This window comes from Oscillospiraceae bacterium NTUH-002-81 (assembly GCA_032620915.1).
Classification (GTDB): Bacteria; Bacillota; Clostridia; order Lachnospirales; family Lachnospiraceae; genus JAGTTR01.
Map to the genome: position 1 here is coordinate 2015243 of CP136052.1, position 57180 is coordinate 2072422.

57 protein-coding genes and 6 pseudogenes (2 of these 63 only partly in view) are annotated in these 57180 nt (G+C 53.1%); 5 read left to right on the forward strand and 58 right to left on the reverse strand.

The features are described from left to right. From hisZ to RJD28_09830, 16 genes and pseudogenes are all read right to left on the reverse strand, one after another. Positions 1–25, reverse strand: partial view of an ATP phosphoribosyltransferase regulatory subunit gene (gene hisZ / locus RJD28_09755; GenBank protein ID WNV56636.1) — the 5' portion only. 1187 nt of this gene lie to the left of the window's left edge; 25 of the gene's 1212 nt are visible here — the first part of the coding sequence; its start codon is at positions 23–25; its stop codon lies off the left edge, out of view. Between the two features lie 87 nt (positions 26–112). Further along, positions 113–657, reverse strand: a pseudogene (locus RJD28_09760) (Holliday junction resolvase RecU). A gap of 1 nt (position 658) precedes the next feature. Continuing rightward, a complete protein-coding gene (locus RJD28_09765; protein WNV56637.1) occupies positions 659–1522 on the reverse strand; it encodes an RluA family pseudouridine synthase in 864 nt (287 codons plus the stop codon). Next, positions 1497–1694, reverse strand: a complete 198-nt coding sequence (locus RJD28_09770; GenBank protein ID WNV56638.1) for a hypothetical protein — start codon at positions 1692–1694, stop codon at positions 1497–1499. Before RJD28_09770 ends, RJD28_09765 begins: the two co-directional genes overlap by 26 nt. 16 nt (positions 1695–1710) lie before the next feature. After that, positions 1711–2502: an SDR family NAD(P)-dependent oxidoreductase gene (locus RJD28_09775; GenBank protein ID WNV56639.1), complete on the reverse strand. Its 792-nt coding sequence runs from the start codon at positions 2500–2502 to the stop codon at positions 1711–1713. Positions 2503–2526: 24 nt separating this feature from the next. Continuing rightward, positions 2527–4509 carry a YgiQ family radical SAM protein gene (locus RJD28_09780; protein ID WNV56640.1) on the reverse strand — a complete coding sequence of 661 codons (1983 nt, stop codon included), beginning with the start codon at positions 4507–4509 and terminating at the stop codon, positions 2527–2529. Further along, positions 4506–5253, reverse strand: a pseudogene (locus RJD28_09785) (pseudouridine synthase). The gene RJD28_09780 and the pseudogene RJD28_09785 overlap by 4 nt, the downstream one beginning before the upstream one ends. Further along, a complete protein-coding gene (locus tag RJD28_09790; GenBank protein ID WNV56641.1) occupies positions 5244–5603 on the reverse strand; it encodes an RsmF rRNA methyltransferase first C-terminal domain-containing protein in 360 nt (119 codons plus the stop codon). The pseudogene RJD28_09785 and the gene RJD28_09790 overlap by 10 nt, the downstream one beginning before the upstream one ends. Next, positions 5488–6696: an RsmB/NOP family class I SAM-dependent RNA methyltransferase gene (locus RJD28_09795; protein ID WNV59598.1), complete on the reverse strand. Its 1209-nt coding sequence runs from the start codon at positions 6694–6696 to the stop codon at positions 5488–5490. The genes RJD28_09790 and RJD28_09795 overlap by 116 nt, the downstream gene beginning before the upstream one ends. A gap of 87 nt (positions 6697–6783) precedes the next feature. Then, positions 6784–7596 (reverse strand): GTP pyrophosphokinase family protein, encoded by an 813-nt coding sequence (locus RJD28_09800; protein ID WNV56642.1) that lies wholly within the window; start codon positions 7594–7596, stop codon positions 6784–6786. 192 nt (positions 7597–7788) lie between these two features. Further along, positions 7789–8724, reverse strand: coding sequence for a M23 family metallopeptidase (locus RJD28_09805; protein ID WNV56643.1), 936 nt, complete (start codon positions 8722–8724; stop codon positions 7789–7791). Positions 8725–8857: 133 nt separating this feature from the next. After that, positions 8858–11269 (reverse strand): leucine--tRNA ligase, encoded by a 2412-nt coding sequence (gene leuS / locus RJD28_09810; GenBank protein WNV56644.1) that lies wholly within the window; start codon positions 11267–11269, stop codon positions 8858–8860. Positions 11270–11401: 132 nt separating this feature from the next. After that, a complete protein-coding gene (locus RJD28_09815; protein ID WNV56645.1) occupies positions 11402–12196 on the reverse strand; it encodes an ATP-binding cassette domain-containing protein in 795 nt (264 codons plus the stop codon). Further along, positions 12196–13131 carry an ABC transporter permease gene (locus RJD28_09820; GenBank protein WNV56646.1) on the reverse strand — a complete coding sequence of 312 codons (936 nt, stop codon included), beginning with the start codon at positions 13129–13131 and terminating at the stop codon, positions 12196–12198. Before RJD28_09820 ends, RJD28_09815 begins: the two co-directional genes overlap by 1 nt. A 131-nt stretch (positions 13132–13262) precedes the next feature. Beyond that, a pseudogene (locus tag RJD28_09825) lies at positions 13263–14298 on the reverse strand (ABC transporter substrate-binding protein). 324 nt (positions 14299–14622) lie between these two features. Further along, positions 14623–16215, reverse strand: coding sequence for a CvpA family protein (locus RJD28_09830; protein WNV56647.1), 1593 nt, complete (start codon positions 16213–16215; stop codon positions 14623–14625). Between the two features lie 189 nt (positions 16216–16404). Between RJD28_09830 and RJD28_09835 the strand changes: the two genes are divergently transcribed. Next, the gene (locus RJD28_09835; protein WNV56648.1) at positions 16405–17406 is read left to right on the forward strand and encodes a hypothetical protein; all 1002 of its coding nucleotides are present in this window, start codon (positions 16405–16407) and stop codon (positions 17404–17406) included. Here RJD28_09835 and RJD28_09840 read toward each other — a convergent pair. The 3 genes from RJD28_09840 to rsmD all read right to left on the reverse strand — a co-directional run bounded on the left by RJD28_09840 (position 17397) and on the right by rsmD (position 19149). After that, positions 17397–18008, reverse strand: a complete 612-nt coding sequence (locus tag RJD28_09840) for an ATPase (protein ID WNV56649.1) — start codon at positions 18006–18008, stop codon at positions 17397–17399. The genes RJD28_09835 and RJD28_09840 overlap by 10 nt on opposite strands. Positions 18009–18011: 3 nt before the next feature. Beyond that, on the reverse strand, positions 18012–18515 hold the full coding sequence (gene coaD, locus RJD28_09845) for a pantetheine-phosphate adenylyltransferase (GenBank protein ID WNV56650.1): 504 nt from the start codon (positions 18513–18515) through the stop codon (positions 18012–18014). Between the two features lie 82 nt (positions 18516–18597). Next, positions 18598–19149, reverse strand: a complete 552-nt coding sequence (gene rsmD / locus RJD28_09850) for a 16S rRNA (guanine(966)-N(2))-methyltransferase RsmD (GenBank protein ID WNV56651.1) — start codon at positions 19147–19149, stop codon at positions 18598–18600. Positions 19150–19353: 204 nt separating this feature from the next. Here rsmD and RJD28_09855 point away from each other — a divergent pair, with 204 nt between their 5' ends. Next, positions 19354–19560: an alpha/beta-type small acid-soluble spore protein gene (locus RJD28_09855; GenBank protein WNV56652.1), complete on the forward strand. Its 207-nt coding sequence runs from the start codon at positions 19354–19356 to the stop codon at positions 19558–19560. A gap of 56 nt (positions 19561–19616) precedes the next feature. Here RJD28_09855 and atpC read toward each other — a convergent pair whose 3' ends face one another. From atpC to RJD28_09895, 8 genes and pseudogenes are all read right to left on the reverse strand, one after another. Further along, positions 19617–20033 (reverse strand): ATP synthase F1 subunit epsilon, encoded by a 417-nt coding sequence (gene atpC, locus RJD28_09860; GenBank protein ID WNV56653.1) that lies wholly within the window; start codon positions 20031–20033, stop codon positions 19617–19619. Positions 20034–20040: 7 nt separating this feature from the next. After that, a pseudogene (atpD, locus tag RJD28_09865) lies at positions 20041–21454 on the reverse strand (F0F1 ATP synthase subunit beta). Then, positions 21451–22350, reverse strand: a complete 900-nt coding sequence (gene atpG, locus RJD28_09870) for an ATP synthase F1 subunit gamma (GenBank protein WNV56654.1) — start codon at positions 22348–22350, stop codon at positions 21451–21453. Before atpG ends, atpD begins: the two are co-directional and overlap by 4 nt. Beyond that, complete coding sequence (gene atpA, locus RJD28_09875) at positions 22350–24146, reverse strand: F0F1 ATP synthase subunit alpha (protein WNV56655.1); 1797 nt, start codon at positions 24144–24146, stop codon at positions 22350–22352. The genes atpG and atpA overlap by 1 nt, the downstream gene beginning before the upstream one ends. A gap of 10 nt (positions 24147–24156) precedes the next feature. After that, the gene (locus RJD28_09880; GenBank protein ID WNV56656.1) at positions 24157–24366 is read right to left on the reverse strand and encodes a hypothetical protein; all 210 of its coding nucleotides are present in this window, start codon (positions 24364–24366) and stop codon (positions 24157–24159) included. Beyond that, on the reverse strand, positions 24363–24848 hold the full coding sequence (gene atpF, locus RJD28_09885) for a F0F1 ATP synthase subunit B (GenBank protein WNV56657.1): 486 nt from the start codon (positions 24846–24848) through the stop codon (positions 24363–24365). Before atpF ends, RJD28_09880 begins: the two co-directional genes overlap by 4 nt. Before the next feature lie 33 nt (positions 24849–24881). Next, positions 24882–25106, reverse strand: a complete 225-nt coding sequence (atpE, locus tag RJD28_09890) for an ATP synthase F0 subunit C (GenBank protein ID WNV56658.1) — start codon at positions 25104–25106, stop codon at positions 24882–24884. 28 nt (positions 25107–25134) lie between these two features. Then, positions 25135–25821 carry a F0F1 ATP synthase subunit A gene (locus tag RJD28_09895; GenBank protein WNV56659.1) on the reverse strand — a complete coding sequence of 229 codons (687 nt, stop codon included), beginning with the start codon at positions 25819–25821 and terminating at the stop codon, positions 25135–25137. A gap of 155 nt (positions 25822–25976) precedes the next feature. Here RJD28_09895 and RJD28_09900 point away from each other — a divergent pair, with 155 nt between their 5' ends. Continuing rightward, positions 25977–26876 (forward strand): LysR family transcriptional regulator, encoded by a 900-nt coding sequence (locus tag RJD28_09900; protein WNV56660.1) that lies wholly within the window; start codon positions 25977–25979, stop codon positions 26874–26876. A 15-nt stretch (positions 26877–26891) separates the two neighbouring features. On the opposite strand, the gene recG is transcribed toward RJD28_09900, so the two are convergent. From recG to RJD28_09915, 3 genes are read right to left on the reverse strand one after another with little or no spacing between them, the layout of a single operon-like run. After that, the gene (recG, locus tag RJD28_09905) at positions 26892–28949 is read right to left on the reverse strand and encodes an ATP-dependent DNA helicase RecG (protein ID WNV56661.1); all 2058 of its coding nucleotides are present in this window, start codon (positions 28947–28949) and stop codon (positions 26892–26894) included. A 7-nt stretch (positions 28950–28956) separates the two neighbouring features. Then, positions 28957–30621: a DAK2 domain-containing protein gene (locus RJD28_09910; protein ID WNV56662.1), complete on the reverse strand. Its 1665-nt coding sequence runs from the start codon at positions 30619–30621 to the stop codon at positions 28957–28959. A 23-nt stretch (positions 30622–30644) separates the two neighbouring features. Further along, the gene (locus RJD28_09915) at positions 30645–31001 is read right to left on the reverse strand and encodes an Asp23/Gls24 family envelope stress response protein (GenBank protein ID WNV56663.1); all 357 of its coding nucleotides are present in this window, start codon (positions 30999–31001) and stop codon (positions 30645–30647) included. A 222-nt stretch (positions 31002–31223) separates the two neighbouring features. Here RJD28_09915 and rpmB point away from each other — a divergent pair, with 222 nt between their 5' ends. Next, a complete protein-coding gene (rpmB, locus tag RJD28_09920) occupies positions 31224–31409 on the forward strand; it encodes a 50S ribosomal protein L28 (protein ID WNV56664.1) in 186 nt (61 codons plus the stop codon). A gap of 77 nt (positions 31410–31486) precedes the next feature. Here the strand turns inward: rpmB and RJD28_09925 are convergent, their stop codons facing one another. The 21 genes and pseudogenes from RJD28_09925 to RJD28_10025 form a co-directional block, all read right to left on the reverse strand. Continuing rightward, positions 31487–31624, reverse strand: a complete 138-nt coding sequence (locus tag RJD28_09925; protein WNV56665.1) for a hypothetical protein — start codon at positions 31622–31624, stop codon at positions 31487–31489. A 92-nt stretch (positions 31625–31716) separates the two neighbouring features. Further along, on the reverse strand, positions 31717–31875 hold the full coding sequence (locus RJD28_09930; protein WNV56666.1) for a hypothetical protein: 159 nt from the start codon (positions 31873–31875) through the stop codon (positions 31717–31719). Positions 31876–31932: 57 nt separating this feature from the next. Then, the gene (locus tag RJD28_09935; GenBank protein ID WNV59676.1) at positions 31933–32151 is read right to left on the reverse strand and encodes a hypothetical protein; all 219 of its coding nucleotides are present in this window, start codon (positions 32149–32151) and stop codon (positions 31933–31935) included. Continuing rightward, a complete protein-coding gene (locus RJD28_09940) occupies positions 32081–32941 on the reverse strand; it encodes an Rpn family recombination-promoting nuclease/putative transposase (GenBank protein ID WNV56667.1) in 861 nt (286 codons plus the stop codon). Before RJD28_09940 ends, RJD28_09935 begins: the two co-directional genes overlap by 71 nt. A 261-nt stretch (positions 32942–33202) precedes the next feature. After that, positions 33203–33604, reverse strand: a complete 402-nt coding sequence (locus RJD28_09945; GenBank protein WNV56668.1) for an HI0074 family nucleotidyltransferase substrate-binding subunit — start codon at positions 33602–33604, stop codon at positions 33203–33205. After that, positions 33588–33857 carry a nucleotidyltransferase domain-containing protein gene (locus RJD28_09950; protein ID WNV56669.1) on the reverse strand — a complete coding sequence of 90 codons (270 nt, stop codon included), beginning with the start codon at positions 33855–33857 and terminating at the stop codon, positions 33588–33590. Before RJD28_09950 ends, RJD28_09945 begins: the two co-directional genes overlap by 17 nt. 45 nt (positions 33858–33902) lie before the next feature. Beyond that, a complete protein-coding gene (locus RJD28_09955; protein WNV56670.1) occupies positions 33903–34982 on the reverse strand; it encodes a lysozyme inhibitor LprI family protein in 1080 nt (359 codons plus the stop codon). A 32-nt stretch (positions 34983–35014) separates the two neighbouring features. Continuing rightward, complete coding sequence (locus tag RJD28_09960) at positions 35015–35926, reverse strand: hypothetical protein (GenBank protein WNV56671.1); 912 nt, start codon at positions 35924–35926, stop codon at positions 35015–35017. A 130-nt stretch (positions 35927–36056) separates the two neighbouring features. After that, complete coding sequence (locus RJD28_09965; GenBank protein ID WNV56672.1) at positions 36057–36464, reverse strand: GerW family sporulation protein; 408 nt, start codon at positions 36462–36464, stop codon at positions 36057–36059. A gap of 40 nt (positions 36465–36504) precedes the next feature. After that, entirely contained in the window at positions 36505–37668 is a 1164-nt protein-coding gene (locus RJD28_09970) for a DUF2953 domain-containing protein (GenBank protein ID WNV56673.1), read from the reverse strand. Between the two features lie 4 nt (positions 37669–37672). Beyond that, positions 37673–37996, reverse strand: a complete 324-nt coding sequence (locus tag RJD28_09975; GenBank protein ID WNV56674.1) for a hypothetical protein — start codon at positions 37994–37996, stop codon at positions 37673–37675. A 30-nt stretch (positions 37997–38026) separates the two neighbouring features. Then, a complete protein-coding gene (locus RJD28_09980) occupies positions 38027–39595 on the reverse strand; it encodes a phosphate--AMP phosphotransferase (protein ID WNV56675.1) in 1569 nt (522 codons plus the stop codon). Between the two features lie 59 nt (positions 39596–39654). Continuing rightward, a pseudogene (locus RJD28_09985) lies at positions 39655–40108 on the reverse strand (NUDIX domain-containing protein). A 66-nt stretch (positions 40109–40174) separates the two neighbouring features. Next, positions 40175–41536, reverse strand: coding sequence for a penicillin-binding transpeptidase domain-containing protein (locus tag RJD28_09990; GenBank protein WNV59599.1), 1362 nt, complete (start codon positions 41534–41536; stop codon positions 40175–40177). Positions 41537–41561: 25 nt separating this feature from the next. Continuing rightward, on the reverse strand, positions 41562–43028 hold the full coding sequence (locus RJD28_09995; GenBank protein WNV56676.1) for an FtsW/RodA/SpoVE family cell cycle protein: 1467 nt from the start codon (positions 43026–43028) through the stop codon (positions 41562–41564). 14 nt (positions 43029–43042) lie between these two features. Next, on the reverse strand, positions 43043–45313 hold the full coding sequence (locus RJD28_10000; protein WNV56677.1) for a DUF3656 domain-containing protein: 2271 nt from the start codon (positions 45311–45313) through the stop codon (positions 43043–43045). A 70-nt stretch (positions 45314–45383) separates the two neighbouring features. After that, a complete protein-coding gene (zapA, locus tag RJD28_10005) occupies positions 45384–45818 on the reverse strand; it encodes a cell division protein ZapA (GenBank protein ID WNV56678.1) in 435 nt (144 codons plus the stop codon). 96 nt (positions 45819–45914) lie between these two features. Then, positions 45915–46919, reverse strand: coding sequence for a Holliday junction branch migration DNA helicase RuvB (ruvB, locus tag RJD28_10010; protein ID WNV56679.1), 1005 nt, complete (start codon positions 46917–46919; stop codon positions 45915–45917). Positions 46920–46946: 27 nt separating this feature from the next. Then, the gene (gene ruvA / locus RJD28_10015; protein ID WNV56680.1) at positions 46947–47564 is read right to left on the reverse strand and encodes a Holliday junction branch migration protein RuvA; all 618 of its coding nucleotides are present in this window, start codon (positions 47562–47564) and stop codon (positions 46947–46949) included. Positions 47565–47661: 97 nt separating this feature from the next. After that, the gene (locus RJD28_10020; GenBank protein ID WNV56681.1) at positions 47662–48171 is read right to left on the reverse strand and encodes a Gx transporter family protein; all 510 of its coding nucleotides are present in this window, start codon (positions 48169–48171) and stop codon (positions 47662–47664) included. Between the two features lie 58 nt (positions 48172–48229). Then, positions 48230–48586 (reverse strand): NusG domain II-containing protein, encoded by a 357-nt coding sequence (locus tag RJD28_10025; protein WNV56682.1) that lies wholly within the window; start codon positions 48584–48586, stop codon positions 48230–48232. A gap of 392 nt (positions 48587–48978) precedes the next feature. On the opposite strand from RJD28_10025, the gene RJD28_10030 reads away from it, so the two are divergent. After that, complete coding sequence (locus RJD28_10030) at positions 48979–49815, forward strand: FAD:protein FMN transferase (GenBank protein ID WNV59600.1); 837 nt, start codon at positions 48979–48981, stop codon at positions 49813–49815. A gap of 84 nt (positions 49816–49899) precedes the next feature. Here the strand turns inward: RJD28_10030 and RJD28_10035 are convergent, their stop codons facing one another. The 7 genes and pseudogenes from RJD28_10035 to rsxC form a co-directional block, all read right to left on the reverse strand. Then, positions 49900–52128 carry a transglycosylase domain-containing protein gene (locus RJD28_10035; GenBank protein WNV56683.1) on the reverse strand — a complete coding sequence of 743 codons (2229 nt, stop codon included), beginning with the start codon at positions 52126–52128 and terminating at the stop codon, positions 49900–49902. A gap of 406 nt (positions 52129–52534) precedes the next feature. Then, positions 52535–53320 (reverse strand): annotated as a pseudogene (locus RJD28_10040) (RnfABCDGE type electron transport complex subunit B). Between the two features lie 15 nt (positions 53321–53335). Next, positions 53336–53911: an electron transport complex subunit RsxA gene (rsxA, locus tag RJD28_10045; protein WNV56684.1), complete on the reverse strand. Its 576-nt coding sequence runs from the start codon at positions 53909–53911 to the stop codon at positions 53336–53338. 14 nt (positions 53912–53925) lie between these two features. Further along, positions 53926–54567 carry an electron transport complex subunit E gene (locus tag RJD28_10050; GenBank protein WNV56685.1) on the reverse strand — a complete coding sequence of 214 codons (642 nt, stop codon included), beginning with the start codon at positions 54565–54567 and terminating at the stop codon, positions 53926–53928. A gap of 13 nt (positions 54568–54580) precedes the next feature. Beyond that, the gene (locus RJD28_10055; protein ID WNV56686.1) at positions 54581–55174 is read right to left on the reverse strand and encodes an RnfABCDGE type electron transport complex subunit G; all 594 of its coding nucleotides are present in this window, start codon (positions 55172–55174) and stop codon (positions 54581–54583) included. Continuing rightward, positions 55174–56124, reverse strand: a complete 951-nt coding sequence (locus RJD28_10060; protein ID WNV56687.1) for an RnfABCDGE type electron transport complex subunit D — start codon at positions 56122–56124, stop codon at positions 55174–55176. The genes RJD28_10055 and RJD28_10060 overlap by 1 nt, the downstream gene beginning before the upstream one ends. A 27-nt stretch (positions 56125–56151) precedes the next feature. Next, positions 56152–57180, reverse strand: partial view of an electron transport complex subunit RsxC gene (gene rsxC, locus RJD28_10065; GenBank protein WNV56688.1) — the 3' portion only. The gene runs 288 nt beyond the window's last position; 1029 of the gene's 1317 nt are visible here — the last part of the coding sequence; the start codon falls outside the window, past its right edge; it ends in the stop codon at positions 56152–56154.

Genomic DNA, 57180 nt, shown 5'->3' on the forward strand with positions numbered 1-57180 from the left:
GTGTATGCAGTAATCGCTGATTCATAGGTTCCTCCTGTCGCTTTCTTATGGTAAAGTGATAACATGGTAGCAAAAGAAATCTTCTACAGTATAAAAGAAAACCTCTGATTTGTCAATCCTCCTGTTCCTCTCTCCGATCCAGATCTTTCTGGATCATATCCAGGTAAGGCACCAGGATCCCCGACTGATGGGAGAAAAAGAACGTCTCATCCAGTTCATCCAGGCGGAAGCTTTTGCGGCCGCCATCCTCCGCCCGTTTCCAGAAAACTGCCATCTGGTCGTAGGGCATATAATAGAAAAGATTTTTCGCCGTATAGAAAATGAGAAAAAAGCGATGCCGCCCTGCTGCTCAAAAGCTTTCATAAACTCCATCTGATGGGGATGGATGTTATGCAGCGGAAAAGTCTCCACCACGGATTCCTTGGCGTCAAAGCAGACCGGAAAGCCCTGCACGGCGCCGATATAGTCCACGGTACTGCGCTGGTCGAAGTATGCCAGCGTGATCTGGTGATGGGCTTTGTCCATTTTAATCGGTGTGATGGGGGTGGGAATCTTCTGAATCAGTGCCAGCCCCAGCTCCCGGTAACGCTCGTTGGAGCGGTTCACCAGCTCCTCCAGGGTGGAGCCGCGAAGGCCTCGGGAATTCCACGTAGCCATGTCAGCGGCCCCCCTTCTCTTTTAGAAAACTTTCACAGATCCCTGAGGCAAAAAGACCGTCTGCCGTCCGGATAAAATCCTGCGGCGGCTCCGCGGTCAGCGCCTTCCCGGACAGATAAGAAAACTCTCCATCCAGCTTTGGAAAGGTAACAATGGCTGCATGCAGCAGCTGGCTGCGGACGCCAAACCGCTTCTGCATTTCCCGGTTCACCGAAGGCTTCCCGTATTTGCTATCCCCCACAATGGGATGGCCGATGCTGGCCAGATGGGCCCGGATCTGATGGGAGCGCCCGGTGATCAGATGCACCAGCAGCAGGGTGAAATCCTCTGTCGCTGCCAGCGGCGTATAGTCGGTACGGATGTAGGCCCCGCCCTCCACAGGCGTCTGATGAATGCGCACCTGATTGGCAGCCTCGTCCTTGATGAGATACCCGTCCAGGGACATGGGGGATTTCAGCTGCCCGGCTACGATACAAAGATATTCCTTGCGGACAGACCGATCCTTTAGCACGTCAGACAATACCTGCAGGGCCGGCAGCGTTTTCCCCGCCAGCACCAGGCCGCTGGTGTTGCGGTCCAGCCGGTTGCACACCGATGGCCGGTACAGGGCAAGGCTCTCCGGCGTCACCTCTTTTTTTCGGTAAAGATAATCCACCAGCGCCTCCACCAGGGAGCTGTCCGAGGGTTTGGCCTTCTGGGACAGTACCCCTGCCGGTTTGTTTACCACCAGCAGATGGGCGTCCTCATAGACGATGGAGGCGGCAAAGGCGGCAGCCAGCCCTTTGGGCACCGGTTCCGGTGCGGCTGCCTGGGGGGCTGTCCGAAACTGGGCAATGGTTTCATCGGAAAGGAAGAGGCGGATCACATCCCCCCTCTTTCAGCTTTTCATTGCCCTCGGCTTTTTTGCCGTTGAGCACGATATTTTTCTTTCGGAGCATTTTGTAGAAAAAGCTCTTGGGCGCCCCGCTCATGTAGCGGGCGAGAAATTTATCAAACCGCTGTCCGGCATCCCGGGCAGCTACGTGTAATTCCTGCATACCTTCCTCCGTGGGGTCATTCGCTGTCTCTGGAACGGCGATTCAGAATTTTGTTCATGGCCGGTACCAGCAGATGATGGGGAATGAGTTTGGCGGCCACCAGCGAGCCCTTCATGGGCAGGCCGTATACCGAAAGCTCGTGTCCTCTGGCAGCATCAAACAGCGCCCGCTTCACCACCGGCACCGGTTTGGCCATGGTCAGCTTCTTCACAGCAGACATCTTGGCATTGTCCCCGGCATGGTCAAAGAATTCCGTATCCACTGGCCCGGGACAAACCGCCGTCACCGTGAGCCCCTGCTCCTGACATTCCACCCGAAGTGCCCGGGAAAAGCTGAGCACATACGCCTTGCTGGCTGCATACACCGCGAATCCCGGCTGGGGCGCAAAAGCTGCAGAGGAAGCCAGCATAAGGATCCGACTGCCCATGGGCATGTAAGGCAGGCAGGCGTAGGTCACTGCCGTCAGTGCCTTACAGTTCACATTGATCATGGAGAGCACACCCTCGTAGGAGCTGCCGAAAAAATTGCCGATGCGGCCGCAGCCTGCGCTGTTGACCAGAATCCGGATCCTGGGATTCTCTGTGGCAAGAAGAGCCATGAGACGCTTGATGCTCTCCTCCTGAGCCAGATCCATGGTCAGGATCCGCACGGGAAGGGCAGCCTCTCCCTGGAGCTGCCAGAGCAGCTCTTCTCTTCTGGCAATGGCCCAGATCTCATCTAATTTTCCATATTTTGCTGCGATCTGCAGCACGAATTCTCTTCCCATCCCGGAAGAGGCACCTGTGACAATCGCGATATTTTTCGTCATCGTAAAAGCCTCCTGTCTCACTGGCTATTTTTTCTTCTTTGCGTGCACGCTGCGGATCGTTTTCTTCTTATGGGACTCTGCGCTGCGTGTCTGCTGCTGTTGTGTGCGGGACTTTCGATCAGCTGCAGACGGCATTTGCTGCTCACGCGTATTTCGTCCTGATTTTGGACGATTCTGCGAAGACTGACCTGCATTTTTCTCTGCCCCATGTTCGGGTCGGATCAGGCACTCCGGCCCGAATCCGATCAGGTCTGTCCGTCCGGCTTTTCGCAGCGCTTCCTCCACCAGCGCCCGGTTCTGGGGCCGCCGGTACTGCATGAGCGCCCGCTGCATGGCTTTCTCATGGGGATCCTTTGGGACATAAACAGGTTCCATCGTCCGTGGATCCAGCCCGGTATAATACATACAGGTGGAAATGGTGGCGGGGGTGGGATAGAAATCCTGCACCTGCTCGGGCATGTAATGAATGTCCCGCAGATACTCCGCCAGACGTACCGCATCCTTTAGCGTACAGCCTGGGTGGGAGGACATCAGGTAGGGCACCATGTACTGTTTCAGCCCCAGCCGCTCATTGGTCTTCGCATATTCCCGGGAAAATTTCATAAACACTTCATGGGCCGGTTTGCCCATATAGGAAAGCACCTGATCGGAGACGTGCTCCGGGGCCACCTTTAACTGCCCGCTGACGTGGTATTTGCACAGCTCTTCCAGAAAATCTGTCTTCCGATCCGCCAGCACGTAATCAAAACGGATGCCGGAGCGGATAAACACCTTCTTCACCTTTGGAATATTCCGCAGCTTTTGCAGCAGCTGAATATAATCCGTGTGATCCGCATTCAGGTTCGGACAGGGTTTGGGAAACAAGCACTGCCGGTTGGGACACACGCCGTGTTCCGCCTGTTTTGCGCAGGACGGATGACGGAAATCCGCCGTGGGGCCGCCCACATCATGAATATAGCCCTTGAAATCCGGTTCTTTTGTAAAATTCGTGGCCTCTTCCACTAGGGATTCCTGGCTACGGGCCTGGATAATCCGGCCCTGATGGAAGGTGAGCGCGCAGAAATTACAGCCGCCAAAGCAGCCCCGGCTGCTGACCAGGGAAAACTTCACCTCGGAATAAGCCGGAATGCCGCCATCCTTATCATAGGAAGGGTGCCACCGTCTCGTATAAGGCAGCCGGTACAGCTCGTCCATTTCCTCCTCGGTCAGGGGAAGTGCCGCCGGATTCTGCACCACGCAGGTGGCGCCGTCGTAGCATTCCACCAGCTGATAGCCGGCATAAGGGTCTGTGTTGCAGTACTGGATATAAAAACTGCGGGCATAAGTTTTCTTGTCCGCCTTGATCTCTTCAAACGGGGGCAGCTCGATGCCATCCGGATCCAGCAGGCTCCGGTCTCTTGTTTTGAACACCGTGCCACGGATGTAGGTCAGATCTGACACAGAAATGCCTGCCGCCAGCCCTTCCGCGATCTCCAGCAGGGAGTGCTCTCCCATGCCGTAGGAAATAAGGTCGGCACCGGAATCCAGCAAAATGGATCGCTTCACCTGATTGGCCCAGTAGTCATAATGGCCCATCCGGCGAAGGGAAGCCTCGATGCCGCCGATGATAATGGCCGCATGGCGATATACCCGGCGCACCAGATTGCTGTACACAATGACTGCATGATCCGGCCGTTTGCCGATCTTGCCGCCCGGCGTATAGGCATCCGTGCTCCGGCGTTTTCCTGCCACCGTATAGTGATTGACCATGGAATCCATATTGCCGCTGCTGATGAGGAATCCCAGGCGCGGTTCCCCAAAGGTCTGAATGCTCTCCGGGTTCTTCCAGTCCGGCTGGCAGATCAGCCCCACCGTGTAGCCCCTGGCCTCCAGCAGGCGGCACAAAAGCGCCGGGCCGAAGGAGGGATGATCCACATAGGCGTCTCCGCTGATATATACAAAATCCGGCTGTTCACAGCCGCGTGCCGACAGTTCTTCCCGTGTCATCGGCAAAAAGTCTTTGTTCATGCTGTTTGATCTCCTGCCTGTAATTGTCGGATCTCCTCTTCTGTGAGGGGCCGGAATGTCCCGGGCGCCAGCGTCTCGTCCAGCGTCAGGCTTCCAAAAGAAATCCGTTTCAGATAAAGTACCTCACTGCCCACTTTTTCAAACATCCGTTTGATCTGGTGAAATTTTCCTTCCCGAATAGTGACGGTCACCTGAGAGACTTCCGCCCCACTCTCTACAATGATAAGCTTTGCTGGCAGCGTTGGCCGTTTCTCCCCGATATCCAGACCGCGGTCAAAGGCTTCTGCCACTGCCTCTGTCATGGGGCCTTTCACCCTGGCAAAATACGTCTTTTTCCACATGTTTTCTTGGCGAAAGCAGGTCATGGGCCAGCGCGCCGTCGTTGGTGATGAGAAGCAACCCTTCGGTGTCCTTGTCCAGCCGTCCGGCCGGAAAAAGCCCTTTGCCGGGCACCGACTGTCCCGCTTCGTCCTTCAACAGGGACAGCACTGACGGCCCGTCGTGTTCCTCGGTGCTGCTCACGTACCCGGCGGGCTTATTTAACATATAGTAAACCGTCTTCACGGCAGTCAGTTCCCGGGAACCGTCACAGATCTGATCTGTCTCCGGATTCACGCTCTGCTCCGGTTTTTTCGCCGGAACGCCGTTGACGGTAATCGTTCCTTTTCGAATGATCGTTTTTACCTGTGAGCGGGTGCCAAGACCGGCATCCGCCAGAAATTTATCCAGCCGCATTACATCCATCTCCAGCCTGTACAGTATTTGTTCTTTAATGTGCCGCCGGAGAGCTTTCCCCAGCCCAGGGCAAAGCCGTCCACACACACCAGCTGCCAGCCCTTAGCCTTCGGGGTAACCAGATCGTCCACGTCCAGCGTCTCCCCTTTCAGATAACGGATCACCCGGTCATCCGAAACGGGCAAATCAATGCTGCAGGGGCAGATGGCCGCAGACAAGGTCATAGCCAGCGCTTGGGAGGGCTCAAACTGCCCCTTCTTTCCGATATCGCCCAGATACAGTCCGGTACGCAGATAGCGAATGCCGGGCGCTGCCTGGATGCCCGCCGGGAGCACATACACGCGGTTCTCTTTTACCATCACCGTACCCTCGGCAAGGTTTTCTGCCAGCGGATGGCCGATGGCAGACAGAAAATCCGCCGCCTCCTGAGGGAGAGTTCCCCCGCTTCTCTCTGCCCCCTTTGCCGGAGGATGCCTGTTTCTTATTACCGCCTTTGCATCTACCGCCAACAAAAGGTAATTCTTTCCCTGCACAATTTGCTTCTTCCATCCGACAGGACATTGTCATCATACTGTCCTCTTTTTGCAATAATGCAGCAAAATGCCCTTCCCCTTCCATTCGGTGGGGCCAGATGCGCACACAGCCAGCCAGAGAAGGATCTCCGCTCTCGATCCAGTCCGGCCGCCCGGGAGCGAATCCCTCATAGGAAGCAACGGGAACGACACGCAGCGTGGGATCCAGATCCAGCAGGAACTGGATAGATGCTTCATTCTCCAGCGGCGAAAACGTACAGGTGGAATACAGCAGCATCCCGCCGGGCCGCAGCATTTTCACCACCTGGGTCAGAATGGTTCTCTGCAAGTCAGCGTAGTAAGACGGCCCCTTTTCTGCATAGCTTTTCACCATACCGGGGTCTTTGCGGAACATCCCCTCCCCGGAACAGGGGGCATCAATGAGGATCTTGTCAAAATAGCCGGGGTACACCTCTGCCAGCCGTTCCGGTGTCTCGCTGGTCACCATGCAGTTGCCGATGCCGAACAGCTCCAGATTTTTCAGCAGCGCTTTCGCCCGGGAATTACTGATATCGTTGGCAAAGAGGCAGCCCTGTCCCTGTAATTTTGCTCCAAGCTCCGTGGCTTTGCCGCCGGGCGCCGCACACAGATCCAGCACCCGGTCCCCCGGTTCCACCGGAAGGAGGCTGGCAGGCGTCATGGCACTGGGCTCCTGCAGATAGTAAAGCCCCGCATAATAGTAGGGATGCTTGGCCGGACTGTCCCCTTCCCCGTAATAGTACCCGTTGGAGATCCAGGGTACCCGGGACAGGGAAAAAGGCAGCTTCTCCGGGAAATCCTCTGCCGTCTCTCTTCGGGTATTCAGCCGCAGGCCCGCCCGGGGTGTCTCCCGGTAGGAAGCCAGAAATGCTTCATATTCCTCGCCCAGCAGGCGTTTCATTTCTTCGGTAAAATCGTTCGGCAGACTGCTCAATGTGCTTCTTCTCCTTTTTCTTCCGTTTCTGTCGTTATGTAGAATCTTGGGCTCCTACGGGGCCGCAGGCACGTCCTGTGCCCGGTAGCCCTCGGCGATGATGTCCAGCTCCTTGCTGAACCGCTCCAGCTGGCTCACATCCTTCAGAGAATAGATCCGGTAAAACTCGTCCTGTATTTTGATGATCTCCCGCTTGTTGGCCACCTTATACAGATTCTGAATATTGTTCAGGATCTCCGTGACAATGTTGGCCTGCAGCCGGGAGGAATTCTGTGCGTCAATGATCTCACTGCGCACCGAAGACATCTCCTTGTCCATCATCTGCACGGCGTCCGCGGCGCTGCTCAGACGGGTGCGCACATACTGGGGAATGTTGCCCCGGTACTTATACTGTAAGGAATGCTCGATGGTGGCCCAGAAGTTCATGGCCATGGTGCGGATCTGGATCTCCGCCTGGAGCTTTCTGGGACCGTCGATGGTCTCCACCGTATAGTAAATGATCAGGTGATAGCTGCGATATCCGCTGGGCTTGGCGTTGGTCAGGTAATCCTTGACGCATTTGATCTGCATATCCCCGCGTTTTTCAATGATCTGCGCCACCTTGTCGATATCCTCCACAAACTGACAGATGATACGGATGCCTGCGATATCCTCCATCTCCTCCTCGATCATCTCGAAGGGAATCTTTTTCTTCTGTGCTTTTTCCAGAATACTGGATACGGATTTTACCCGCCCATCCACCCGCAGGAACGGACAATAGCGCCCGTGCTCCCGGTATTCCGTCATCAGATGGTCAAATTTCAGTGAAAGTTCTCTGACAGCCAGCTCATACGGCTCCAGAATTTCTCTCCACAGTTGTATCTCCATAAAACTACCCCTTTATAATTGTTTCAATACAGACTCATGAACCCGCACTGACGTGCTCACTTGCCTGCTGACGCAGGCGGTTCGTGCGTTAATGGCGCAAGAAAAGGAAATGCCGCTTGCAGCGTCGCTCCCTTTTCTTTTGCGCTCATTACATTATAGCATATCTTTTCTCTGTTTTGTCTCAGAAATTATTTATGGCTCCATATATTCCACATATTTGAGCACAGGATACGGATTGACGGCCAGTTCTGCCACCGCGTCTGTCCGCACATAGATGCCCACATGTAAATGTACCGGGAATTTGCCGGTGGTGCCTTCCTCCCCGTAGCCGGTATCGCCCATATACCCCAGGATGTCTCCTGCTGCCACAGCGTCTCCCGGCTGAAAGTCCTTCGCATAGGAGGATAAATGGGCATAATAAAAATACCCGCCGCCGGGCGCACGGACACCGATGCGGTAGCCGCCCTTGGTCAGCCAGCCGATGGCCTCCACCACGCCGTCCGTCATGCTGACCACCGGATAATAATCCCGCCTTGCAGACACAGGAAAGAGATCCGTCCCCTCATGTCCCCGTTTGCCGCCGAAATTTCGCTCAAACATCCAGGAATCTTCATAGGAAACGTTTGCCGCAGAAAATACCGGTGCCACAGATCCCATTGATATCCCGGATCCCTGCCCGGAATCCATACGCGGCTGTCCCACCGGGAAACAGACCACATCGGAAAAAATCTGGTTATAAAAAGCTTTCGCCCGGGAAAAGGCTTCCGGCTGCAGCTGCCGATATCCCTCTGCCCGCAGGGCATCCTTTGCAAAAGCATCTGCTGTGTATTCCTCCTGCAGAAAGCCCTGATCCAGCATTGCTGCTGTCAGCACCGACAGCCAGTCCGGTTCCTGCTGTCCGCACAGCTGCTGTAATGACAGCAGCCCATCCGGAGAAACATCCAGTCTTCGCACCCTTGCAGCCGTCTCCGTAAACGTTGCTGCCCGCCAGTAGGAAGCCCGTTGTTTTAGATCCTTTTGTATGTGCACAACCGCGATTGCCAGGAGCACAGCAACAGGCACCCAGGTAAAGAAGCTGCATGTGAGCTGTTCCAGTGCATTTTGATAATGCTGTCTGATCTGTCTCATCTCATTCTTCTATTTTTTTTAAGGCTCTTTTGTGATTATATGCAGCTCATATGATTTTCAGTACATGAAAAAGAGGCAGTCCGCAGACTGCCCCTTGCATATTTATTGAGGATATGAAATTTTACAATTCCATTTATTTTGCAACGATATTGACGATACGTCCCGGTACGTAGATCTCCTTGATGATATTGCCGGTGAGACGGCCGCCCAGTGTCTCCTTGGCAATGGCCAGCACATCGTCCTTGGAAATATCTGCAGGCACGTTGATGACACATTTGGTCTTGCCGTTGATCTGTACGGCGATCTCCTTCTCGTCGTCTGCCATGTGTGCTTCCACATATTTCGGCCAGGTGTTCTTGAAGACGCTCTCGGTATGGCCCATCTGCTGCCACAGCTCCTCTGCGATATGCGGTGCAAAGGGCGCCAGCATGATGACCATGGTCTCCAGGCTCTCTTTGTCCACGCCGCCCTCTTTCTTGGCGATGTCGATGAACTTGTTGTTGTACTCCATGAAGCCGGATACAACGGTGTTCAGGCTGAAGCTTTCCAGACGGTTGGTGATGTCGTACATCATCTTATGTCTCGTCTTGAGCATGTTCTTGGAGGCCGGGATGTTCTTATCCTTGTTGTCCATGACCAGTGTCCATACACGGTTCAGGTAACGGTTGACGCCGTCGATGCCTCTGTCATCCCACTCGGCATCCAGTTCCGGCGGGCCCACGAACAGCTCGTACATCCGCAGGGAATCGCAGCCGTAATCGCGCACCAGATCATCCGGGGAAATAACGTTGCCCTTGGATTTACTCATCTTGATGCCGTTTTTGCCGGTGATCATACCCTGGTTGAACAGTTTGGTGAAGGGCTCATCAAAGTCGATGACACCGATGTCACACAGGAACTTGGTATAAAATCTGGAATACAGAAGATGCAGCACGGCATGCTCCACGCCACCGATATACATATCGACAGGCAGATATTTGTCTGCTTTCTCTCTGGAAACCAGTTCGTTGTCATTGTGGCTGTCCACGTAACGCAGGAAGTACCAGGAAGAACCGGCCCACTGAGGCATGGTGTTGGTTTCTCTCTTGGCCGGAGCGCCACAGCACGGGCAGGTGGTATTCACCCACTCATCGATGGCAGCCAGCGGGGATTCGCCGGTGCCTGTAGGCTGATAGCTCTCCACGTCAGGCAGGGTCAGCGGCAGCTGATCTTCCGGTACCGGTACGTTGCCGCATTTCGGGCAGTGTACGATGGGGATCGGCTCGCCCCAGTAACGCTGTCTGGAGAATACCCAGTCACGCAGCTTGTAGTTGGTGGTCTTGCGGCCCAGGCCCTTCTCTTCCATGATGAACGGCGCTTTCTCCTTCAACTCGGAGGACTTCATGCCGTTCCAGTCACCAGAATTGATCATGATGCCTGCGCCGGTATATGCCTCTGTCATGTTCTCCACCGGGTTGCCGTCGGGGGAAATAACAGGGATGATCGGCAGGTCAAATTTCTTCGCAAACTCAAAGTCACGGTCGTCATGGGCAGGTACGCACATGATGGCGCCGGTACCGTAGTCGGACAGCACGTAGTCGGACAGCCAGATCGGGATCTTCTTGCCGTTCAGCGGGTTTACCGCATAGCTGCCGGTGAATACGCCGGTCTTCTCCTTATCCTGAAGGCGGTCAACAGAGGAACGCATGGAGGATTTGAAAATGTAATCCTCAACGGCGGCTCTTGTCTCGTCGGTTGCCAGATCTTTTGCCAGCGCGTGCTCCGGTGCCAGTACCATGAAGGTAGCGCCGTGGAGCGTATCCGGACGGGTGGTATATACGGTGATGGACTTGTCGGTGCCGTCCACGGTAAAGTCTACCTCTGCGCCGTGGCTCTTGCCGATCCAGTCAGTCTGCATCTTCTTTACCTTCTCCGGCCAGTCCAGCTTGTCCAGATCAGCCAGCAGACGGTCAGCGTATGCCGTGATCTTCAGCATCCACTGTCTTAAATTCTTCTTCGTTACCGGTGTGCCGCAGCGCTCGCAGCAGCCATTGACAACTTCCTCGTTGGCAAGGCCGGTCTTACAGGACGGGCACCAGTTGATGGGGAACTCCTTCTCGTAGGCAAGTCCCTTCTTGAACATCTGTACGAAGATCCACTGGGTCCATTTATAAAACTTGGGGTCTGTGGTGTTGACTTCCATATCCCAGTCATAAATAGAAGCGATCTCGTTGATCTGCCGCTTGATATTCTTGATGTTGGCAGCGGTGGAAACTGCCGGATGGCTGCCGGTCTTGATCGCATAGTTCTCTGCCGGAAGGCCGAACGCATCCCATCCCATGGGATGGATCAGATAATATCCCTGGAGCATCTTGTAACGGCTCCACACATCAGAGATTACATAGCCTCTCCAGTGTCCCACATGCAGTCCGTTGCCGGACGGATACGGGAACATATCCAGACAGTAGTATTTCGGCTTCTTGCCGTCATTGACATTTACCGGGTGTTCTTCCCAGATCTTACGCCATTTCTGTTCGGTTGCCTTATGATTATAAGGTATTGCCATGGTGAATTCCTCCTTTTATCTGAAAGAGGGTGTCCGCTCATCAGCGGCACCCTCTACCAATTCTGAACCACTCTATATTTTAGCATATCCCGCATATTTGTCAATACGCGTTACGTCGCGGAAATCGCCGGATCAACCAAGGATCGCCTTGTCGTTGGTGAACTCCTCTCCGCTGACCTCCTCGAACTTGTGCAGCAGATCCTCCACCGTCAGGCGCTTCTTCTCCTCGCCCCGGATATCCAGGATGATATTGCCGTCCATCATCATGATCAGCCGGTTGCCGTGGATGATGGCATCCTTCATGTTGTGGGTGATCATCAGTGTGGTCAGGTGATCCCGGTTGACGATCATATCCGTGGTGGCCAGTACCTTGGCTGCGGTCTTGGGATCCAGCGCCGCAGTGTGCTCATCCAGAAGCAGAAGCTTCGGCTTCTTCAATGTAGCCATCAGAAGGGTAAGCGCCTGCCGCTGTCCGCCGGAAAGCAGACCCACCTTGGCCGTCATCCGGTCTTCCAGCCCTAAGCCCAGCGGCTTTAACAGCTCCTTATATTCTTCCCGCTCTGCCGCCTTGATGCCCTTTTTCAGCGTACGCATCTTGCCCCGGCGGCTGGCCAGCGCCAGATTCTCGTCAATGCCAAGGGTGGCTGCGGTGCCATTCATGGGATCCTGGAACACCCGGCCCAGGAAAGCCGCCCGGCGATGCTCCGGCAGCTTTGTCACATCCTGCCCGTCAATGAGGATCTGTCCCGCATCAATGGGCCATACCCCGGCGATGGCATTTAAAAGGGTGGATTTTCCGGCGCCGTTGCCGCCGATGACGGTAACGAAATCGCCCTCCTCCAGTGTCAGGCTGACACCCTTTAAGGCTCTTTTTTCATTGATGGTTCCCGGATTGAAGGTTTTATAAATATCACGTACTTCCAGCATTATGCTTCCCCTCCTTTTCCTTTTTTCGCAGCGCTTTTACCGCCGGAAAAATAACGGCTCTTCCAGGTCGGAATTGCCAGGAAGACAGCAACCACAAGGGCCGTCAGCAGCTTCAGCAGATCTGTGTCAATGCCTCTCCAGATGACAGCCTGCACCACCAGATAATAAATGATGGAACCGAATACCAGGCTCAGCAGGCGAAGGGCGAAGTTGCGGAAGATCCGGCCAAAAATGGCCTCGCCGATGATGACGGCTGCCAGTCCGATGACGATGGCGCCTCTGCCCATGTTGATGTCTGCAAATCCCTGATACTGGGAAAGCAGGGCGCCGGACAGGGCAACCAGCCCGTTGGAGATCATCAGGCCCAGCACCCGGTTAAAATCGGTATTGATGCCCTGGGCTCTTGCCATGCGGTCGTTACAGCCGGTGGCACGGATGGCACTTCCCAGCTCGGTACCGAAGAACCAGTACAGGATCGCAATGAGGATCACGATGGCCACTGCCACCACGAAGATGGTATTTTTTGTCAGGGCAACGCCTTTGACAAAACGAAGGGAAACCAGCAGTTTGTATTTATCCACGTTAATGGCCTGGTTGGCTTTTCCCATGATTTTCAGATTCACAGACCACAGCCCCAGCTGGGTCAGAATACCGGACAGGATGGCCGGAATGCCCATGAAGGTGTGGAACAGGCCGGTGACAAGACCTGCCGCCATGCCTGCCAGCAGGGAACAAAGCAGGGCAACCCATACGTTCTGTCCGCCGAGCATCATCATAATGCAGACGGCACCGCCGGTACACAGGCTTCCGTCTACGGTAAGATCCGCGATATCCAGCACGCGGAAGGTAATATATACGCCGATGGCCATGATACCCCAGATCAGGCCCTGGGCAGCTGCGCCGGGAAGCGCATTGATCAGATTCATAATGTTCATAATACGATCACCTCAGTTATTATAGTTGCTTATCGTTGCTGAAAAATCATGTATCACAAACGGCAGCGAAACAGATTGTGCCGTTCCGCTGCCAGTCATTGCTTATGTGTGTATTTGTGATTGCCGAACGCTTACTGCTCGATTGCTACATAGTCGTCCGGAACGGTGATGCCCAGATCCTCGCAGATCGCAGCATTGTATTTCTTGGTGAACTGCGGAGCGTACTCGATGGGCATGGTGGAAATATCCTCGCCGTTTAAGATCTTTGCAGCCATCTTACCGGTAGCGGTACCCAGATCATAGTAGCTGATGGAAAGGGTTGCCACGCCGCAGCCTGCACAGATACCTTCCTCGCCTGCGATTACCGGAACCTTTGCCGGACGGCAGATGTTGTCAAGGATGGCAGTATTGGAAGCTACGGTATTGTCTGTCGGAACGTAGATCACATCGCTCTCGGAAGCAGCGGTGGTTGCTACGGAAGACAGATCGTTGGAATCAGAGAAGGAGTACATCTTGCAGGTGTATCCCAGCTCTTTCAGATAACCCTGGATGGTCTCTACCTGATACAGAGAGTTGGGCTCTGCGGAGCAGTACAGAAGGCCGATGTTCTTGGCATCCGGGAACAGCTCATGGAGCATATCAGCCTGTCCGTCCAGCGGAGCCAGGTCGGAGGTTCCGGAAATGTTGCCGCCTACGGTGCCGTCGAAATCAGACAGCTCCAGGGCAACGCCGTACTCGGTAACAGCGGTTCCCAGGATCGGGATCTCGTTGGTGCCTGCTGCTGCTGCCTGCAGGGATGCAGTTGCGTTTGCCAGGATCAGGTCTACATTGTTGGATACAAATCCGTTGATAATCGTGGAACAGGTGTTGGAATCACCCTGTGCGTTCTGCTCGTCGAACTTCACGCCGTCCTCACCGAACTCCTCTACAAGGGCATCCTCAAAACCTTTGGTTGCGGCATCCAGTGCCTCGTGCTGTACCAGCTGGCAGATACCGATATTGAATACTTTGTCAGAAGCGGCGCTATCAGATGCGCTCTCCTCTTCTGCTGTGTCCTCTGCGGTTGTATTATCAGCTGCAGAAGTGTCTTCCCTTTGTGCTGCTGCCACATGCAGTGACGCTGACGCACATCGTTGCTGCCAGAAGCAGCGCTGCTAACTTTTTCATGACTTCTCCTCCATTTTTCAGCAATGTTTTACGCTATAAATATATATAGCATTAACATCATAGCGCTTTAACGCGAAAAAGTCAACGGGAAAATCTATTTTTTTCGTCATTATGCTTATTTCAGTTCACTTGTATATCAGTGTGGCCAGATTGCATGCTTGCATGTAAAGCTGGCTGCAATGATATACAAAGGGAGCGCCTGTTCATGAGCAAAAATGAGCTGCAAAGCAGCGGGAAGCATCGAAGATGCGATTTTGCGAATGGCGCGGGTGAACTGAAAAATGCAACCTTTCGAATGGCGCGGGTGAACGGTCAGCTCTTCTGTTATTTTAATGTATCCGCCGGACTCACATCGCTGCCGGGGCTGTAGGTGAAGGAAATAAAATCCCCCTCCCGGAACCGGATGATCTGCGGGAATTCTGCCACAGGGAAATCATAGATGGTCTCATCCCCTGCAAGCATGAGGTAATAATAGGTGTTGCCCTCCAGCGTCACAGGCGCCAGATGCTCGATGGTGCCGGATTTTTCCAGGGCGTCCGTCGTTCCCTGGGAGGTGATGCCGTTGGTGGCCAGCAGTGCCCGGTAAGATTTCTCACAGTCTTTCACCGTATCGCCGATGGCAACCCACTGGTATTTCTGAATGTTGACCATGGCATATTTTTTCACCAGACCGGCGTCGTCCTTCAGGGCGATAAAATAGGTGGGCTCATTGGCAATGTTCATGAGCAGCGGAAAGCTGGCCCGGTAGCCTAAGTTCTGTACCTGTCCCTCTGCGGAGGACATGGCGGAATCCTCGATGGCGCCCTCAATGGCATAAAATCTTGTCTCCATGGTACGCTGGTTCATGAGAACGAAGCCCACGTTGGACTGGTCGGTGTTGACCGACGTAATACCCGTGTACACCCACACGTCGTCATCCAGGGCAATATAGTTATAGCCGTTGGTCGTCTGCAGGCAGTCCTTCTGTCCCAGCACGCTGTTCAGGAAGCCGTGCTTCAATGTGCCGTGATAATCGTACAGATTCACCAGCAGATCCGCGGAATAGACCCGGTCTACCCAGGTAGGTACATTTTCCACGTCGTACAGGGTGGTCTCGCCGGTCTGGGCGTTGCACAGCACCACTTTTCCCACCGTCTGGCCGCCGAACAGGCCGATGTTGAATTTTTTCACCGGTGCGATCCAGTAAGGCGTGCCGTTATCGTCGATCTCAAAATTGATGTCGTCAAAAATGTACGTGGGATACCGGAAACGCAGGTGCCGGTAAATGTTACGGTTGAAATATTCGGACTCGGAATAGCGGATGGCATCCGAAAGCTTCACCAGCTCCGTGTTCTGGGTCGTCATATCAATCAAAATATAGGCCGGAATGCCATCTGCCTGGTTGGTGAGCCATTTGATGGGGCTGGCGTACACCAGAGGTGATACCCGCACCGGCTTGTCCTGATAGTTGATCTGGGAATAAAGGTCACTCACCTCAAACTGGGACACCATGTCCACCATGCTGCCCATTTTCCGATTGCCCAGCAGCATGGCCGTGGAGCGGTCCAGCAGCGGGATCTTGTCGTAGGACACCTGCTTGATATCCTCCGTGAATTCCCGGTCGTCCACCTGCATGAGCTGCTGATATTTCTTCGCATTGATGATGGGCGAAGACAGCAAGCTTCCCACCATGTACACGGCTGCCACCGCCGCGATCAGCAGGATCACGGTTTTTACCGGCTTGCTGGTTTTTAACTCCTCCGGGTGTGACAGATGCGGAAAAGCCTTCATCAGCAGCACGACCACCAGAATAAAGATCAGCGCCGACCAGAAACCGCCGGCGTGAATGTTGATGGCGGGTAACGTGACGTAATAATAAATCCCCAATACCAGCACGAGGATCAGCGCCCCGATCCCGTACTTTTTCTTTTTGCTCATAATCATCCTCCTTCATATAACATAACCTATGCCTGCTGTCGCAGGCGGTTCGTTCGATAAAGGCGCAAGAAAAGTAAATGCCGTCTTCGACGTCGCTTCCTTTTTCTTTTGCGCTTTTTATATTATACTATATATCCGTGTTCCTCGCATAGACTATATTGATCAGTATTGTCCCGGGAGTGGAAAGAAATGCCTGTGAAGCACATTTTTTTGAACAACGCATGGAAAAATACGCTGGCGGCGGTGGGGCTTCTCTCCGTGTTTGCACTGCTGGTCTGTTTTCCGTCTGTGGCTTCCGCGGGCGCCTCTCAGGGCCTTCTGCTCTGGTTCCAGGTGCTGATCCCGTCCTTGCTGCCATTTTTCCTGCTGTCCGGTTTCCTGATCCGCAGCGGCCTCATCTCCTCCGTCAGCACCGTGACTTATCCTCTGCTGGGGCGGTTCTTCCACACCACACCGGAGGGGGCCACCTGCATTCTCATCGGCTTCCTGTGCGGCTATCCGCTGGGGGCCCGGACGGTGGCGGATCTGTATGAACGAAAGCAGCTGTCCAGACCGGAAGCCACCTATCTTCTGTGCCTCACCAACAACGTCAGCCCCGGGTTTCTGTCCGGTTTTGTCATCAGCAGCTGTTTTCGGCGGCGGGAACTGCTGCTTCCGGCACTGCTGTGCGTCTACGGACTGCCTGTTGTCTGCAGCGGAATTCTCAGACGGGGACTGTCTATTGACCGGTATCGCAGCAACCATAGGAACGCAGAAGAACAGACCCGGCAGCTTTCCACACAAAGCATTTCCCACACCGGTCATGCAATCCAGGCCCCCAACCTCTCCTTCGCCGTCATCGATGAGACGATCCGCAGCAGCCTCGCATCCATGGCCATGCTGGGCGGTTATGTGATCCTGTTTCGCATCCTCATGCAGTTTCTGTTTGCGGCGCCGCTATCCGTACATACAAAAACAGCGCTGGCCGGGATACTGGAAATCACTTCCGGGATTCCCATGATCGTTGCCAACGCTGTGTCTTTCACATATGCATTTCCTGCGGTAATGGCAGTTCTGGCCTTCGGCGGTCTCTCCGGCCTGGCCCAGACCAGATCCGTTCTGTCACAGACAGATCTTTCCATCCGCAGCTATGTGTGCTGGAAGCTCTTCCTGGCAGTGCTCGCCTGGGGATGCGCTTCCCTCTACTCCTGAGGCTCTTCGCTCTCTTCCGGAACGGCTGCGCCTACGGAAGCCAGTGCCTCCTGGGCCTCCTTATGCTGGGGTGCCAGTTCTCTGCGGTTCATTTCCACCACTTCCAGGCAGTTGTTCAGAGATGTGACAAAATTCTCGTACTTGGCAGCTGCCGTCTCGGAGGTGTGCTGGATGATCTTGGACAGATTGCCCAGCATCTCATCTGTATACTGGATGGCTGCCAGGCGGTAATTGTTGGCATCCACCGTTGCCTTGTCCAGGATCTCCTGGGCCTGGCGGGTCGCTTCCTCGATATAGGCATTGGCCTGAGAATAAGCCTGCTGCATAATCTCATGCTCGCTGACCAGCTCTGTCGTCTGGGCCGTTGCCTGCTGGATCAGGGCGTCAGCCTTGGCCTGTGCATCGGCCATGATGGCATTCTTGTTACTGATGATCTTCTGATACCGCTTGATCTCATCCGGTGTCTTCAGGCGGAGCTCTCTTAAAAGCTCCTCGATCTCATCCTTGTTCACGATGATCTTCGTGTTGGAAAATCCCTGAAACTTACAACTGTCTATATAATCCTCGATCTCATCAATAATCTGTTCAATTCTGCTGCTCATAATTTAATCCTCCTCTGATGATTTCTGATGATTCTTAAATTTATTTCTGATCTTGTCCTCCACGTAGGGCGGAACAAAGGTTTTGATATCTGCGTCATACCAGGCCACCTCTTTCACCGTGGTGGAACTGAGGTAAGAGTATTTCAGACTCGTCATGAGAAACACCGTCTCGATCTCCGGGGCGATGATGTGATTCGTCTGCGCCATATTCAGTTCATATTCAAAATCCGGAATCGCCCGCAGGCCGCGAATGAGCACCTGCGCATGCTGCTGTCTTGCAAAATCCACCGTCAGTCCGCCAAAAGACTGCACGGTCACGTTCGGAATGTGCTTCGTCACTTCCCGGAGCATATCCTCCCGCTCTTCCACTGTAAACAGCGGTGTCTTTCCGCTGTTGCCGAGGACAGCCACGATCAACTCGTCCACCAGCCGGGCAGCTCTCTCTATCACATCGATGTGACCGTAGGTCACGGGGTCAAAGCTGCCTGCATAAATCCCCTTTTTCATGTCCTTACGTTCTCCTTCTCCTTCCCGCGATCCTGCCGGGCAGTTCCACGGGCTCCCTTTTTATCCCCAGAACGATTCTGGTCTACTGCTTCTGCAAAAACAAATGCAGATTCGTCTTGTATTCCTTCCTCCGCGCAATCCGGTAGCCATACTCCTCCACATAGGAAAAGTCCGTATGCTTCGATGCTTCCACGATGATCACCGTATCCTCATCCACAAAAGACCTGCCCTGCAGCGCCAGAAGCACCTGCTTCTCCAGCTCATGATCATAGGGCGGATCCATAAAAATATAATCAAAGGGTGCGGTTCCATCCAGTCTTGCAAGGGCGCCGAACACATCCGCATCCATCACCCGCGCCCGGTCGGCAAGCTTCGTAAAAGCAAGATTGGCACGGATACAGGACACCGCTGCCGGTGCCTTCTCCACGAACACCGCCTCCTTCGCGCCGCGGCTCAGCGCCTCAATGCCGATAGCCCCGCTCCCGGCAAAAAGATCCAGAAACCGGCAATCGCAGATGCCCGTCTGTAACATATTAAAAAGTGTTTCCTTGATCCGATCCGTCGTCGGCCGGGTGTCCAGTCCTTCTATCGTCTTCAGCGGAAGACTTCCCGCAGTTCCCGCAATCACTCTCATGTTCTTAACTCCTCACTGCACATACAGTATATGTGCACTGTTAATAATTAATTATAAATTTTTGCCCATTCGATGTCAATAAATTTCGTTATCAAAATATGTTATTTTTTGCAGGAACTGCTAGTTTAAGAACGCGGCTTTTTCACATACTAACAGCGTAATCAAAACAAATGATTGCAAAAAACACAAAAGGAGGAAACAATCATGACAAACAGTTCTTCTAATAAGATGAATGTCCCGGAGGCCAAGAGCGCCATGGACAAGTTTAAATTCGAGGTAGCCAGCGAGCTGGGTGTGCCGTTATCCGACGGATACAACGGAAACCTGACATCCAAGGAAAACGGTTCTGTCGGCGGCTATATGGTCAAGAAGATGATCGAGGCCCAGGAACGCCAGATGGCCGGCAAATAACCAGGCCACAGACACAAAAAAGATGGGGAACTCTCTTCTCCATCTTTTTTGCTGCCCTATTTTCTGTCGCCATACCGGCTGGTCATTTTCAGCCGCGCCATGGCCCGGGCAAGATTTGCTTTGTTCAGTTCATATTCAATCATGCTGTTTTTCTGCCGGAGCTGTTCCCGGGCCCGGTCATAGGCATCCTGCGCCCGCTGCCGGTCGATATCCTCGGGCCGTTCCACGGTATCCACGATCATCAGGGCGCGGTTATGGATGATCTGCAGAAAACCGGCGCCCGTGACGCCCTCCAGCCATTGGCCATCCTCTTTCTGGATACGCAGTGTCCCGGCATATACGGCAATGACCATATTTTCGTGATGCGGCATCACGCCGTACATGCCGTCAGAGGCGGTGAACTGGATCTGCCGGCATCTGCCCTGAAAAAAGATCCGGTCCATCTCCGTTACATTCAGATAAAAGGTTTCCATGAAGCCGTCACTCCTTTTCCGACCGGGACTGTCCCTGCAGGGCAGCCGCTTTTTCCTTCACATCCTCGATGGTGCCCACATTGAAGAAAGCAGCCTCCGGGTATTCGTCCATCTCTCCGTTTACGATGGCGGCAAAGCCGCGGATCGTATCAGACAACGGCACGTATTTTCCGGGTATGCCGGTGAAATTCTCCGCCACGAAGAACGGCTGGGACAGAAACTTCTGGATCTTTCTGGCCCGCATTACAGTCTGCTTATCCGCATCCGACAGCTCCTCCATGCCAAGAATGGCAATGATATCCTGCAGCTCCCGGTATTTCTGCAGGATCTGCTGTACCGCCCGGGCAGTCTCGTAATGCTCCCTGCCGACGATGTCCTCGCTTAAGATCCGGGAGGTGGAGCCCAGCGGATCAATGGCCGGATAAATGCCCTGTTCCACGATTTTTCTGGACAATACTGTCGTCGCATCCAGATGGGTAAAGGTGGTGGCCGGGGCCGGATCCGTCAGGTCATCCGCCGGCACGTAGACGGCCTGCACGCTGGTGACGGAACCGTTTTTTGTGGAAGCGATCCGCTCCTGCAGCTCTCCCATCTCCTGGGCCAGTGTGGGCTGGTACCCAACCGCAGAGGGCATTCTTCCCAGCAGGGCGCTGACCTCGGAACCGGCCTGCACAAACCGGAAAATGTTATCGATGAACAGCAGCACATTCTGATGCTTCACATCCCGGAAATATTCCGCCATGGTAAGGCCGGTCTGGGCGGCACGCATCCGGGCACCCGGGGATTCGTTCATCTGACCGAACACCAGCGCCGTCTTTTTCAGGACGCCGGAGGCTTTCATCTCTGTCCACAGATCATTGCCCTCCCGGGAGCGCTCTCCCACGCCGGTAAAAATAGAATAGCCGCCCTGCTCCGTGGCAATGTTGCGGATCAGCTCCTGGATCAGCACGGTTTTGCCCACACCGGCGCCGCCGAACAGGCCGATCTTACCACCCTTGGCATAGGGGGCCAGAAGGTCAATGACTTTAATCCCGGTCTCCAGGATTTCCGTTGCCGGGTTCTGGTCCTCAAAAGCCGGCGGTTCCCGGTGAATGCACCAGTGCGGCACATCGGAAAGATCTTCTCCGCCGTCCAGTGTCTGCCCGGTAACACCAAACAGACGCCCCAGCGTCTGTTCTCCCACCGGCACACAGATGCCGGTTCCGGTGGCTTCCACTTCCATATCCCTGCACAGCCCTTCCCCGGGGGACAGAAGGATACAGCGCACCGTCCGCTCCCCCGACATGCTGTGCCACCTCCATCACACATCGTTTTCCCTCGTTATTCACATACAGGGCATCCCGGATGGCAGGCAGCGGCTCCGCCGGAAATTCCACGTCCACCACCGGCCCCATGACCTGTACAATTTTTCCGTTCATCATCTGTTTTCCTCCTTTAACGCCCGGGCGCCTCCTGCCACCTCCGTGATCTCCTGGGTGATGGAAGACTGCCGGATGCGGTTGCAGCTGATCCGCAGGGAACGGATCATGTCATCCGCACTTTCTGTTGCAGAGCGCATGGCATTCATCCGGGCATTCTGTTCGCTGGAATAAGCCTCTACCAGCGCACTGTATATATAACCGGCCACGTAATTCGGCACGATACTTTCCAACGCCGCCTCCGGGGATGGCAGATAAGTCATCTCCTCCCCGTAGGAAGAAAGGCCGGGCTGATCAAAATGTGCCCGGTGCAGCGGCAGCAGCTGCTGGAGCTTTGCCTCGCTTTCCATTGCATTTTTCATCTGGGTATAAATGATCAGAACCTCCGTCAGCGCACCGGCACGGTACTGGGAAAGCAGGGTCTGTGCAATGACCCTTGCCCGGTGCATGGTCGGTTTCTGGATCGTATAGTGGAACTGGCTGTCGAAAGGGATTCTGCGCTGCTCAAAATAGGCCCGGCCGATCTCTCCCACCACATACAGGGCAGGTTTTTCTGCTCCCGCTTCTTCCCGCTGCCGGATCGTCTCCTGTGCAACCTTTAACACGTTCTGGTTATAGGCACCTGCCATCCCTTTGTCTGCCGTGATCACCAGAATGCCTGTTTTTTCACTGTTCCGGGACGGATCCTCCTTTTCCAGATACTGATTTTCGATGTCCGGCACATGCCGCAGCAACCGGGCCACCGCATTCTGCAGCGTAAAAAAATACGGTTCCGTATCTGCCAGCCGCTGCTTCGCCCGTTTCATTTTGGAAGAAGAGATCAGGTACATGGCATTGGTGATTTTTCGGGTTTCTTCAATGCTCTCCATTCTGGCCTTCAGTTCTGTCTCGTTTGCCATCAGGACCACCCGCCTTTGAATTCCCGGATGGCTTCCAGCAGGGCCGTCTTCGTCTCTTCCTCCAGCCGTCCTGTCTCTTGGATGGTATGAAGAAGCTCCCCATGACAGCGCCGCATCCAGTCCAGCAGCTCTGTCTGGAACCGTTTCACATCCTTCACCGGCACGTCCACCAGCACTCTTTCCACCGCCGCTGTCAGGGAAACCACCTGTTCCGGCATGGACAGCGGATGGTTCCTGGGCTGTTTTAACAGCTCCATCAGGGTGCTGCCGTAGGCCAGCTGTGCCCTTGTATTCTCATCCAGATCGGAATCAAACTGGGTAAATACCTCCATTTCCCGGTACTGGGCCAGGTCGATCCGGAGGCTACCGGACGTCTGCTTCATGGCTTTCGTCTGGGCCGCGCCGCCCACACGGGAAACGGACAGCCCCACGTTGACAGCCGGACGCATGCCGGAGAAGAACAGGCTGCTTTCCAGGAAGATCTGTCCGTCGGTGATGGAAATCACGTTGGTGGGGATATAGGCCGACACATCCCCTGACTGGGTCTCAATGATGGGCAGTGCGGTGATGGAACCGCCGCCCAGCTCTTTCTTCAAGCAGCTGGAACGCTCCAGCAGGCGGGAATGCAGATAAAACACATCGCCGGGATAGGCTTCCCGTCCCGGGGATCGGCCAATCAGCAGGGAAATGGCCCGGTAGGCCACCGCATGCTTGGAAAGGTCATCGTATACGATGAGCACATCCTTTCCCTGATGCATGAAATATTCCGCCATGGATGTGCCCGCGTAGGGCGCTGCGTACTGTAGGGACGCCGGATCGCTGGCCGTTGCCGCCACCACGATAGAGTAAGGAAGCGCACCGTAGGTTTTCAGCGTCTGTACCACGCTGGCCACCGTGGAGGCCTTCTGGCCGATGGCCACATAAATGCAGATCACCCCTTTCCCCTTCTGGTTCAGCATCGTATCAAGGGCAATGGATGTCTTACCGGTCTGCCGGTCTCCGATGATCAGCTCCCGCTGTCCTCTGCCGATGGGGAACATGGAATCAATGGATAAAATACCGGTCTCCATGGGCCTGGTCACCGGGCTTCTGTCTGCAATGGATGGTGCCTCCCGTTCCATCGGATAAAAGTCTGCCGCTTCGATGGCGCCCTGGCCGTCCATGGGTTCCCCCAGTGCATTAACCACTCTGCCGAGAAAGGCTTCGCCCACAGGAATGCCGGCCCGTTTTTTCGTGCGGATGACCCGACTGCCTTCTCCGATGCCGCGGTCTCTGCCAAAAAGGATACAGCGGATCGTATCCCTTCGGATATCCTGTACCATGCCCTTTTCGCCGTTGTCAAACTGGACAACCTCGCCGTACATGGCATGATCCAGCCCGTCAATGGATACGATGCCGTCGCCTGCGGTCCGCACGGTTCCCACTTCATGAATGGTCTCATCAAAATCGCTGTCCCGCACCGTTTCCCGCAGAACGGAGATCACTCCCGACAGGCTGTCAGACTGCCCGGCCTGCTGCGCCATCTTCTGTTTTAATGCCTGCAGCTTTCCTTCATAACTCCAGTCGTATTCCTTTCCGTCCACCTGCAGCCGGAAACCGCCGATGAGGGAGGCATCTTTTCTGACAGAAAGAACAAGGGTTCTGCCCGGATACTGCTTCTGTACACAGGCCAGAAGTCTCTCCCTGACCGCTTCCTCCGGTTCGGTAACACACGTCAGCGTCACCTGCAGGGAACTGTCTTCTCCTTCCCGGGGTCTTGCCTGAAACTGTTCTGCGATCTCCCGGAACCGGTCCATGTCCTGGTTATCACAGAGCAGCCGGATCAGATCCCTGACAGACGTGGGAAACAGCTTCTCTGCCGCTGCATGTTTTTTTCTCCACTGCTATGGACGGATCACAGAAAAATGCCTCGATCTCCGGCACCAGCGTCAGGAGCTCCGCAGCGCTCTTCACATCTTCTTTTGGAATCTTTAATTGTTCCAGCATGGTTACATAATCGGCTGTGCTTCGACTCATTGTTCCTCACCCGCTTTTTTCAGAAATTGTTCATAAATCTGTTCGTCTGTTTTCACCCCGGTACACTGTCCCAGGATCTGGCTGGCCGTATCCGCTGCCAGTCCCGCGATCTGCGTCCGGGCTTCTCTTAACATCTGCTCTTTTTCCCGGGCAGCTGCTTTGCGCGCCTCTTCCTTTACCCGGGCGCTCTCTTCCTGCGCCGTTTGCATGGTACGCGCATAGGCCGCATCCGCGTCCTCCTTTGCTTTTCGCAGCACATTTTCCGCCTCGGTCTTTGCATCGTGCATGGATGCTTCATACTGTTCTTTTTCCTGCTGTGCTGCTTCCTTCAGGCTTTTGGCCTGGGCCATCTCCTCTGCAATGAGCTTCTGCCGTTCATCCAGGATCCGATGTACCGGCCCGAACAGGAATTTTTTCATGAGAAAGTAAAAAATCAGCAGATTGATGATCACATAAACGAGGCTGATATTTAAACTGAGCATGCTCGTTTCCTCCTTTTTCCATACATCCGTTTCCTATGCCAGGAAGAGGATGATCAGAATGGCGATGACGAAGCCGAAGATGGCCGTTCCCTCTGCCAGCGCACAGCCAAGGATGAAAAGCTTGCTGATCTTGCTCTCTGCTTCCGGCTGTCTTGCCACTGCCTCTGTTGCCTTTCCGGTTGCGATACCAATGCCGATACCTGCGCCGATACCTGTTAAAATTGCAATGCCTGCTCCAATCGCGATAAGTGCTGTCATATCTGTTCTCCTTTTCTTTCTATAAGATTTAATTGATTTTTTCCTGAATAAACATGGATGTCAGGAACGTGAATACATAGGCCTGTAAGAGCCCGTCAAAAATATCAAAATAAAGACTGAATGGCACCGGCAGCGCCACTGGCAGCAGCTGTTTGATCAGTTCCATGATCACAAATGCGCCCAGCACATTGCCGAACAGCCGCATGCACAGCGACAGCGGACGGATGATCACTTCCAGAAGGTTCATGGGGGCGATGACCGGCGACGGATCCGCGAAGCTTTTCAGCCAGCCTTTCAGGCCTTTTGACCGGATGCCCGATGTTTCCACGAGGATGATGCTCATCAGTGCCAGCGCCGCCGTCACATTCAGATCTTTGGTGGGCGGCTTGAGGCCAAACAGGCCGATGATATTGGACACACCGATGTACAGCAGCACGGTCACCATGTACGGGACATACCGCCGTCCCTTCTCACCGAGAATGCCATCAAAAATATGCTCCAGTCCGGTGACTGCCGTTTCCAGTGCCACCTGTCTTCTAGTGGGTTCCGTCACCCGCAGATGCCTGGTCAGCACGATGGACAACACAACGAGAACGCCCATGATGATCCAGGAAACGGCCACAGATTCTGCGATGGGAATGCCGCCAAACACCGGAATGGTAAAAGCTGTCTTGCAGGTAAGCTCTTCCATGATCCTCGATGCAAGATCTCCCATAGATTGTCAGCTCCTTTCTTTTGTATCTGTTACGATATCGCTCAGGGATTGTTTTTTCCTGATTCTTGCATTATACTCATACGTGAAGAAAAATAAAAATGCTATTTTTGCGATTATCCATACGTTATATACATGGATAAAAGAAAGGGAAAAAGATGTCAGTCAGCTATGATTATTACAAAATCTTTTATTATGTGGCGAAATACAGAAATATTACAGCCGCAGCCAATGCGCTCTTCCTGTCCCAGCCTACCGTCAGCCGCACGATCCAGAATCTGGAAACAGAGCTGGGCTGTCAGCTGTTTATTCGCAGCAAAAAAGGCGTCGTCCTGACGCCGGAGGGAGAAATCCTGTACCGTTATGTGAGCCGGGCCCACCGCAGCATCACCCAGGCAGAGGAGGCGCTCACGGAGGCACGTTCCCTGAACAAAGGGGTGCTCCGGATCGCAGCCACGGAGATGACCATGCAGAACTTTCTCATGCCCTATCTGAAACGCTATCACAGCCTGTATCCGTCCATCAAGCTGGAGATTTCCAATGGGACGACCAGTGAAGGGCTGCTGATGCTGGGTTCCAATCTGGCAGACCTGGCCGTGATCACCTCCCCCATCCCGGAGAATGACCAGCTGCTGGTGCAGAAGCTGCGGCCCATCAATGACGTGTGCATTGCCGGGAAACAATATGAACACCTGAAAGAGCGCCCGCTCTCGCTGGCAGATCTGGGACAATACCCTCTGATCTGTCTGAAAAAGGGACTGACCACCCGGATCTTCCTGGATCATGTGTTTGAGTCCTGCGGGTTGCTTCTGGATCCGGACATTGAGATCGCCTCCTCGGAGCTCATCACGCCCATGGTCGTGTTAAATATGGGCATCGGCATTGTGCCATTGCGGCTGGCCCGGCCGGAGATCGAGAAAGGGAATGTCTTCTGCCTTTCTATCAAAGAAAAATTTCCGCCCCGCGACCTCTGCCTGGTGTCTCATGTGGAGTACCCGCCATCTGCCGCAGCGCGGAAATTTGAAGATCTTCTGATGGATGATTCCATCTCCGAATAAAAAACGTTTTTCTGTTTACAGGTTCAGATTGCCCAGATCATACCGCATATAGGCAGCCAGCCGTTTTTTCAGCGGCTGGTATTTTTCCAGGGAAAGCTCCGGGTCTTCCTCGAACACTGCCGTCACCGCATCGTTGGCTTCTTTCAGAATCCCGGCATCTGTGAAAATATCCCCGATCCGAAATTCCAGCAGGCCGCTCTGGCGGATGCCGAACATATCCCCGGGCCCCCGCAGCTTCAGATCCTCACTGGCAATATAAAATCCGTCGTTGGAGCGGTTCAGCGTCTGGAGTCGTTTCAGCGTATCCTTACTCTTCGTGTCGGACACAAAAATACAGTAGGACTGATGGGCGCCGCGCCCCACCCGGCCCCGGAGCTGATGGAGCTGGGCCAGGCCGAAGCGCTCGGCGTTCTCCACCATCATCACCGTGGCGTTGGGCACGTTGACTCCCACCTCGATGACCGTGGTGGACACCAGCACCTGGATCTCTCCGGCCAGAAACCGCTCCATGATCTCATTTTTTTCTTTGGGCTTCATTTTGCCGTGGAGATAAGCCGTGTGGATATCCCCCGGCAGCACTTCCCGCAGCTTTTTCTCATAATCCATGACGTTGGTCACGCCGTCCATGGTTTCATTTTCCTCCACCATGGGGCAGATCACATAGGCCTGTCGGCCTTCCCGTACCTGATTTTCGATGAATTTGTAGGCCGTGGCATGGTAGCTGCTGTTCACCACGCAGTTTTTGATGGGCAGCCGGTTGGCCGGCAGCTCATCGATGACCGAAATATCCAGATCCCCGTACAAGATGATGGCCAGCGTCCGGGGAATGGGGGTGGCACTCATGACCAGGATATGGGGATGGGCTCCTTTGTCGGACAGGGCTTCCCGCTGCCGCACGCCAAACCGGTGCTGCTCGTCCGTCACCACCAGCGCCAGATTCCGAAACTGCACCTTGTCCTGGATAAGGGCGTGGGTGCCGATGACAATGTCCGCCTCTCCCGCCTCAATGCGGGCATAGGCCTCCCGCTTCTCCTTTGCCGTCATGGAGCCGATGAGCAGGATCGGCGTCAACGGGATATGATGCGCCCCGAACAGCTCCTGCATGGACTCCATATGCTGTCTGGCCAGCACCTCCGTGGGCACCATGAGAGCTCCCTGCAGTCCATTGAGGCAGACGGTCATCAGCGCCAGAATGGCAATGATCGTCTTGCCGGAGCCCACGTCTCCCTGGACAAGACGGCTCATGACATAAGGCTTCTGCAGATCCGCCTCGATCTCCTGCCACACTTTTGTCTGGGCGCCGGTGAGTTCGTAGGGCAGCCCTTCGATAAAAGCCGCCACCTCCGGCCGTTTCTCAATGGAGAAATCATTGGTCAGCCGCTCTTCTGAAGTTTTCAGCTGACGAAGGGAAGCGATAAACAGGAAAAACTCATCGAACACCAGCCGTTTCCGGGCCTGAAGCAGCAGCTCCCGGTCTTTTGGAAAATGAATGTTCGTCAGGGCAAAGTTATACTCCGGCAGGGTGTGGCGCTGCCGGAAATCCACCGGGTAAAATTCCCGCTTGCTGCCATAGTTGCTCACGGCCTGGGCCATGGCTTTCGTCAGCATCTTGTTGGACACTCCGGCAGTCAGCGGATAGATGGGCAGAAGCCGTCCCATCTGTTCTTCATATTTCTCCGGTGCAAACACCTCCGGCTGGATCATCTGCAGATTTTTGCCGGATAATTTCACACGGCCGCGAAACACATACGTGCTCCCGGCCGTGAGATTGTTCTTCATAAACAGTGCATTGAACCAGGTGGCCGTCATGGTGCCGCCGGGATCGGATACCGACACGGTCACAAGAACCATGCCCCGGATCCGCCGGGCATTCACCGGGCCATCCACCCGTCCCATGATGCTGACCACCTCTGTCCCGTCCGGATGCACCTCCGAAGTCAGGACTGGCTGTTGATATTCTTCATAATCTCTCGGGTAATAGTCGAGAAGCTCTTCCACCGTGGTAATGCCCAAGCGTGCAAAAGATTTCGCTGTCTTCTCGCCGATCCCCTTCAAAGAACTGATTGGATTCATGTCACTCTTACTCTACGCTGACTACATAGTAGTAGATAGGCTGTCCGCCGAAATGTACCTCGATATCACAGTCGGGATATTCTTTCTCCAGCCAGGATGCCAGCGCATTCGCATCCTCTTCCTTCATGTCCTCGCCGTAGTAAACGCTAATCAGCTCTGAGTCCTCGTCCACCATCTGGGCGATCATGTCCTTGGTGGTCTGGGCAATATCACGGCCCACAGACAGGATCGTCTTGTCGCCGATGCCCATAATGTCGCCCTCATGGATATCCTTGTCATCAATGTGGGTATCCCGCACAGCGTAGGTCACCTGACCGGTCTTCACGTTCTCAATGCCCTCCATCATGGCAGAAGCATTCTCCTCCACCGGACGGTCCGGAACAAAATTGATCAGCGCCGCAATACCCTGGGGCACGGTCTTGGTGGGAATGACGAACACATTCTTGTCCTTGGTCAGGGACTGGGCCTGATTGGCTGCCAGAATGATGTTCTTATTATTCGGGAAAATGAAAATATTCTGCGCATTTACCTTCTCGATGGCGTTGAGCATGTCCTCGGTGCTGGGGTTCATGGTCTGGCCGCCCTCAATAAGGTAGTCTACCCCCAGTCCTTTGAAGATCTCACCGATACCGGCACCGATGGATACGGAGATAAAACCGCACTCTTTCTTGGGTGCTTTCGCTGCCTCGGCTTCCTGCTTCTGCTGCTCGGCCAGCTTGGCTGCGTCCTTGATCAGCTTCTCCTGGTGTTCCTCACGCATATTGTCGATCTTCATTCTGGAAAGTGCGCCATACGTCAGAGCCTTCTGGATCGCCAGACCCGGATCGTTCGTATGTACGTGCACCTTCACGATATCGTCATCGGACACGACCACGATGGAATCCCCGATGGACTCCAGATAGCTCTTGAACTCATGTTCCTTCTCTTCGTTATATCCCTTGTTCAGCATAACGATGAACTCGGTGCAGTAGCCGAACTTGATGTCCGCCTCTGCCTGGGCACCGGGCTTGGTCACGGTCGCTGCCGGGCCTGCCTCGATGGTGTAGTCGATCTCCTTGCCCATGAACGCATCAAATGCGCCTTTCAGTACCTGCACAAGACCCTGTCCGCCGGAATCCACCACGCCTGCTTCCTTCAGCACCGGCAGCATGTCCGGGGTTCTGGACAGCACTTCATCCGCATACTCGATGATGGCGCGGAAGAACATCTCCAGATCATCTGCGCTCTCTGCCAGCTCGCATGCCTTGTCTGCGGCGCCTCTGGCAACGGTCAGGATCGTTCCCTCCTTCGGCTTCATCACGGCCTTATATGCGGTCTCCACACCCTTCTCCATGGCATTGGCGATGAGCACCGCATCCAGCTCCTTATATTCCTTAATCCCCTTCGTAAATCCACGAAGCAGCTGAGAGAGAATGACACCGGAATTGCCCCGCGCACCACGCAAGGATCCGCTGGAAATGGCCTTGGCAAGCTCTCCCATCTCGATCTGTTCCATGCCGCCGACTTCCCGGGCTGCGGACATGATGGTGAGCGTCATGTTCGTTCCGGTATCTCCATCGGGAACCGGGAATACATTCAGCTCATTGATCCATTCCTTCTTCGCCTCTAAGTTCTTCGCTCCGCCCAGAAACATCTTTGCGACCATTTCGGCGTTAATTGTATTGATAGCCACTGCAAGCTCCTCCTTATAATACCCTAATCAATGACGCGAACGCCCTCTACATAAATATTGATCTTCTCGATCTCCATACCGGTAAATTCCTCTACCTGATACTTGACGGTACTGATCAGATTGTCCGCAACGGAAGAAATGTTCACACCGTACACAACAATCACATGAAAATCCAGCGTGATCCGGTTGTCATTGAGCTCTACGCTGATGCCGTGGGTCAGGCTGTCCTTCTTCAGAAGCTTTACCAATCCGTCTTTCATATTGACAGACGCCATCCCGACGATACCAAAGCACTCAACGGCAACAGAACCGGCATACTTGGCGATAACATCGGTATCTATTAAAACTTCACCCATCTGCGTATTCATATGTCCCTTCATCCTGGCACCTCCACACTTTTCTGGCTCGCCGCAGGAAAAGAAAAAGGCTGCGGCAGAGCATCCTGTGCATATTATACCCTCTTTGTGAAAAAAAGGAAACTAAATTTTTAATTAATTTCTTTTTTTTCAAAAATGCACTTGCAAAAACAACGGTTATCTGCTAGAATACTTTTTGTTGTGAGTTTTTATGTAGACTTAATCTGGTTTTAGGGAGGTGCAATCATGGCAAAATGCGCTATCTGTGAGAAAGGTGCCCACTTCGGACATGCAGTGAGCCATTCTAATAGAAAAACTAACAAGATGTGGAAATCCAACGTAAAGTCTGTAAGAGTGAAAGTGAACGGAGCAGCTCAGAGAATGTACGTATGTACTTCCTGCCTGAAGTCCGGCAAAGTAGAGAGAGCTTAAGTCTCCTCTTCTGATTTCCAAACATGAATGCGGCGAAAAAGGACGATTGATCGATCGTCCTTTTTTTGTGCCTGCATTTAACATCCGAATAACTCATATCCGATAATGAAAAAAAGTATCATCAGGATCCACTGCATGACAACGCTGGGCAGCAGCAGGCCGACAAGAATGCCCACTGCCGTCCAGAACAGTGTATAGCCGATCAGTCGCCTCATAAAAAAGCCCCGCCCTCTCCTGCCATTTTTCAAAGAAATCGCTTTCTTCTATATATAATATATGACAGAGGGGCGGGATATTGCATCAAATGTTACCAGCTGCTATCCGCAAACTTATTCTGCATGGCAATAGCCGTCTCCATCGCCCGTTCATCCAGCATAGCGGCAGCCTCCTCCTCATATTGAAACAACGGGCAGATGAGGGCTTTCGCAAACTGTTCTCCCGCCATTGTCAGGGGTTTAAAAGACACGGCAAACCAACTTTCCCGTCAGTTACCGTGTCCCTTCTTTTCTAGTTCAACAAAATGTTAATTGATACCATATTCTTTCAGCAGGCAATCCCGAAATACCGGATCATCCAACGCACGTTTTAAGTCTTCCAATCGTTCATCTGCCAAGAGCTGCTTTGTCAGTTCCTCTTTCCTCTTAGCATCTTTTACTTCCTGCTTTGCCGTCTCAGCAAGCTGTTCCGCAACTTTCGCTCTTTTTCTTCTCTTGCTCCGCAATTTGCCGCTCTCGCTCTGCATTTTTTCGTTCCTGCTCTGCAATTTTCCGTTCTCGTTCCGCACTTTCCTGCGCGTCTTTGCGCCCCTGTTCACGGCCTTCCTCATACATCATCTGATCATGCTCAAACCATTTCATATATCGTAATGAAACCTCCCCGTCCCGTTTGACCTGATCTACCATCTGCTGGATGTCTCTCAGATCTTCATTGATCGCATTGTTCTGGTTCGTGTTCTCCATATAGCTGAGCAGCTGACGCAAACTTTCCGAGATGTTTCCTTTTTTGCCCCGGGTATACAGCACCCAGGTTTCCGCATCATCCTCATACGGCATTGTCGGCTCTTCCAGGCATCTGTTCTTTATCGTGTATAACACCCGATCATAGCCGAAAGGATCATAATCGCAGATAAAGATCACGTACACCTTTTTCATTTTGCCAAAATGCTCTCCGGCTTTCAGGCTTCTTCTGTCGATCATCGCATGATAAAACCTGGCTCGCTTCGGAAATGCTTTGATCTCCGCGTTCTTATGGTTATGGTCCGGTTCCACATCGTAGACAGTGGGGATTTCGTCTCCATTGATCTGCACGCTTCCGTCTTCCTCGATATAGACATCCAGCCTTGCGCCACGAAGATCCGTATTCACTCCCGCAAACGACTCCTGCGCACGGATTTTCAGGTGCGGAAATTTCCGATCAAACAATGTTTCCAGCAGTTTGCGGATAAACGCTTCCCCCGTATCCGGATACGCCAGCATGGCATGAAACAGGAAATCATCCAACAGGTTCAATTCTTCCAGTTTTCTTCTCTGCATTCGCAACTTCCTCCTTGTGATGGCAGAGAAAATGGAATACGCACTGTCAAAGCCGCTGCATGTCCGCTCTCACGCTCTCCGCCATATTTTTTGTTTTCGCATATGGGGATTGAGTGGCTGAACAGCCAAGAACTTTCCCAGATATGTAATTGTAGTGTAGCAAATGTCTGCTTTTCTGTCAATGCTTAAGCCGAAAATATCCCTCGATTGAGATTACAAACTTTCTTTAAAATACCTTGTTCGTTTTGTAAATGGTTCACATCATATGTCCAGCTGTTTTACCACATATTCAAAATCATAAAATAAATCAATATATTTCTCTACAATCACCGTACAATGTGTTTTCACGATTTCACAGTCATAATCATGTATGAGCGCATTGCGCACTTTCAACATATCCATCCATGCATCATCAGAGATCAGATTTGCCTTATACGCTTCCCGAAGTACTTCTCTCGGAGAACCGGTTACAAAACCGGTGATAGCATAATATTGTACCAGAATGTCTTTCATCACTTTCCAGGCAAGATCAAAAGTGATACTGAATTTTGCACCGGTTCCGCTCAATACAAAGGAATCCGCAAGGTCACGCTGCCTTGCCTCCGCCAATGCATCGAGAGAATTGCAAAAAGATTGAAAACGTTTGTTAAATTTTGCGTCCATATTTTCTGATATCCTCCAATAACAGTTGATTTCTGCACGTATCCATATTCACCAGATCGACACTGTAGAGCGTCGGCAATTCTTCTACCTGTTCACGAAGCTCGTCAAAATTATTTACCCCTGCCACTGCCACATCAATGTCACTGCGTTCCCGCGCCGTACCTTTGGCTCTGGAACCATATAAAATCACTTCTTTTGCGCCAAAATTTCTGCAAAGCCTTGCAGTTTCCCGGATAACCTCATCAGCTTTCATGCCTGTTCCCTGCCCTTTTCTTCATCGTAACATTTTTCTCAATTCCTATCTTCCATTATTGAGCATTTCTTTCAGCTCGTATACTCTTTCTTTCGTAAGTTCAGCGGCCTCATCATATTCCAGCATAGGCTGCAGAGAACCACCTGCCGCTTCTGCTCCAGCTTCTTCCACAGCCTGTTCCTTGCGGCTGATCCACGTCCGCTCTTCGGCTCTTAAAGATTCTTTTTCTTCTTCCGGAAGAAGGGTCATGAGAATCTTCCATTCCTCATTCAGGGTATTATCCCACAGCCGAAACCGATTCCGGGCATTTTCTGTCATGTCGCCCTGGGTCTCAAGGTTCTGCAATTCATCCAGATAGTATTGCTCTGTCTCCTCACAGGAAGTAAGATGGTTCAGCCATTGGTCCACCTGGTTGTAGCTATAGAAAGCCTCTTCTTCCGCCGGATTGTAGAGACATACAAAATCAAGCTCATGCACCGGATTACAGTTTTCATCCACCATTGCTTGAGAAACCCAGCTGAGACAATCTTCAGACAGTTTTTCGCGCCTGGTTCCCGGCAGATAAAAGGTAAGCGTGCCCGCCTGATCCAGCCCGTAGGCCTCTGAATAAATATAACGGATACCATCCTCATAAGCTTCTTCCCCCACTGGATCTGCATAGGAAATCGTCAACAGATCTGCCGTGTACGTGAGATCATCTACTTTGGTGAGTGACCCAAGCTGCCCGCTGAATTTACAGTAATACATAGTGCCGTTGGGATATCCCTCTCCGGTATCATTATCAGAATCTGTATAAAGCCCCTGGAAAGATCCGTCTGCATCAATGGTCAGCGTGGTACCCCAAGCGCCGGCGCCGCTGGCGAAAAGAAACTCCGTTTCCGACAGATCCGCATAAGAAAAATCTGTCTTCACAGCAGTTTCATCGGAGGCTCCATCCGGTGTTTCTTCGTCTGTATTTTTGCCCTGTGCTTCTGTTTCCATGTCCGCGTCCACATCTGCGTCTGTTTCTGTATGGGTGCCGCCATTGCTGGCAGTATTCGTATCCTCCGTGCCTGAAGTGGTACGCTGGCAGCCCATCAGCAGCATGCCTGCCATGAGCAGTGACAAATAGATTCCCTTTTTCATACCCGTTTCTCCTTCTGTTTATATGAGACAGTTTAAAACAAATCCAGCGTATTGTCCAGATAAATGGCCTCTCTTACGCGCAGCTGATATTCCGGCTTTGTCATATAATAGAGTAAAAATTCCAGGATCAGGGCACTTCCCAGGCTGCGCCCCTCGATCTTAAAATGAGAGAATCCCATCGGTACATAAATACTTTGTATATCTTCGATGCTGATAAAGCCGGGATTTTCCATAGCCACAGAAAAGCGATACCCGCTGCCCGCTCCCGGTGCCTGACAATGATGCACCGGCCCGGCCTCTCCCAGCTGCTGACGGCTTACCGCCTCATAGCAACGCTTCCGCTCCTGACAGCCAAACCAGCAGCATTCGTTGCACAGGAATTCTACTTTCTCTTTCTGTTCCTTCGACAGGGCTTTCAGCTGATCGAGGGCTTTGTTCAGGCGAAAATCCGGCACCACATACCGAAACTCCGGCCTGTCAATTTCCTGTACCAGTCGGGGAAAATCCGTCAGCACCTTGGTGGTGGATGAGACGAAATAAAGCCCGGGATAGTTGTTTTTCAGGTAATCCAGCAGAAGGTCGGAATGCACGATCACGCCATTTGGAACATTTCCCGCCTGTGCAAACAGGGTACAGAGCCGGTTGCATTGTTTATCCGCCAGGTGTTTTTCCCTAAGCAGAGAATTGCTGAAGGTGAGCCGGGCAGAGATGCCATATTCCTTCGTAAGCGCCAGCACCTCCCGGGCATCCCCATCTCCAAAACCGACGCGGCCGCCGCCCCAGAGGCAGTCCACCGGGGCGCCATAAATGGAACCAATATCGCACCAGTCATAAAAGTATTCCCGATGTTCCCGGAACAGGGGTAAAAACAGCCGGTACAGCTCATAAAATTCAAACAGCCCCGGCAAATGATACCATACCTTCGTCTTATTTCCACTGGTCATAACCGATGCTCCTCCCCATTTTCGCCGTTTCTCATGTTTTCCGCGCAAATAATTTTCTGTCATATAAGAAAAGCCCCACGCCTCTCCTTTCCCGGATGCTGGCATGAGACTTTTCGTCAGAAATACTTCTTTATTCTTCGCTCTTTTCTTCGGTTCCGGCCTGTGCGGCTTTCAACACTTCCTCATCGGACATCATGTCTTTCTTGCCGGCAGCGAACCGGTCAACGAAATCCGGCACCATGTCCAGGATCTTGGTCACGGAATCCTGATTCTTGATGTTCACCAGCTTGGTGTGCCCGTCCTTGATGACGAGGATGGCGCTGGGGGTGATCTTACCGCCCATACCGCCGCCGCTGTTGTTCTTCTTATCTGCACTGGAAGTGCCGGCACCCACACCGAAGGTCACGTCAACCAGCGGTAAAATGATCGTGTCTCCCACCGTAATCGCATCTCCCACCACTGTCTTGGATGTCAGAAAGCCATCCATTCCCCGGAATAAGGATTCCAGTGAGGTCTTAAAATTGTTGTCTGCCGACATGCTATCTTCCTCCTTACGTTCTTACGTTCATGGTATCTTCTCAGCGGTTTCTGACTCTTCGGATCAGGCCGCGTACATTGGCATCTGTGATGATCTGCAGACCATAGAAAAACATGGCTGCCAGACGGATCCTTCCCCGCAGAGAAACCTTTCCCTGAAAAACGGCATTGTCAAAATCCGGCTGGATCTGCACCCGGAACCGGTGCACCGGGCATGCCATGCAGTACAGGCCGTAAAGCTGTCCGGTCAGTGCCGGATCGCCAGTACCTGCGGTAAACTGCCCCCGGAGTTTTCGCGGAGCCGCATGACACACCATCCTGAACAGCTGCCGTTTGCATTTGTCCAGGGCTGCCTGGGTCTCCTCCTGCCGGAGAAATTCCATCAATTCCCGGACACGCGCTCTCTTATGGCATATTTTAACATAAATTCTTCGAATTGTATATCCAAGTTTCTGAAAGAAGCCCCTGATCTTCCGCGCAACCACAAAGGGCAGCCGGATCAGCAGCCAAACCAGATGCCAGATCGTCAGGACAAGTTTTTTTATCAGACGGAAAAATTCTTTGTTTTCCTGCTCTCCATTACCGTAGTCTGCCCCTGCAGGCCGTTTCTCATGCAATCGCGCCTGATGCTCCATCCCCAACGATTCGTGCGCATCCCGGTCTCCCGACGATGCCGTCTGCAGCTCTTCCGGCAGCAGATCCATGCGCTGTCCCTGTTCTTCCAGCAGTTCCCGTTCCAACTCGGTTTCCAGTCTTGCCCGTTCCGCCTGCTCCGACGTCAGCCCCTGCGTGACATCTTCCTGTGCCGCGATACGCTTTCCGTCAGCAGTGCCGATTTTCTCTTTATCCGCCTGCCAGTTGTCCTCCTTCGTGACATTCCCGCTTCCGTCACGGGTTCCCTGTTTTTTTCGTCCCTGACGCTTTGCACCCTTGTCCTTCGACGGATACAGGGTGATCAGCGGCAGCCAGAACAGCTTTAAACGCACCCGCGGTTTTCCGTCCCGGTAATCGGCGGTAATGCCAAAGGCCCGCAGCAGCCAGTCCGCCTGGATGCGCCCTGTGATGCCTTCCTCCCCGGAAACCAGCCGCATCCGGTAGCGCAGGGGAACAAATAGCACCAGCAGAAGGAGCAGCAGCAGAAGGCCGATAATCCCGCCCAGGATCAGGGCGATCCATTTCAATATGAGCAATAAAATGTGCAGCATTGCCTCACTCCTGCCTGTTCTCCAAATATTTCCGGATATCCGGGGTACCGGTGGCCGCCAGGGCATCCGCCAGCATGTCCTGCACCCGGTCAAGGGCGTCCTCGTAGCTGCCCGCCACCCCGACGATCATGGGAAGACGCCGCCGGATCACCCGCTGCTTTAGCTCAGCCGCCGATACAATGTCCAGCTGCATGCCGGAACTGGTGCTTATGGTCACCAGATAAAGGCGAAAGCTTCCGGCCCCGTGCTCCAGCCGCCAGCGGATACGGTTGATTTTCTTTTCCATTCCCGCATCCATATAGAGCGGATCCCGCCATGTCAGTCCCATCCCTGATGCTCCTCCCGATCATGATATTGATTATCTGTTCATTCGCGCTTCCAGCGCTTCCACTACGGTCCTCAGCACTTTGATCCGCGCATAATATTTGGAATCTGCTTCCACAATGGTCCATGGTGCATAGGTGGTGGAGGTACGGATCAGCATCTCATCCACCGCTTTCTCATAAGCATCCCACTTGGCGCGGTTCCGCCAGTCCTCATCCGTGATCTTCCAGCGCTTCTCCGGTGTGTTCATGCGCTCGTTAAACCGCCGCTCCTGCTCATCCTTGTCGATCTGCAGCCAGAATTTCAGCACGATGGCACCGGCATTCACCCAGGTGGCCTCACTGTCATTGATCTCTTTGTAAGCCCGCTTCCACTCCTGCTCGCTGCAGAAGCCCTCGATCCGTTCCACCATGACACGGCCATACCAGGTACGGTCAAAGATCGCCACATGGCCGCCCTTGGGCAGATTTTTCCAGAAGCGCCACAGATAATGGTGAGCCTTCTCGATATCGTTGGGGGACGCCGTCGGATGCACCTCGTAGCCTCTGGGATCCATGGCCTGGGTCAGGCGCTTGATGGCGCCGCCTTTTCCGGCCGCATCCCAGCCCTCGAAGGCCAGGATCACCGGGATCCTCGTCCGGTAAAGCTCGCTGTGCAGAAGCGCCAGCCGGTGCTGCAGGTCTTTTAACTGCTCCTGGTACTCTTTTTTATCCATGGTTTTCGTCAGATCCACAGATGCCAGACGGGAAGACCGCAGGGAAGTCTCACAGGAAGGTGCCTGATCGGTGTGCTCTTTTTTCACGGATTCTGCTCCGGCATCCTCTGCTGCGTCCGCAGTCACCCGGTGCTTATCATCCGCGCTTTCCGCCTCTTTCTCTTCCTGCGCTGCTTTCTTCGCCTCCAACGCCTCTTCCAGCCGCCGGACAGCCTCTGTCAGGATCTTGATCGCCGCAAACCGACGGTCATTGGCCTCCACAAGGAACCAGGGTGCATAGTCCGTGTCGGTCTTTTCCAGCATTTCCTCATTCATCCGCAGGAACTTCCGGTATTCCCTGTTGCGCTTCTGATCCCCCTTCGTCACCCGCCAGGCGGTCTGGGAATTGTCCAGCAGTTTTTCAAACCGCTTCTTCTGCTCTTCCTTCGTGATGGCCAGGAAAAATTTGACGATCACTGTGCCATCCTCGCTGAGCTGCCGCTCAAAGGCGTTGATCTCCTCGTAGGCGTGGGGAAGCTCTTCCTCTTTCGTCAGTCCGTCAAAACGATCTGTCAGCACCCGCTCATACCAGCTGTGATCAAAAACCGCGATCCGCCCCCGCTGCGGCGTCTTTGTCCAGAACCGCCACAGATATGGGCGAAGAGCCTCTTCCTCCGTCGGTTTTCCCGGCGCATATACCTGAAAGCCCCGGGGATCCAGCCCGTAGATCAGCTCATTGATCTGAGTGCCCTTTCCCGAAGCGCCGAAGCCCTCAAACACGAACATCACCGGGATGCCCGCATCCTTGCACGCCCGCTGCAGTTCACCCAGCCGCATACTTAAGGCGTCTTTCCTTTTCTTATATTCCTCTTTGTCCAGCTTCTGATCCAGTTTCATATTTTCCAGCATAACGATCCCTCCGGTCCGGTGAAAAAAGGACGGACGCATCACGCCGCCCGCCCCTTGACTCAAAAGTACTTTTTATTTCCCCACAGATTACTCTTTTTCAGATCCAGATACTCATTATAGGCTTTCTCAAGAATCTGCTTCTCATTCGCAAATTTCAGAAGATGGTACGCCTCATGGTACTTGTAATATCCGGAATCCACAAAATATTCCTCCCGCTGCGGTTTGCTGTAGTAGCTGTCGGACATCATCAGATACCAGTGGACATCCTTCTCCACGGTGTCCTCCGGAATGCTGAACGAATACTCGCTTTTGCCCACGTATTTGATAATCGAGGCGGCCACGCCGGTCTCCTCTCTCACCTCACGAATCGCGGTATCCTTATACTCCTCGCCCGCTTCCACAGTTCCCCTTCGGTAAAACCCAACCTTCGTATTTGTTTCGGTAATTCTTATATAAAAGAAGAATCTTACCACGAAAAATAACCACACCGCCACAGCTTGTTGCTTCAATCATTGCAATCCCTCCTGCTTGGTGTATTGAACTATATTCAGTATACCCCTTTGCAGGAACGCATGCAAGCTAATTGTAGTAAGCGTCAAAGATTTTTTTTGCGATGGGCACCGCATACTCGCTTCCGGAGCCTGCCTCCTCCACGATCACGGTCACCACCAGATCCGGGGAGCCCACATTGGAAAATCCGGTAAACCAGGCATGGCTTTTGGACTTGTCACTGGAAAACTCCGCAGTTCCCGTTTTGCCTGCGGCGGTATAGCTCTGGCCGGAAAGCTTGGATGCCGTTCCGTCGCTGACAACCGCCTCCATCAGATCCGTCAGCACAGATGCCTCCTCCGCCGTCATCAGCTTCCCGTAGGCCGTGGGCGTATATTTTTTCACGGAATCGCCGGTGTAATTCTGCACCTCCGTCACCAGATAGGGCTTCATGAGCACGCCACCATTGGCGATGGAGGACGTGATCAGCGCCATATGCAGCGGCGATACCATGGTCTTACCCTGTCCCATGGCCGTCATCATGGCCAGGCTGTTCTCCGCATCATCCGTCAGGGCAAAATTGCTCTTGGAATAAGGCAGCGCAGACGGGAGCTCCATATTAAACAGCAGATCCCTGCACGTCTGCCGGAAGGAATTCCGATCCAGTCCCAGTCCGATGCTGGCGAAGGCCGAGTTACACGATTTGGCAAAGGCCCGGGTAAAATCCTCTTCCCCGTGCTTGTTGCCGTGATAGCAGTTGATGGTATAACCGCTGTCCGTAAAGCTGCCGGTGCAGTCAAAGGAAAAGCTGTCATAATCCGGATGCTCCCGGATATATTCCAGCGCGGTGACGATCTTAAATACCGATCCCGGCGTATATTGTCCCTGGGTAGCCCGGTTCAGCAGCTCGCTGTCCGAAGAGTTTAAGAGTGTCTGCCAGTTGGCACTGACTGCCCCCGGATCATAGTCGGGTTTGGACACCATGGCCAGGATTTTCCCGGTGGACGGCTCCATGGCCACCACCGCCCCCTTGTGGCTGCCCAGTGCATCATAGGCCACCTGCTGCAGCTTCACATTCAGGGAAGTGATCACATTGTCCCCGATATTTTTCTCTTCCCGCAGCTCCTTCATGATCCGCTCCCCGAAGAAAGCGTTGGACATCAGCAGGTGGAAGTTGGCGATGGACTCCACCCCGGCTTTGCCGTTGGTATCGTAGCCCACCACATGGGCGAACATATTGGCGTAGGGATAGCTTCTCGTCTCGGTTCCGTCAGAAGCCACCTTCGTCTCGGCCAGCACCTCCCCGTCGGCGCTGTAGATCTTGCCCCGGATGACCCGGTCGGCAAAGGTATCCTGTCTGGTATTGTAGGGGCTGTTGATCACATCGGCGCTCTGGAACACATTAAAATACACCAGATATAAGAGCAGGCAGGCAAAAATCCCCGCGAACAGGTAGGTGATCCGCAGATATTCCCGGTTACCGCCCTTCCTGTCTCTGCCCTTGGGCCGGGTGCCTCTTCGGTCCGGCAGCTTTTTCTTCTCTTCTTCGTTTTCCAGATCCAGAATTTCCAGTTCCTCCGGCAGCTGTCCGCTTTTTCCTGCCGGATGCTTTCTGTTGTTTGGGCTCTCTTTCAACCTCTTCACCTTCATCTTCCCTCAGGATATACATTCCCTGAATCACAGCAAACATCATCAGTGTACTGAGCATGGAGCTTCCGCCCATGCTGATCAGCGGCAGGGTCACACCGGTGAGCGGAATGAACTTGATGCCGCCGCCGATGGTCAGAAATACCTGAAACGCATAAGACACGCCCAGACCCAGAGCGACCAGCTGATAAAACTCATCCTTTAACTGGATGGAAATATTCACAAACATGACAAAACAGCTCAGGCAGATAAGGATCAGGCAGATGCCGAAGATCCCGCCCATCTCCTCCACAATGGCGGAAAAGATAAAATCCTTCTTCACCACCGGGATCTTGGAGGGGGAACCCTGGAACAGGCCCATACCGAACCATCCGCCGGTACCGATGGCGAACAGCGACTGGGCCACCTGATAGCCGCCATTGTCATAGTTGCCAAAGGGATCCTTCCACACCTGTACCCGCACCCGCACATGGGAAAACAGATGATATGCCGCCACGGAAGCCACGCCGCCGCCCAGCAGTCCCGCCGCCGTCAGCGGTTTGTTCTTTGTTCCCGCATAAAGCATGGACATGTACACCACAAAAAAGATCAGCGCCATTCCCAGATCCCGGGAAAGCACCAGGATGATCACATGCAGTGCCGCCACCGCGGAGGTGATGAGCACGTCTTTCAGCTCCTTGGACTTCTGGAACCGGGATGCCACGAAAAAGACAAACAGCAGCTTCACAAATTCCGACGGCTGCACCGTGACACCGGCAATCGTAAAGGAAAGATTGGCCCCGTAGCTGGTGAAACCGAAAAGGGCCACAATGCCCAGTGCCGCCACGCCCACGCCCGCGTACAGCCATTCCATGGAACGGAACACGCGTACCCGGCGGATCAGCGCGGGGATCACCGCGCTGATGACAGCCGATGCCACCACGATACGGAACTGCCGCACCGAGGAGTCAAAATCAATGCGCGTCAGAATGATAAAGCTGATGGTCAGCAGCATGCAGACGTTGTTGGTCAGCAGCCTTGAGCTGCGCTTATATACTAGTGCATAAAACAGCAGCATCCCCGCCAGCAGCACCACTTGTGCCCCGTAGAATACCCATACCTTCAAATCATCGGTCTTGATGTAGATGACAAGATACCCCATCAGGTGCATGAGAAACATCAGATAATTCTGATTCAGGAAAATTTTATTCTGTTTTCGGATATCATGTGTGCGAAATACATTGAAGCTCTGATAGGTATAAAAACAGATCAGCACGATAAAAATGTATTTCGCCAGTTCCACGATCAGATTGGTCATCGAATCCTCCTGTCCTAATCCACGCCGCGGCGAAAATGTCCTCTTGTATATTCTCTACAGAGCGTTCCGGGATCCACGGTCTTTCCTTTCAGAAACGCATCCGTACATGCCTGCAGCACCTGTCTTGTTTCTTTCGCATTTTCCTGGCTGAACGCCAGACGGATGCTTTTCGGTGCGATCTTTTCAATGGCGGGCACCAAGTCCAGAAGCACCAGCGGCGTGCTGTTGTAAATGATGTTCATACAGACGGAACAGTCCTTTTTCACCGGGAACTGCTTCTGGTAACGATCCACCAGCATCCGCGTCTCTTCCTTCTGGCTGCAGCGGCGCAGCGTCTGGTTCACACACTGGGCCGACACCATCAGCGGCAGATAGCCGTAAACGATCATCTCGCTGGCCGACGCATCCGTGTGGCGCAGCTCCTTCTCGTTGGCCTCCACAGAAAGGGTTGTCCGTGACACATAGCGCTGCATCACTGCATTTGCTTCCCGATTCATAACATAGGCAGACGCATCCGACCGGAGTTCTCCCTGACAGCCGCCTTCCCTGCACCATTCCAGCTCATCCATGCCGTGAACGAGAACGCCGTCAAATCCGGCCTCCCGAAGCGTAGGAATCAGTTGCGCGTACTGGGAAACCATCTCCTCACGGAAAATCTCCGGCATCGTGTAAAAGCACTGTTTTCCGGCCCGGTGCACCTGTTCGCCGTACATCTGGAAAAGAGCGGTTTCCGGGTGCTGTCCCCGCTTTGCCTCTGTCGGGAAAAATAACCGGCTGGACAGATACACGTCGGCAATGTCCGGTGTTTCCAGCACTGCCTGCAGCTGCGCTGCTGTCTCCACAGAAGCGGTAAGCACCGGAACCCAGCAACCATCTGTCTCATTTGCCTGTCGTTTATCGCTCCGTTTCACACATATGGATGACCGATCGACACCGGCCATTCTGTTTGCCGCTTCCATGTGACCGGCAGGCCGCACCCGCCGCCATCCGGCCAGCAGCTTTGTCTCCAGCTGCTCCAGGGCAGTTCTTCGCAGGGCATTTAACTCCTGCACAGGCAGGAACACATCCGGCTCCATATCCAGCGTCAGCTCCGCAAAAGCAAATGTAGTTCCGCCGGTCTTCGTCAGCTGGCTTCTAACCTTTTCTTCCGATAAAGGCTGTTTCATGGCCTGCTGTACCACCGCGCCCTCTCCCCGGGCACCCACCTCCCGGCACCGCACCTCCAGCGTCACCGGCTGGCCTTTTCGCACCACGGCATGTCCGCTCACCGGCAGCTGCACGGTTTTCCCCTCATACAGCGCCCGGAACTTTTCAAAAAGTGCTTCATCTGCCGGGGCATAATCCGGTTTGGAAGCAGTGATCATGGCTGCGCCGTTATGCTGATGCGCATAGCCTTCGGAGAATCCGCTTCTCGTATATAATTTTTCCAGAAGTTCCATATCTTTCGGATCCACCCGGTAACCGGCGCGGCCCGCTTTCCCATAGAGATCCATGTATTTCCGATAAATATGCACGACCCCTGCTGTATATTCTGCCCGCTTCATGCGCCCCTCAATCTTAAAAGAGGTTACCCCTGCGTCGATGAGCTCCGGCAGCAGCGGCAGCAGACAGATATCCCTGGGACTTAACACATAGGGCGCATCCTTTTTGTTCAGACGCTTGCTGCCATCCGTCACCTGATACGGCAGACGGCAGGGCTGGGCACAGCGTCCCCGGTTGCCGCTTCTGCCGCCCAGCAGGCTGCTCATGAGGCACTGCCCGGAATAACAGTAACAGAGCGCCCCGTGGACGAAGCACTCGATCTCCATATCGGTATGGTGACAGATCTCTGCAATCTCCCGGACGGACAGTTCTCTTGCCAGCACCGTCCGTTTCACACCCATCTGCTCCAGAAAACGGATCCCGGAAAGGCCGGTAATGGTCATCTGCGTGCTGGCATGCAGCGCCAGTCCCGGGAAAGTCCTGCGCAGATATTCCAGCACCCCCAGATCCTGAATGATCACGCCATCCAGGCCCTGCTCATACAGGGGACCGATATAATCCGCAACCGCGTCCATCTCCTGATTTTTCAGCAGGGTATTCAGCGTCAGATACAGCTTTTTCCCCTGCAGATGCAGTTCGTCTATCGCCTGCAGCAGCTGCTCTTCCGAAAGGTTCCTGGCAAATGCCCGGGCACTGAACTTCGTTCCGCCGGTGTAGACGGCATCCGCCCCTGCGGCAGCGGCGGCCTTCACCCCTTCATAGGAGCCTGCCGGTGCCAGAAGCTCCGGTTGTCCTTTCCTCATGGTCATCCTCCCAAATGTTTTATGTAACGAAAAAAGGCCCTCAGGCCCTTTTTACCGGTTATTTCACAGGTTATTTCTTCGGTACGCCCGCACCGCCGGCCGCATTGGCACTGGCAAGCTCTGTCTCCAGCCGCACCAGCTTCTTCTGCAGACTGTCGATCTCCTGCTTCAGATTCCGGTTCTTCTTCTCCGTCTCCTCGTATTTCAACCGGGAAGCCACCAGATCGTGTTTCAGGTCATAGATCTCCTTATCCTTGCCCTCATACTCCTTCATGAGCGTATCGGCCTGCTTCTTTGCCTTGAAATAATCATCGGCAATGTTCAGCTCGATGAGCAGATTGCGGTAATCCAGTGACTGCCGCTTGAAGCCATCCAGCTCATTGAATTCATTGATCTTCCCATTTATGTAAGAGGCGATCTTCTGGAGATATTCCGCACTCTCATATCCGCTTAATTTGACAATCTTTCCGCCGATCAGTACCTCAGCAATGTTCTTTGATATCATAAAAGACACTCCGTATTCTTCTTGTATGTTAGTTCTATTATAAACGAATTTACAGGAAAAACAATCACAAATTTATAATTACCGCTGTCTGAGCCGTCAGGCCTGCTCCGGCGCCGGAAGTCCGAGACGCTGATAGGCCAGCGCCGTCACTGCCCGGCCTCTGGGCGTGCGGTTCAGGTAGCCGTTCTTGATGAGGTACGGTTCATACACCTCTTCCAGCGTTCCCGCATCCTCCCCGATGGCCGCCGCCAGCGTATCCAGCCCGGCCGGGCCGCCTGCAAACTTCTCAATGAGCGTCAGCAAAATGTTCCGGTCGATGTGATCCAGACCATATTTGTCCACCTCCAAAAGATCCAGGGCAAACTTTGCCACCTCTTCGGTGATGACGCCGTCATACTTGATCTGGGCAAAATCCCGCACCCGCTTTAACAGGCGGTTGGCCAGACGCGGCGTTCCCCGGGAACGTCTCGCCAGCTCATAGGCGCCATTTTCCTCAATGGGCACCTGCAGCACCTGGGCAGAACGCAGAATGATGGTTTTCAACTCTTCGGTGGTATAAAATTCCAGCCGGTGAATGACGCCGAAACGATCCCGCAGCGGCGCAGTCAGCATGCCCGCCCGGGTGGTGGCGCCCACCAGCGTAAATTTCGGCAGATCCAGACGGACAGACCGGGCGGAAGCCCCTTTGCCGATCATGATGTCGATGGCAAAATCCTCCATGGCCGGATAGAGCACCTCCTCCACCTGCCGGTTCAGCCGGTGGATCTCATCCACAAACAGCACATCCCCCTCCTGGAGGTTATTCAGGATGGCTGCCATCTCCCCCGGCTTTTCGATGGCCGGGCCAGAGGTGATCTTCATGTTCACGCCCATCTCATTGGCGATGATGCCTGCCAGCGTCGTTTTGCCCAGTCCCGGCGGGCCGTAGAACAGCACGTGATCCAGCGCCTCTCCTCTGGCCTTGGCCGCATCAATATAAATGCGCAGATTTGTCCGCGCCTTTTCCTGTCCGATATAATCCTTCAAAAGCTGCGGCCGCAGATGATTCTCCATCGGGAGCTCTTCTGTGATCGCCTCTGTTGTGATAATTCTTCGTGCCATATATCCTCTTTTCCCAAACCATAAATATTAGAACAGCGCCATCTGTTTTAAGGCAAGCTTTAAAATGCCTTCGGTATCCAGCCCGGTAGTATCCCCGGCCTTCTTCACTGCCAGCACCGCGTCCGCGTTGGAATATCCCAGTGCCACCAGTGCCTGGATGGCCTCGTTTTTCGCTGTGGCGCCTCCTGCTTCTGTCGGCACACCGCCTCCTGTCAGCGGCTCTCCCTCGGAGAAGAAATCCGGCAGGGACAGCTTGTCCTTCAATTCCAGAATGATGCGCTGTGCGGTTCTGGTGCCGATGCCCGGTGCCCGGCAGATAGCCTTGGCATCCCCGGAAGCCACGGCAAACCGCAGTTCGTCCGCCGAAAGCGCAGAAAGCAACGCCAGCGCCCCCTTGGGGCCGATGCCGCTGACGCCGATGACCAGCTTGAACACCGCCAGCTCATCCCGGGTGGGAAACCCGAAAAGGGAGATCCCGTCCTCTCTCACCTGCATGTATGTGTGCAGTTTCACCTTCCCCGGCTGTGCCCCCAGCAGTTCGCAGGCCGCCGCCGTGGTATTTATTTCGTAGCCAATGCCATTCACATCCAGGATCAGCAGATTCTCTCCCGTCTCTGCCACCTCTCCATATAAATATGAGATCATATTTTCATCCTCTCCTATCAGCCACTCCTGTCCGCTTTCTTTCCGGAATGCATCCCTGCGCAGCCGTATCTGCCCGATCTTCCCTGATCTTTCTCCATCAATCTTCCTGCCGTCCGGCATTCATGCCTAGCAGACGGCGCTTTACCTCCCCGGCGGCAATGCCGATGAGGCAGCCGGTAATAACACCGGAAATAAGAAGAACCGGCATGTAATAGGCAATGCTCATATTCTCCACCACCACCATAGCTACCAGGATCTGCCCCACATTGTGGAAAATGCCGCCGCAGATGCTCACCCCGGCAATGCTCAGTTTCCCGGTCTTCTTCACCAGCGCCATCACCAGCAGGCTCAACACGCCACCGGCCAGGCTGTACAAAATGCTGTACAGGTTGCCGAACAGAAATCCCGCCAGAAATACTCTGGCACAGGACAGCACCATGGCAGGGCCAAATCCCAGCTGATAAAGCACCAGGACAATGACCAGATTCGTCAGTCCCAGCTTCACCCCGGGGATACCAAAATAAAACGGAATCAGCGATTCCACATAACTTAAGATCAGGGCCAGCGCCAGATAAACGCCAAAATAGGCCGGATGATATTTCTTCATGCGGAGTATCCTCCCTCTGTACTTTTTATCTTTCTAAGTCAGCAGCCACCACTTCAAACTACTTTGCGATAGAGTCAAAGGCAGGCTCCTCTGCCCCTGTCACTTCCACCACCACGCGGTTGGGCAGGCAGACGATGGTCTCCCGGTCTCTGGAAATCGCCCGCTGGTGGACACAAAGCTTGTCCGGGCAGTCTGCATCCGTCATATCCGCCTCTCCGTCATGGATAGACAGGTGATTCGTTCCGTTGATGTCGATCTCATGTGCCTCCGCCAGGGAATACGTGCCATATACGTCTCCATCCACCGTCACCGTCACGCTGGCGCCGGAAGAATGGATGACAAAACTGTTGATCAGATAAAAGGCAAGGGCGATCACCAGCACACCCCCGGCCAGTATCCAGTCATTTTTCCTCATAGTCTGCTCCTTGTATGATATATCGATCAGTGCGGTGTTTTCTGTCAACACCAAAAACTGACTTTTGCTCTCAACTTCCTTATCATAACACAACCGAAAATGCAAGGCAACCACATGTTCGTTTTTTTTTCTCCCGCTTGCACACTCCCTGAAAATATATTATACTCTCCTAAGAATAAGAAGGGAGCGTATGACCGCCATGCACATATATAAAAAAAAGAAACGCCGCTGCGGCGCTTTTTCTGTCTTTCTCTGTTCTCCTGCCGACACTGCTCACCGGCTGTTCCGGGCAAAGTTCCAAAACGGTATCTCAGGACCCGGTTTCCCGCACAGATATCCTGTTTGATACCGTTGTCACCATCACCCTGTACGGGGACGATCAGGAGCAGCATCTGGAGGACTGCTTTTCTCTCGGGAAAAAATATGAGAATCTCCTGAGCCGCACCATCGACACCAGTGAAGTCAGCCAGATCAACCAGGCGAAAGGGCAGCCGGTGACCGTATCGGACGAGACGCTGGAGCTCATCGAAAAAGGACTGTACTACAGTGAGCTTTCCGGTGGCGCCTTTGACATCACCATCGCACCGGTCAGCAGCCTGTGGGATTTCAAAGCAGAAAATCCTGCCGTCCCGGACAGCGCCGTCCTGGAAGAGGCCGTCTCCCATGTGGACTATCATCAGGTGCAGATCGACGGCAACCAGGTATGGCTCACCGATCCCGATGCCGGGATTGATCTGGGTGGCATCGCCAAGGGGTTCATCGCAGACAAATTCAAGGAATATCTGACCGGTCAGGGTGTCACCTCCGGCATCATCAACCTGGGTGGAAACGTGCTGACCATCGGGGAAAAGCCCGACGGCTCCGCTTATACCATCGGTATCCAGAATCCTTTCCGGGAAGAACGGGGTCCCATCACTGCCCTGGAAGTCCGGGACTGCTCCATCGTATCCTCCGGCATCTATGAGCGGTATTTCCGGGTGGATGACAAGCTGTATCACCACATCCTGAATCCCGCCACCGGATATCCTTACGAAAATAACCTGCTGGGCGTCACCATCATTTCCAAGGCTTCCGTGGACGGAGACGGCCTCTCCACCACCTGCTTCGCCCTGGGACTGGACAAAGGGCTGGAACTGATCCGCAGCATCGACGGCGTGGAGGCCATCTTTATCACCGACGATTATGAGCTGCACTACAGTAACGAAGATGCTTTGAAAATCGTACAATAAAAAATGATACTGATAAGAGAGGAACCGTGCTCATTACACGAAACCTCTCTTTTTTAATCACCGCTCTATCTTATTTATTTTTTCCTACTGTTGTCCCTTTACATAGGCGATCTTCGTCTCCACCTCTCCGCTCACTGTCCGGCCAAAGATCTGCCCTTTCAGTGCTTCTGCCTGAGTGATGAGATCGCTCTTCTTCGACGCATCGGTCTCTTCCATGGCCTGATTCAGCAGCACGTCGATCTGGTCTGCCAGCATATGATCCTGTCGGTAATTGGCTACCGTATATCCGGGGCTTAATTCCTCCGCATCGTCTCTGCCCGGCAGATAGGAATCATAGGCGCCCACTTCTTTGGAAAATGTCAGGTCTTCCTCTGCAATGGTTTTCTGGAAGGCGGCAAAATTCGTGACCTTCGGGGCATCATCCAGCTGTTCGATAACCCCCTTGACGATGGTCAGCGGATAGCTGCCTCCGGACAATCCGGGCACCCGCTGTGGATTGTCACAGCCAACCCAGACACTGACCGTATAATCCGGGATCATGCAGCAAAACCATCCATCCTTGTTATCGTTTGTTGTTCCCGTTTTGCCGGCTCTCGGCACCTGGGAATTCTGCCCCAGTCTGCGGGCCGTACCGGACTGTACCACACCTTCCAGCAGTCGGATCATCTCCTGGGAAGCTTTTGCCGTATACACCTCTGTCTCCTTTTCTTCTGTCCACAGCTCTTTGCCATCATAAATCACAGAAGTAATACAGGTTGGATCCACATGGGAGCCTCCTGCGGCAAAACTCCGGTAAGCGCCTGCCATCTCAATAACGTTGGTGCCATAGGTAAATCCTCCCAGTGCAGATACGATATTCTGATCAGAATACATCAGTCTGGAAAAATGCATTTTCTCCAGATAAGAAAGACCGTTGGACACGCCAATCTGCTTTAACAGCCAGCAGGCCGGTCCGTTTTCCGATTTGTATAAGGCCACATCCAGCTGCATGGGAGATCCGGTCAGTTCCCCGGACGGATTCTTTTTCAGTTCCTCTACGGATATGTTCTGCAGCACAGAAGATGCGCTGTAACCCTTTTCCAGCGCCGGTCCGTATACCAGCAATGGTTTGATACTGCTTCCGGGCTGTCGGAAACTCTGATAAGCCCGGTTCAGCGTGTGGCTCTCACTGAGCGTCTGGCTTCTTCCACCCACCACAGCCACCACTTTTCCTGTTGCATTGTCAATGACTGTTCCTGCAGATTGCAGCACATATACACCGTCATCCCCTACGTCCGTGAATTTTGTCAGCGTATTGTCCGTCTGTTCCTGCAAAAGATTCTGTATCCCGCTGTTCAGCGATGTATAGATTTTGAATTTTCCCCGGTAAATCCGTTCTTTTTCTTTTTCATAGGCCTGCTCATAAGCCGCCTTGTAATCCCTGTATTCCTCATCACTGGAAAAATACCAGACAAAGGTAAAACCGCTGTCTTTCATCAGATACCGCACCGCACAGTCCAGGGCATAGCTGGAGGGATCGTTCTTCCACTCGCTCTTCTTTTCCAGGATCACCGGTGTCTCCGCCTGTGCCACATCCAGCTCCTGGGTGGTGATATAGCCCTGCTCCTGCATGTTTTTCAGGATCTTATCCCGCCGCATGAGCGTGTGATCCAGGTGTGCCCGGGGATCATACCAGGTGGGAGAATTGGGAATTGCGCACAGAAGCGCCACCTCTGCCACGTCCAGCTGGGCACTGGATCTGCCAAAATAGCTCTGGGCTGCAGCCTCAATACCGTAATTACCGTTGGCAAAATATACATTGTTGATGTAAAATTCCAGGATATCCTCCTTGGAATACCGGGCTTCCAGTGCCATCGCCAGGAAAATCTCCTTCACCTTTCGCTCAATCGTCACTTCGTTGCTTAAGAAGACAGTCCGTGCCAGCTGCTGGGTGATGGTACTGCCGCCCTGGATGGTACTGCCGCCGGATCTCACATATACAACCATACTTCTTAAAATGCCCATCACATCCACGCCCGGATGGGCATAGAACCGCCGGTCCTCTACCGCCACAAAGGCCTGCACCACCGCCTCCGGGATCTGATCATACTCCAGATATACCCGATCCTCCCCTGTGTTCAGTTTGGCCAGCACCTGACCATCATCCCCGTATATATAAGAATTCTCTTTCTCTGAAAAAATCGTCCTGCCGCTTTCTTTCACAATAGCAGATGCTTTTACGAAACCAATTCCGAAAATCCCCGCACAAATAAGAATGCCTCCCAGGAAAAGCACTGCAAGAATCCGTATCGCTTTCTTCTTTCTCTTTTTCATAATCCTGTCTCCCATTCTTTTCTTACTCGCAAGGATACAACAGTACCTGCCTTTTTTCAAGTATTTTAAACGATTCTTAATAAATCTGTCAACAACGTCCAGTCATCCTATTAGTAACAATTCAGTCATCCTCCATGTAGCCAGATTTCGTGTCTGCATGAATATTCGAGTGAACTTAACCACAAAAAGAGAGCACAGACTACACTTCTGTAATCCGTACTCTCTTCCTCATACTTCTTCTGTTCTCAGTAAATTTCTGAGAAGCTTAAGCCTCCGGCTTCTGCTCTGCAGCAGCGGCCTGAGCGGCAGCAGCCTTTGCAGCGGCAGCTTCTTTTGCCTTTGCAGCAGCTTCTGCTTTTTTCTTGGCATCAATCTCTTTGATCTTGTGTGCCTTAGCATTCATGGTTATGATACCCTTCGGACACTTGGCCGCACAGATACCACAGCTGATACATTTCTCGTAATCGATATGGGCGATATTGTTTTCTACAGTGATCGCCTGTTTCGGGCACTGCTTTGCACAAATGCCGCAGCCGATACAGCCGACAGTGCAGACTGCCATAACGTCCTTACCCTTATCCTGAGAGCTGCACTCTACACGGCACTCAGCAGGCTCAGGGATGAGCTCGATCAGGTGTTTCGGGCAGGCAGCTACGCACTTGCCACAGGCCTTACAAGCTTCTCTGTCTACAACAGCGATACCATCTACTACATGAATGGCATCAAACGGGCAGGCAGCCACACAGGAACCATAGCCCATACATCCGTAGGAACATCCTTTGGAGCCTGCACCCGGAAGTGCTGCAGCCATAGAACAATCCTGTACGCCTGTATATTTGTATTTTTCTTTTGCTTTCTCACAGGTACCTGCGCATTTAACGAAAGCAACCTGTCTTACGCCTTCACCTGCGGAAACGCCCATGATAGAAGCGATCTTGTTGTGTACATCAGAGCTGCACACCGGGCAGGCACTTACCGGAGCGGTTCCGGCAGCAATTGCTTCTGCCAGAGCATCACAGCCTGCAAATCCACAACCACCACAGTTTGCACCGGGCAGTTCCTCACGGATCGCAACTGCACGCTCATCTACTTCTACTTCAAATTTTACACCGGCGATTCCGAGGAATATACCGATAAATAAGCCAACCCCTGCGATAACAGCGGTAGCAATGATAATTGCGGTTACATTCATCTTGTTCGTTCCCCCTTAAATGATGCCGGAAAATCCGAAGAAAGCGATAGACATAAGAGCTGCGGTAACAACAACAATCGGAGAGCCCTTGAATGCCGGCGGGAAATCATTGAATTCCATTTTCTCACGGATACCTGCCATGATTGTGATTGCAATTGCAAAACCAAGCGCAGTTGCAAAACCGTTTACAATACTCTCAAGAATATTGTAGCTCTTCTGTACGTTGGTCAGAGCAACACCAAGCACTGCACAGTTTGTTGTGATCAGCGGAAGGTATACACCGAGTGCATTGTACAGAGACGGCATAGATTTTTTAAGGAACATTTCCACGAACTGTACGAGTGCGGCAATGACAAGGATAAATACGATCGTCTGCAGATACTCAACACCAAGCGGAACCATAATAAAATCATAAACAATAATTGTAATAGCGGAAGCAAGGGTAATAACAAAGATAACGGCAGCGCCCATACCCATTGCGGTGTCTACCTTCTTGGATACACCAAGGAAGGGACAAATTCCGAGGAACTGGCTCAAAACAACGTTACTTACAAGCGCAGATCCAATAGCGATAATTAATAAACTTCCCATTTGTCAGCACCCTCCTACTCTGCTTTCGCAGCGGCTTCCTTAGCAGCCTTTGCTTTCTTTGCATTATTGAGATTGATCTTGTTCTGAGCAGCCACAAGGAATGCCAGTACAAGGAATGCTCCCGGAGCCAGGATGAAGATGGTGATCGGCTCATATACAGATTCAGGAAGTACCTGGATGCCGAACAGCTGGCCTGCACCGATCAGCTCACGGATAGCGCCGATGATGGTCAGAGCAACGGTAAATCCAAGTCCCATGCCGATGCCGTCAAACATGGACAGCATAACCGGATTCTTGCAGGCATATGCCTCTGCACGGCCCATGATAATACAGTTTACAACGATCAGCGGGATATATAAGCCCAGTGCGTCGTTCAGAGCCGGAAGGAATGCGGACAGCAAAAGCTGTGTCAGTGTTACGAAAGATGCGATAACTACGATAAATCCCGGGATACGTACTTTATCCGGAATGAAGTTACGCAGTGCTGCAATCAGCATATTACATAAAATCAATACCACTGTTGTGGTCAGGCCCATACCTACGCCGTTGATGGCAGATGTCGTAACAGCCAGTGTCGGACACATACCAAGCATGATCACAAAGGTGGGGTTCTCTTTGATGATACCATTATAAACACGTTCAATATACTTATTCATACTTCCCAACCCCCTATTTCATACTGTTATAAAATGCGATTGCCGCATTTGTACCATTTGTCATGGCGTTGGTCGTAACGGTTGCACCACTCAGGGCATCGATCTTGCCCTCTTCACCGGTCTTTGTGTACTCCAGATTGCCGGTAGCCGGAAGGCCAACGAACTGCTCCTGGAAGTCTGCATTCTTGGCTTTCATACCAAGACCTGCTGTCTCACCGATGGAAAGGATAGAAATACCTGTCAGAGTGTCGTCTGTGGATACACCAACAGAGAACTGAATGTCTCCGCCGTATCCTTCATGGTCGGTAACAGTGATGACATAACCCACTGTCTCTCCGCCCTTCTTTGCCTCATATGCCTCATTGACATCTGCCTTGCCAGTCAGACCTGCGCTCTCCAGTGCATCAGCTGCACCGGACAGATCCTCGATGGCTGCGAAATCATCCGCATCGGCAAATACAGCCTTGCAGGCCTCAGCTTTTGCTTTCGCTTCCTGCTGGGCAATAGGCTCTTTGGTGATCTCGTTGACGAGACCTAATGCGAAACCGGCAACGAGAGTAATAAGGGTAATACGTACAGTATCTTTCGCAATCGTATTCTTCTTCATTATTTCTCGCCTCCTTTACCGAATGCTTTCGGAATGGTCAGTCTCTCGATCAGCGGAACAAGAAGGTTGGAGAAGATGATCGCATAGGAAACACCCTCTGCGGAACCGCCGAAGATACGGAACAGGCCGGTCAGACATCCGAGGATGATACCGTAAACGATCTGTCCCTTCTTGGTAATGGGGCTTGTCACATAGTCGGTAGCCATAAAGAATGCACCGAGCATCAGTCCGCCGCCTGCCAGCTCTGCACACACGTAGTTGAGATCAAATCCGTGTCCGCCGAACAGCAGTGCAAAAATAGCGAAGGTAACAATATATGTACCGGGGATCCGAAGATCAATGACATCCATCCAGATCAGGAAAATCGCACCGATCACGATGGCGATCACGGAAGTCTCACCGATGGTTCCGGGGATCCGACCAATGACCATGTCAAGAACGTTCACGCTCTCTCCTGCTTTCAGAAGAGCCAGCGGTGTAGCACCGGTGATTCCATCATAGGTGAAGGAAGTCATTCTTCCGGTGAAGGAAATGAGCAGGAAGCATCTTGCACCCAGAGCCGGGTTCATGAAGTTCTGTCCAAGTCCGCCAAACAGCTGTTTTACAATGATGATAGCGAAAACACTGCCGAGGATGCCGAGCAGGCACATACGGATCACATTCTCTGTTCCATAAGGACAGGGAAGGTTCAGTGCAAGCAGAAGACCGGTTACGGCAGCTGACCAGTCGCTGATCGTATTCGGCTTGTGCATTGCTTTCTCGTACAGGTACTCTGTCAGTACACTGGCAGCCACTGTAACAGCAATAACGATTAACGCGTTGATTCCAAAATTATAAATACCAAAAATACTCGCAGGCATCAGGGCAATGAAAACATACCGCATGATCTTTTCTGTCGTATCTTTGGAACGAACGTGTGGTGAGGATGATACATTCAATAATCCACTCACAGCTTTACACCTCTTTCTCTAGATTCTTTATTTTCTCTTGCTTGCGATGACTGTTTTCTTCATGGAACGGATTGCCTGTGCCAGCGGGCGCTTAGCAGGACATACGAAGCTGCAGCTTCCGCACTCGATACATTCCAGGCCTTCCCATTTCTCAAACAGCTCCGGTACTCCATTCTGTGAATAATCCGCAAGTCTGGAGGGAACAATACGGGACGGGCAGACACTGACACAGCGTCCGCAGTTGATACATGCGGTCTCCGCATATCTGGATACTTCATCCTCCGTGAAAGCAAGCAGTGCGGAAGAGGTCTTTGTTACAGGACAGTCTGTGCTGTACATAGCAAATCCCATCATCGGTCCGCCGGAGATCAGCTTCTCAGGCTCGCTCTTGTATCCGCCGGCAGCTTCGATCAGCTCGTTGAAGTTCATGCCGATCGGTGCAAGGAAGTTCTTCGGATCCGTGATTGCCTGACCGGTGATGGTCACAACACGGGAAGTCAGAGGCTTGCCCTCTGCCACTGCACGGTAAATGGAAATAACAGTCTCTACGTTGTCCACGATACATCCTGCATCAGCGGGGAGCATCTTGGAATTGATGGCGCGTCCGGTGGTCGCATAGATCAGCTGACGCTCAGCACCCTGCGGGTACTTGGTCTTCAGTGCCAGCACCTCGATGTTGGGCTCGTCTTTGGTGAGCTCCTGCAGATGCTTCACGCAATCCATCTTGTTGTCCTCAATGCCGATGATTCCCTTTGCATTCGGGAACAGGCTTAAGGAAATCTTCAGTCCTGCCACCAGCTTGTCGCCGTTCTCCAGCATTCTTCTGTAGTCTGCTGTGATGTAAGGCTCACACTCAGCTGCATTGACGATGACATACTCGATCTTCTCGGGTTCCTTCGGAGACAGCTTTACATGTGTCGGGAATCCGGCACCGCCCATACCAACAATACCAGCTTCTTTGATAATGTTGATCTTCTCCTCTCTTGTCATCTCTTCCAGCGGTTTCACAGGAAGGCCTTCAGCCTCCTCATATTGTCCATCATTCTCAACGATGAT

Coding starts and splice junctions, on each gene's coding strand:
- RJD28_09770 (WNV56638.1), bottom strand. CDS start 1,694: ATGCAGGAATTACACGTAGCTGCCCGGGATGCCGGACAGCGGTTTGAT.
- RJD28_09775 (WNV56639.1), bottom strand. CDS start 2,502: ATGACGAAAAATATCGCGATTGTCACAGGTGCCTCTTCCGGGATGGGA.
- RJD28_09780 (WNV56640.1), bottom strand. CDS start 4,509: ATGAACAAAGACTTTTTGCCGATGACACGGGAAGAACTGTCGGCACGC.
- RJD28_09790 (WNV56641.1), bottom strand. CDS start 5,603: ATGGTAAAAGAGAACCGCGTGTATGTGCTCCCGGCGGGCATCCAGGCA.
- RJD28_09795 (WNV59598.1), bottom strand. CDS start 6,696: ATGAAACGCCTGCTGGGCGAGGAATATGAAGCATTTCTGGCTTCCTAC.
- RJD28_09800 (WNV56642.1), bottom strand. CDS start 7,596: ATGGAGATACAACTGTGGAGAGAAATTCTGGAGCCGTATGAGCTGGCT.
- RJD28_09805 (WNV56643.1), bottom strand. CDS start 8,724: ATGAGACAGATCAGACAGCATTATCAAAATGCACTGGAACAGCTCACA.
- leuS (WNV56644.1), bottom strand. CDS start 11,269: ATGGCAATACCTTATAATCATAAGGCAACCGAACAGAAATGGCGTAAG.
- RJD28_09815 (WNV56645.1), bottom strand. CDS start 12,196: ATGCTGGAAGTACGTGATATTTATAAAACCTTCAATCCGGGAACCATC.
- RJD28_09820 (WNV56646.1), bottom strand. CDS start 13,131: ATGAACATTATGAATCTGATCAATGCGCTTCCCGGCGCAGCTGCCCAG.
- RJD28_09830 (WNV56647.1), bottom strand. CDS start 16,215: ATGAGCAAAAAGAAAAAGTACGGGATCGGGGCGCTGATCCTCGTGCTG.
- RJD28_09835 (WNV56648.1), top strand. CDS start 16,405: ATGCCTGTGAAGCACATTTTTTTGAACAACGCATGGAAAAATACGCTG.
- RJD28_09840 (WNV56649.1), bottom strand. CDS start 18,008: ATGAGCAGCAGAATTGAACAGATTATTGATGAGATCGAGGATTATATA.
- coaD (WNV56650.1), bottom strand. CDS start 18,515: ATGAAAAAGGGGATTTATGCAGGCAGCTTTGACCCCGTGACCTACGGT.
- rsmD (WNV56651.1), bottom strand. CDS start 19,149: ATGAGAGTGATTGCGGGAACTGCGGGAAGTCTTCCGCTGAAGACGATA.
- RJD28_09855 (WNV56652.1), top strand. CDS start 19,354: ATGACAAACAGTTCTTCTAATAAGATGAATGTCCCGGAGGCCAAGAGC.
- atpC (WNV56653.1), bottom strand. CDS start 20,033: ATGGAAACCTTTTATCTGAATGTAACGGAGATGGACCGGATCTTTTTT.
- atpG (WNV56654.1), bottom strand. CDS start 22,350: ATGGCAAACGAGACAGAACTGAAGGCCAGAATGGAGAGCATTGAAGAA.
- atpA (WNV56655.1), bottom strand. CDS start 24,146: ATGGACCGGTTCCGGGAGATCGCAGAACAGTTTCAGGCAAGACCCCGG.
- RJD28_09880 (WNV56656.1), bottom strand. CDS start 24,366: ATGAGTCGAAGCACAGCCGATTATGTAACCATGCTGGAACAATTAAAG.
- atpF (WNV56657.1), bottom strand. CDS start 24,848: ATGCTCAGTTTAAATATCAGCCTCGTTTATGTGATCATCAATCTGCTG.
- atpE (WNV56658.1), bottom strand. CDS start 25,106: ATGACAGCACTTATCGCGATTGGAGCAGGCATTGCAATTTTAACAGGT.
- RJD28_09895 (WNV56659.1), bottom strand. CDS start 25,821: ATGGGAGATCTTGCATCGAGGATCATGGAAGAGCTTACCTGCAAGACA.
- RJD28_09900 (WNV56660.1), top strand. CDS start 25,977: ATGTCAGTCAGCTATGATTATTACAAAATCTTTTATTATGTGGCGAAA.
- recG (WNV56661.1), bottom strand. CDS start 28,949: ATGAATCCAATCAGTTCTTTGAAGGGGATCGGCGAGAAGACAGCGAAA.
- RJD28_09915 (WNV56663.1), bottom strand. CDS start 31,001: ATGAAGGGACATATGAATACGCAGATGGGTGAAGTTTTAATAGATACC.
- rpmB (WNV56664.1), top strand. CDS start 31,224: ATGGCAAAATGCGCTATCTGTGAGAAAGGTGCCCACTTCGGACATGCA.
- RJD28_09925 (WNV56665.1), bottom strand. CDS start 31,624: ATGAGGCGACTGATCGGCTATACACTGTTCTGGACGGCAGTGGGCATT.
- RJD28_09935 (WNV59676.1), bottom strand. CDS start 32,151: ATGCAGAGCGAGAGCGGCAAATTGCGGAGCAAGAGAAGAAAAAGAGCG.
- RJD28_09940 (WNV56667.1), bottom strand. CDS start 32,941: ATGCAGAGAAGAAAACTGGAAGAATTGAACCTGTTGGATGATTTCCTG.
- RJD28_09945 (WNV56668.1), bottom strand. CDS start 33,604: ATGGACGCAAAATTTAACAAACGTTTTCAATCTTTTTGCAATTCTCTC.
- RJD28_09950 (WNV56669.1), bottom strand. CDS start 33,857: ATGAAAGCTGATGAGGTTATCCGGGAAACTGCAAGGCTTTGCAGAAAT.
- RJD28_09955 (WNV56670.1), bottom strand. CDS start 34,982: ATGAAAAAGGGAATCTATTTGTCACTGCTCATGGCAGGCATGCTGCTG.
- RJD28_09960 (WNV56671.1), bottom strand. CDS start 35,926: ATGACCAGTGGAAATAAGACGAAGGTATGGTATCATTTGCCGGGGCTG.
- RJD28_09965 (WNV56672.1), bottom strand. CDS start 36,464: ATGTCGGCAGACAACAATTTTAAGACCTCACTGGAATCCTTATTCCGG.
- RJD28_09970 (WNV56673.1), bottom strand. CDS start 37,668: ATGCTGCACATTTTATTGCTCATATTGAAATGGATCGCCCTGATCCTG.
- RJD28_09975 (WNV56674.1), bottom strand. CDS start 37,996: ATGGGACTGACATGGCGGGATCCGCTCTATATGGATGCGGGAATGGAA.
- RJD28_09980 (WNV56675.1), bottom strand. CDS start 39,595: ATGCTGGAAAATATGAAACTGGATCAGAAGCTGGACAAAGAGGAATAT.
- RJD28_09995 (WNV56676.1), bottom strand. CDS start 43,028: ATGACCAATCTGATCGTGGAACTGGCGAAATACATTTTTATCGTGCTG.
- RJD28_10000 (WNV56677.1), bottom strand. CDS start 45,313: ATGAGGAAAGGACAACCGGAGCTTCTGGCACCGGCAGGCTCCTATGAA.
- zapA (WNV56678.1), bottom strand. CDS start 45,818: ATGATATCAAAGAACATTGCTGAGGTACTGATCGGCGGAAAGATTGTC.
- ruvB (WNV56679.1), bottom strand. CDS start 46,919: ATGGCACGAAGAATTATCACAACAGAGGCGATCACAGAAGAGCTCCCG.
- ruvA (WNV56680.1), bottom strand. CDS start 47,564: ATGATCTCATATTTATATGGAGAGGTGGCAGAGACGGGAGAGAATCTG.
- RJD28_10020 (WNV56681.1), bottom strand. CDS start 48,171: ATGAAGAAATATCATCCGGCCTATTTTGGCGTTTATCTGGCGCTGGCC.
- RJD28_10025 (WNV56682.1), bottom strand. CDS start 48,586: ATGAGGAAAAATGACTGGATACTGGCCGGGGGTGTGCTGGTGATCGCC.
- RJD28_10035 (WNV56683.1), bottom strand. CDS start 52,128: ATGAAAAAGAGAAAGAAGAAAGCGATACGGATTCTTGCAGTGCTTTTC.
- rsxA (WNV56684.1), bottom strand. CDS start 53,911: ATGGGAAGTTTATTAATTATCGCTATTGGATCTGCGCTTGTAAGTAAC.
- RJD28_10050 (WNV56685.1), bottom strand. CDS start 54,567: ATGAATAAGTATATTGAACGTGTTTATAATGGTATCATCAAAGAGAAC.
- RJD28_10055 (WNV56686.1), bottom strand. CDS start 55,174: ATGAAGAAGAATACGATTGCGAAAGATACTGTACGTATTACCCTTATT.